Source organism: Mucilaginibacter limnophilus, from assembly GCF_004005815.1.
In the GTDB taxonomy this organism is placed as follows: domain Bacteria; phylum Bacteroidota; class Bacteroidia; order Sphingobacteriales; family Sphingobacteriaceae; genus Mucilaginibacter; species Mucilaginibacter limnophilus.
The window spans coordinates 634,388-692,058 of sequence record NZ_SACK01000001.1; the positions used below are offsets into that span (position 1 = coordinate 634,388).

Genomic DNA, 57,671 nt, shown 5'->3' on the forward strand with positions numbered 1-57,671 from the left:
CGCGTTTTAAAAGTACGCTGCTGGATGTGGCCAGTTCGGCAGAAGCATCACGTATATTAAATTCGATATCTGAGCCGGCAGGCGCGTTCGAGCGGATATAAAACTCGATATAGCCATAGTCGCTAATGTCACGGCCATCAGCAGGGTTGCTGTTTTCAGATATCCGCCAGGTCATCATGTTATACTTGTTAGCCGCGTGTTCAAAATGCATAAACAGGCTGCCCGGCTGATTATTACCGCCCGTTGTTATGCGCTGTATTTTAGCTTTCTGGCTGGCAATACTGTCTGCCGGATCAAAGAAATGTTCACCAACGCCACGCTTTACGGAATCGGCATCCCATACCAGTGATGATTCTGTTTTCTTGATAACACGATATTGTACGGAACTCTCGCCGCTGTGATTTTTTGCATCGACGGCGGTTATTTTAATCAGCTTCAAACCCGAAACAGCGGTAGTAGGCAAGTCGAAATGCAGCTTATATTCGCCCCGAACGTTGCTGATCACTTTAAGCGGCGCTGCGGCCGGACCACCAACAGGTGTAAGGTCGGCTGTTACCTTGCGGATATCTTTATCACCATCATAAATAGTTGCGATGATATCAAATGAAGCTGTACCGTCTGACCAGCCAGCCTGTGGTGTTACCTTAACCGCGTCAAAATCCGGGAAAACAGAAAGGTCTTCTTCAGTTAGTACGATATGGCAAGCTGTTAACGGCGGAATGGTGTATTCAAACTTGTTGTTTTCAATCACCCTGATGTTGCGTATTTGACGTACGGTAGAGCTGCTGCGGTCGAAAGCCCAAACACGTGCGCTTTTGTACACTTTATCGCCATTGATGTTAATTGTGGCAACGATAGGCCCATCCTGATTTTTGTTCATGGCGATGATGTGCGTGCGGCTTTCATTAGCCGATTCTATCGACGCATAAACTGATGAGTTTTCGATATCGTTAGTAGATGAGCTAACCGAAATATCACCAAATTGCCCGCCCTTGCCATCGTAGTTCCGGTATAAATCAAACCCTGATTTTATATAGTCGATAACAGCGCCCCAATAGGTAGCTAAATAAAGGTCCAGTTTACCGAAAGTGCCCAGCGCGTCGGCCTGCGCAATACCGCCCGAAGGATGTCCGGTACCCATGTAACTGTACTCGGTAATGGCCAGTTTGGTACCCGGGTAATAGGTGTCAATGTGTTTCTTCATTTTCGGGATGAATGGCAGAAACTGCTCCACCTTCCAGCCGTCGGTACCTATCCAGGTGTTTTCGCGGTAAGTGGTATCCCACAATGAGCGGGTCATTTCCATACGTGCGGCGCTGGTGGCATAATCAGGGCTGTTATCAAATGGGCTTAAACCGTCGTTACGGCCTTGCGGATACCAGTGCACGTCAAGTACATCAAGCAGGCGGGTTGAGCCGCCGCGTTCTTCCATTTTTGCAAGGTAATAGTCAATAAAAGTAGGGTAGTCGCCATGTACATCCGCCCAGTCAGGAGCTTCCTGAAGGGTCTCAAACTCTGAAACTCCCCATGATGCCGGGCCGAAAACCTGTGCGGTTGGGTCCATTTGTTTTATACGGGTAGCCAGTGCTACAGAGTTATCAAGTAAGTAAGTAACCGGAACGTGCGACGGTCCCCACATACGCGAATGTGAATCAAACCAAAGCCCGGGCTCGTTATCAAGCGCGTAAGCTTTTACACCGGTAGAAGTATTGCTTTTTCCAAAATGGTGAATAAGGAAGTTAATTTCCTCATCATTATAAACGGTGCTATCTGTAAGATCAGGTGTAAGACTAAATGCACCAGGTTTTTGATATTTCACTTTCGCCCACCTGTTTGACGGTGCGGTCTGCGCCCCACTCACAGCTCCATTTTTATCCGCAGCCACATATTTAGCCATTGGCAGGGTGATCAGTGAAAAAGCATTTTGCTGCAAAGAGCGCGTATGGAACGCTTTAATTGCAGCCCCCGGTACATTGTAGTCGCCCTCATCTACCCCTTGTTCCCAGGGCACATAGTTGTCACTTTCGTGAAACCAGTCGCGCCCTGCATTTGAGGCGTTGTTTTCCCAATTGTAATTAGTAATACGGTTTCCGCCTAAACGTTTGGCAGCAGCATACTTGTAATTATCATTAGTGCCATATATCAGCGGACTGATTTTTTTTCTTTCGGCTTTGGTATTTACGTTAAACGTAACCTTTACCTGGGCGTATCCCTGAAAGCCAAAAAGCAGTAAAACAAAAAGTAAACGTTTTGAGTGCATATAAGTTAATTAGAGATTTTGATGGATGATATTACCTGACGGCATTACCCTGCGGTATCCTTCGTGTTGTTGTAGCAAGTCAGTTAATAGGTATAAAATTGATATAACTACAAGTCTCGCGCGTTATAACTAATACCAAAGTGCTTATTTGACATGCTGAAATGACATATAAGGCTGCGGAAGTATTTATTCGCCAAGCCACTTTTTAAACTCGTTAACACGCAGCCGCCCTACAACTATTTCTGCATGGGCAGATGGTTCTACCTCAATTTTTAGCTTGCCGCCAAACCAGGTATGTACTTTTTTTATGGATGAGTAGCTGAGCAGAAACTGGCGGTTTACACGGAAGAACTGTGTCGGATCGATATCGGTTTCAATGGCGTCCATGCGCTTATCAATAATGTAGTCTTTACCATCAGTAGTTTTAATGTACTGAAAGCGCTCATGTACGTAGAAATAGGCTATCATGCTTGCATCAACTGAAATAAGCCGGGTTCCCAACTTAGCAAGGTAACGGTTACGATAGGTTGGTGTATTGTGCTTTATCGAGCGGAGCAGGTTTGAAATATTGCCGGTATGCCCATTAAGATGATGCTTTTTAAATTTTAGTAAAGCGGCAGTAAGCTCGTCAGCATTAATGGGTTTGAGCAGGTAATCAATGCTGTTCAGCTTGAATGCTTTTAAGGTATGCTCCTGGTATGCAGTAATAAAAATAATAGGTATTTCAAGGTTGAGTTTATCTATAATATCAAAGCTTTTACCGTCGCCAAGTTCAATGTCCATAAATATGAGGTCGGGCATTATGGCAGCCGTTTCAAAAAAGCTAATGGCGGCGGCCTTGCTGTCAAGCGTAGCTAAAATGTCAATGATCTCTCCGGTATCGTTTAGTAATTTGGTTAGGTATTGCGTGGCCAGCAATTCGTCTTCAATAATTACAACCTTCATTAAGCGTGTTTATAATGTGATAGTTAGTTTAGACCTTACGGCAGATGATTTCGTTACGCTACATTTATAATATAATTTTTATCGTTTCAGGATGAATTATCAGCATTTCGATATCAGTTTTACCCGATAACTATAATTTTCAGTTATGTTTATATTCTGATAATACCCCTGATGACGTTCCCGGAAAAAAAACTGCGCGTTTACGGTTCGCTGGTGGCCATGGCCTTCTTCTTCGTGTTTTTTATGATGGAGATGTTGTTTTCGCCTACCAAAGCTGATCATCTTTTCCTGAAAATTTTTATCGCTACAGTTCCCTTTACAATTGCATTTTGGGAACCTACACGCTGGCTGATACTCAAGCTGCGCAGCCGGTTTCCCGATATCCGCTATTCAGGCAAGCGGTTTAAATATGCCATGTTGGTGCTTATACCTTATGGTTTGCTGCTGGCCTATCTAAAAGTTTATATTGAAATTGAATACAAGGTTTGGGGTTATGCAATGAACTACGTGTCATACTATACCTGGACAGCGGGTATTGTTCTCTTGTTCATCCTGGTGCAGGCCTTTGTGTACGAGGGCGTTTACTTTTTTCAGCAATGGGTTAAATCATTAAGTGAAGCGGAAGACCTTAAGCGGCTGAATCTTGAGATGCAGTTCGACTCACTTAAGGTGCAAATACAGCCTCACTTCCTGTTTAACTCGCTGAATACATTGGTGGCACTTATTGAGTTTGATACCAATCGCGCTAAGAAGTTTACGCTCGAACTCGCCCACATGTACCGCTATTTTCTCGAGGCTAACAGCAGTAACCTGGTTAACTTGAGCGATGAGCTGGATTTCGCGCAAACCTATTTTTTCCTGCTTAAAACACGGTATGAGGATGGGCTGTATCTTGATGTGCATACCATAGCCGATCTTGACAGATACAGTATTCCGCCTTTAAGCCTGCAGGTGCTTTTGGAAAACGCTATAAAACATAACCGCATAAGCACCGCCGAACCGCTTTACATCAATATATCTATTGATGCAAACCAACACGTTATAACCGTTAAAAACAATATTCAAATAAAAGAGGGTGCAATTAAAACCGGCCACGGATTATCACACCTCAAAAGAAAGTTTGAACTTATAGGATTTCCTTTGGTAATTATTAATAACGCGGAAGAAAACGGTTATTTTGAAGTAACACTGCCGCTTATCGATATTAAAACCGTTTAATTGAATGATTGCCTGAATTCCAGAGGCGAAAGCTGTGTTTTACTTTTAAACAGCTTGCTAAACGACTGCGGGTGTTCAAAGCCGAGTGCATAAGCAATTTCGTTAACCGTCAAATTGGTGGTTGACAGTTGTTCTTTCGCCCTGGCAATCAGTTTGTCGTGAATAAACTGCTGGGTGCTTTGACCCGTGAGCGTTTTAAGCAGGCGACTCAGATAATTTGGCGAAACGTTAAGGTTATCAGCAATATATTGCACCGTCGGCAAGCCTTTTATAGAAAGATTGTCATCATCAAAATAAGTTGATAACAAATCTTCAAGGCGAGCCAGCACCTGGTGGTTACTTATTTTCCGGGTAATAAATTGGCGTTCGTAAAACCGTTCGGAATAATTAAGCAGTGTCTCAATATGCGAGATGATGATGTTTTGACTAAAACGGTCGATATTGGCATCAAGCTCCTGCTTTATATTTTCTACAATGCCGTTTACTGTGATTTCTTCTTTTTCAGATAAAAAAAGCGCTTCGCTAACAGCATAGTCAAAATAATCGTATTGACCGATGCTTTTAGCAAGCGGGGTGTTCCAGATAAAGTCAGGATGGATAAGCAAAATCCATCCTGAACTGTCGGCACTAACGGTTGTATCAACGGATACGCTGAATACCTGATGAGGCGCTAAAAAAAACAACACGCCCTCGTTAAAGTCGTATTCCTGCTGTCCGTAGCGCAGCTTTTTACCTGATGCCATCCGTTTCATAGATATCGAATAAAAATCCAGCGTCCAGCTAATGCCATTATCCTCGGCCCTGTGGTTTACTGATGCGTAATCAATTACACTGATAAGCGGATGCTGTGGAGGCGGAAGCCTTCTGAATTTATGGAATTCAGTAATCGTTTTAATGTATGCCGGTGGCGTGTTTTTCATTGGTTAACTTGGGTTCAATTTGCTAAAGTATTCGGCAATGGTGCTGTTATTCGCTTCGGCTCTTTCCGCACTGGTACCAAATGTAAGTTCATTACTGCCATTTTTCAACTGTTCAAATATCGATTCAATAAAATCGCTAACAGGAGGAGCTGCATTATGCAGGCCTTTTCCACCCAAATCAGTATTAAGTGCAGGAGGGATGATCTCAATTACCTCTACACCGCTATCTTTCAATTGATGACGTAACGATAATGTGAAAGAGCGGAAGAAGGCCTTGGTAGCACTATAAACACCAACTTTTGAAAAAGGTACAAAGGCCAGTCCGGAAGTGACGTTCATGATAGTTGTAAGTGACTTTAGTTGCACAAATAGTTGTGTAAGATGCAGCGGAGCCAGTATATTAATCTCTGCTTCCTGTTTTGCCTTTTCAAAAAAGGCAGTGTCATTTACCGTCATCCAGTTTTGAACACCGGCATTGTTAACCAGTACGTTAAGGTCGCTATGGTTTTGTGCTATCCAGTTGTACAAATCAATTCGCTCGCTTTCTACAGAAAGATCACATTGCCGGGTAATTACACCTGGAAATTTAGCTGCGGCCTCGTCAAGCACATCCTGACGTCTTCCGCATATAATTACAGTGTTGCCTCCTTTAATAAATCTTTCAGTTAACCCGAGGCCAATGCCGCTTGCACCGCCAGTAATTAGTATTTTGTTGTTTGATAAGTTCATTTTATTATAAAAGTTAATTCTGTTTATTGTTTTTGATGATATGCTGCTGTAAAATCTTTTGCAAAGTCGGTTAATTTTACTTTGCCTAAAGCCGGCTTGTTTTTAAAATAATCTTCAAATAGTTCACCGGTACCACGGGCAGTGTTCATTTCCACCAAACCTTTAGCAGTTTGTATATTCATGCCGGCTTTAAGCATACCGTCAAGTTGTTGCTCGTCTGTGATGACAATCCATTGCAAATCTGGTTTACCAATGGCTTCACCTAATATGGTTGCAACCTCATCGCTGGTGAGTTCATCACTGGCTATATAGCGTACTTTCCTGCCTGCAAATGCAGTGGTTAACTCTACGGCGGCAACGTCGGCAATGTCAAGCGGCGATACCCATGGCTCTTTATAGGTAGTTGTATAATTGCTGGCGATTACGCCCATATTTTTAATCAGCGGAATAAAACTGAACATATTGTAGTAAAAGCCTACGGGGCGCAGGGTAGTAATAGCAACATCGTCAGGCAGTTGCTTCAATATTTGTTCTATGTCGTGATGAAATGCTAATATGCCGTTGCCCTGATTGGTATGAGCACCTATACTGCTTAAGTGTACAATACGCTTTACGCCCGATTGTTCAACGGCTTGCTTGTAGTTTTCTCCTATTTTAATAAGCTCGGCGTTTGCATCAATTTCCTTGTTAAAGAAAAAGTCGTGGCCAAGCGATTCCATAAGGTAAACCGCGTCTGCACCTGTAAAAGTGTTGGTTAGAAAATCAACATCCTGCATAGTGCCGATAGCCGCTTTTGCACCGTTGGCTTCAATTTGTGCCTGCCTTTCTGATGTGCTGCTTATAACGGTAACCTGGTGGCCGGCTTTTACAAGCTGTTGTGTTAGCGGTTTGCTGATGTTCCCTAATGATCCTGTAATTACGATGTTCATATGCGTATCTGTTTGATATTACAAAGTTCTCCATCAGGCGGCTGCGTTAAGTAGCCGAATCTATCTTTGTTGTAGCCAAAAATGATTACAATGAACGTACAGTAAGTTCAGAAGCAACTGTTATTTTTGCAAAGTATTTTCGTATAGCCTTAGTGTATATGGCACACTTTTAGATGTATACAGCATACTTCAATTTTTATGAGTAAATTATTTGTGGTTGGGATTCCGCGCGATATGGATAGCGCCGAACTTGGGGATATTTTTGCAGATTACGGGCAAGTACAACATACAACGGTTGTAACAGATATTGATACCGGAATAGGTAAAGGCTATGCATTTGTAACCATGGCAGACAGGGTGGGTGCAGACGCAGCTATTGCAGCTTTAGATGGCGGGCAGATTGATGAGCGCACAATCAGCGTTCGTTTTGCACAACAGCCTGTTGTACAACCGGCACCGCAGTTAAAAAAGCCTGCAGGTTTTAAACCGAAAAATCAGGGCTTTAATAATGAAAAACGCAAAGGTAAACGTCCGCGCTTAAGCCGTTAAATGAGGTTATAGAAAAAGTTGCAATACAGCAGTTTATTGTTATAAACTTTTATGATGATATCTCAAAAGCCTACCACGGCAATTCTGCCATTTTTGCATGTAATACCTGCCGGTAATTTGAATTTTTGGCCTTGTGATAACTTTGTTAAGAAGCCTTTGCAAGTACCGGCATAGTATGTGTTTTTTGTTTGTTTTTAAGAGATACGGTTTTAGGCTGTGCATCTATCTCAGCATACTTTGCTTTTAATTTATTTAACATTTCAAAACTGAAAGCATCATTGAGGGGCATGTGATATTTTCCTACAGTTTTCGGGTGTAAAGTTAAAGAGTCAGCAGGTACGTGTAAATTTTCGTGGTTAATGTGTGTTAAACCGGTTTTTTCGTCAGTGCCAAATACAACAAATGTGTCTATTTTTTGACCTTCAGGGGTAGTGTACACCACTGTAGCGTTTTCAGAAAATTTCATCATGTTTAAATGCTTTCTAAAAACGTGCCATTCAGCATTTAGCTTAAGTTCCGGTTAATTGTAAGGTTAATTCGTATTCTATTGCATACAGCAGTGCGGTATTTGCAGTGCACATCAAAATATTCTGTTGATATGGGTTTGTTCATCCTGCGTAAAAGTAGAAAGAAACAACTGCGCTTATATGCTAACTGAAAACAAATTATTGTAATTATGGTTAAATGAATTAGTTACAAATTAATTTTTTTTACCGATAAAATTACAAGTATTATGTTCTACCATGTTCAACGATTAATTAATCCAATCGTCGTAGACGAACCGGATCCGGCAGCGGCAAACGCACTTCAGGAAGGTTTAGGTGGCCAGTTCGGCGAAATGCGGACAATGATGCAATTCTTGTTTCAAAGTTTCAACTTTCGTGGTGATGGTATCCCATATCTCGATCTTATTCAGGGTATTGGTATTGAGGAGATCAGTCATGTGGAGCTGATAACAAAAACGATTTCACAATTGCTTGATGGTGCACCAGGTTATAACGGCGATAAATTTGACACACCCGGTAAAGGCGGTGAGGCTACACTTGATGTAGGTAAATTAGCCAAAAATCCACACCATTTTATTGTTGGTGCGCAGGGTGCGCTTCCTGTTGATGCTGCCGGTAACCCATGGAGCGGCTCATATGTGCATAACCATGGTAACCTTGTGCTCGATCTGATGGATAACCTCGTCCTTGAAGCCACCGGCCGCGTACAAAAATCACGTATCTACCAAATGTCTGAAAATAAAACACTCAGGGCAACTATTGCATTTCTGATTGTTCGTGACGAAGCTCACCAGATGGCATTTGCCAAAGCGCTTGAGACATTAGGCATTGACTGGGCTAAAGCTTTACCTATTCCGAAGTTTGATTCTTCCCAATATCCGGAAGTAAAAAAATTACTTGATGCGGGTATTCACCGTGAGCAATATCACTTCAGGCTCGATTCTTCATTAATGGAGCAAATATTCAGCGGCGGTGCGCCTGCAAATGATGGTACAGAACTAATTACTAAAAAAGAACCTGAAGAATCATATCCAATTCCGGTTGCACCTGAGCGTCCGGAAGAGTTTGCGCCGGGGCTTGATCCGGAACTGCAAAGCATGGCTGACGCGTTAAACGAATTTAAAGAAAAGACGCTGAAAAACATGGAAAAGAAAGCAGGGCCAAATCCCCGCAAAAAGAAAAGTAAATAAAAAGGAGGCGAAAGCCTCCTTTTTTGTGCTGCAATTAAATTTAGAAAGCATAACGTATTGCACAATATGGTATAAGCTCAGTGCAAAGGTTTACCAGCTCGTTTACGAGTTCGCGCTTCAAATTGTTTTTGTAACGAACATTGCGTTGCCCGGTTTGACTGTATTTTACTTGCTGAATATCAGGCCGCCAAAGCACTTCTTCAGCTTTCGGATGCCAGTCCATATTCACATCATGTAACTGCTGGTTATGTGTCAGGAATATAATTTCAGTAGCCAACTGTCGTTTAGTAGGCTCGTCTAATGTATCGTTCAACTCCTCTAACAACGTGCGCCAGTCGTCAAGCCAGCCATCATAATAAATCACCGGCGCAAATGATACATTTACCTCGTAACCTGCATCCCTGAATTCATTCATTACCGCAATGCGGTCGCTGATGGGGGTTGTTCTAACATCTACAAGTTTTGACATCTGGTGGGGCATTAAACTAAAACGTATCCGTGTTTTATGTTGCGGATTATAGTCAAGCAGTTCGCGGTTCACAAATTTGGTAGCAAACGTTAGTTTTGCGTTAGGCAAGCGTCTAAACAAGTGCACCAAATCCTTTACATTATCACATATCGCTGCATCAGCCGAACAGTCCCCATTTTCACCTATTTCATACACCCAGTATTCAGGGTCAATCTGATCATGAATTAATTTTTTACCCTGTCTCCCTGCATGCCGTTCAAGGTAACCCATAATCCGTTCGATGTTTACAAAAATGGTGATCGGATTAGCATAACCTTTCCTGCGTGGTACATAACAGTACGAGCACGACATGGTACATCCGTTTGATTGGGAAGGCGCTACCCAGTGCGAACTTCTGGTATTGGGCCGGGCGCTCAAACTGTGTTTTGTGCCTAATATCAGTACGTTTTTCTTATTCCACAACCAGTTTTCAACGGCGCCGGCAAATCCAAACAGTTCGGGAATTTGGTTGTGGCTTTTTACCTCAATAAGTTTTGCATCCGGATATTTTGATAATATTTCGCTTCCGCGCGCATACTCGTAAACATCCGGCTCATGATATATTTCATGTATGGTTAGTAAGTGGTCAATTGTTTTCTCATGCAACATGCCAAAACCATAGCCATCATCGTACCAAGATATTTACCTTAAAAAACTAATACAACAAAGAAGCCTCCACCAAACTTGTTAGAGGCTTTGTTATATTGACATTTAGCGCCTGCCAAATGCTGTTCATGAATGCGAAATGATGTCTGCCAAATCGTTAACATCACTTTTATGTTTTTTTAGCTGTTTACTTTTAGCTTTTAAATAATCTGTTGCATGTTCTTTAGCCTCGGCAGCAGCATCAGCAAGTTCACGTTTATGGTTAATTATCAGTGCGGTTATTATTCCTGCGGCTATAGCGCCGCCGATTATGCCCGCAATTAACAGACCGTTGCTGTTGTCGTTTTTTTTAAATGGATTTTTCATGGTTTTAGCTGTTTATTGTTTCTATTCAATCATCATTCCAAATTTTCCGACTAATAAAAAATTATTGCTCATAGGCATAGTTTTAATCATCGTACAACATATAAGTTTTTGTAAGTGATGTTAAGTAATTTTCCCGGTTTAAAAATCACAGTACAAGTTTCTGGATCAAAATTCCGGCGTCCTTAGCAGGAATTGTTATTTTTGAAGCATGCTAACTGTTGAAAAGATTGGCGGCACTTCTATGAGTGCGCTGAAAGAGGTAATTGATAATATTATACTATATAAACCCGGACACATATATGGTCGTATTTACGTTGTATCTGCTTTTTCGGGTGTAACCAACCTGTTGCTGGAAAATAAAAAGACCAAGGCCCCCGGCGTTTACCAAAAACTGGCGCAAGGTAATGATTACAGAAGTGCACTGCTTGATGTGGCTGCTTATCTTAAACAACTTAATAATAAATATGCTGTTCTCGGGTTGAATTTAAAAGATGCTGATGAGGTGGTTGATGCCGAAATGGAACAGGTAATTAAATATCTTGACAGCGCTACCACGATGCTTGCCTCGGGATATCTTAATGAAGGCATTTTGCTGGCTGCCCGCGAGATACTTGCCTCTATAGGTGAAAGCCATTCAGCTTACGTTCTTGCAACTTTATTGAAAAACAAGGACATCAATACACAATTGATTAATCTGGCCGGATTGCATGATAGCCGCGTACTTACCATTAACGAACGTATTCAGAATGCTTTTGCAGGTATTGATCTTGAAAACAATGTTTGCATCGTTACAGGGTATGCCAAAGGTAAAGAAGGAATCATGCGTGAATTTGACCGGGGCTATTCTGAAGTAACCTTTAGCAAGATTGCTGAGATACTAAAACCGCAAGAAGCAATTATTCATAAAGAATATCACTTATCAACTGCTGATCCAGGTATTGTTGGTATTGAAAATGTTAAACCTGTTGGTAACACCAATTATGATATAGCCGACCAGCTTGCCGATGTAGGTATGGAAGCTATTCATCCCAAGGCCTCAAAACCTTTAGAAATGGCCGGTGTACATTTACGCATAAAAAATACCTTCGAGCCTGAACACCCCGGTACATTAATTACGCGTGATTATATTTCCAAACTAAAACGTATAGAAGTAATTACAGGTACCGACCAGCAATTGCTTATTGATATATACGATCCGCTGATGACCGGCAACGTAGGCTCTGACCTGAAAATTATGCAATGCTTTGCAGCGCATGGCGTTAGTTACACTTTTAAAAGCACCAGCGCCAATAGCATTAGTATTGTAATATGGGAAAGCGATTTTGATAAAAAGCTGATAGAAGAACTAAGCGCCTCTTTTGAGCGTGTAACATACCGGCCAATTGCTATGGTATGCCTGCTTGGCAGCAATATGGATCAGCCGGGTCTGTTGGCCTCAGTAACGGCAGCGCTTGCCAAAGCCGAAATTAATATAATTGCTGCCGGCATTGCAAGCGGCAGGGTTAATATTCAACTTGTAGTTGCGCGTGAAGACTTTAAACCAGCCATTGTTGCGTTAAACAAAGCAGTGGGGTAAATGCCAGCCCTCATCCTGACTTTGAAGCTTGACTCATTAAGCCAGACTTTTTTTGATGAACAAAGAAAGCGGTATTTTCCGCCCGAACGAAACTTTCTGAATGCGCATCTGACACTATTTCACCAGCTGCCGGATACGGCCGGCACGATGCAGGTTGTAGGTAATATTAAACAGGAGCAATTTAAATGCGATGTAACCGGGCTGCTGTTTTTAGGGGCAGGCGTAGCCTACAAAATTGAAAGCTTGGCATTGAATGCGTTACACAACAAGCTTAAGCATGATTTGTTAGAACATCTTATTCAGCAGGATAAACAAGGTTTTCGGCCGCACATTACCATTCAAAATAAGGTACCGGCTGAAACGGCAAAGCAGCTTTTTAATGGTTTAACTTTGTCATTTAAACCTTTCAGAGTCAAGGCAACTGGCTTTGAACTATGGCGTTATGTTGACGGTTATTGGCAGCATGTTGTATTTTATCCTTTTAAATAATTGCCGCGAATAACAACATGTGTGTCAGACATAAAAAAGCTCCCTTAAAATAAGAGAGCTTTGTTTAATCTGAGATGCAAGTTTGCAAACACCACGTTATTGCATTTATAATGTCACATTAAACGTAGTCAAGTAAATTTATTTACTTAACAACCGCCTTTGCGAGGGGCACGTTTATAAATTATTTTACTATCGAGTTCTACATAGTCGCCTGATATTATTGGATATGCATACTTGGGCGAGTGCGATACGTTATGGCTTCTTATAATTATTTTGTCGTTTACTTTCAGATTACGCAATTCCTCAAATTCATTGTTAAAGTTAAAGTTCAAATAATTTTTATCAGAGTTTTCAAGCCCAAAACTAAGTATATAATCTTCGTCATTGATCTTTACCATCATTCCGAAACCTAACCTTGATCCCGGCGGAAGGGAGAGAGAGGTTATAATAGCTTCCATATCGGAATAATCCCTAATGTGTTTCCTTATTTTAGCAGCACCGGCAAATACTTTTTTGCCTTCTGGAGACGCTTTCCATTCCATGTACTTTATACCATCAGGGGTAGCCTCCCATTTTTTCCGTGCAGTTTTCCTTTCAGAAGCAGAGAGTGGCTTTGAGGTTGATTTTTTGGAAGGATCATTTATCGTTTCATGGTTAGCAAATACAAGTCCGCTTACCACAACCAGCGGTAAGATCAGCGCATAAGTCATTTTTTTCATATTTTTTGTAGGTTTAATAAATAACATAGTTTTATCTCCGTTTAAAATTATTAGCAAAACTACTTTCATATATTTCAGCCTGAAGAACTTAGATTGTAAATAAAAATGTAAACTTTGTAAATAAAAACTTGACACTATGGTTGATAGCCGAAATCTGCTTTCCGGATATCGCAGGTATCTGTTCGGATTGATAGTACTCTCGTTTATCGCTGTGATAAGCGTTGCTTTCGGTTTGGCAGATAGTGACGACTTCGATATTGCCCGGAGAGAGGTTTTGCTCCGCAGGGTAGGGCATGAAGTGCTGTTACAATCGGGCGACAGGACATCGAGGGTGCTTCCTGTAAAAAAGATCGCAAAAGATGAATATCAGATCAGGTTTGAAAATAACCTTACTTTTCAACCGGACTCCCTGGTAAATACTACCCGGCGTTTGTTGGCCAAAGACCCGCTTACACGTGATTATATTGTTAATGTTGTAAACCGTGACGATACCAGTGTGGCTTATGGGTTTGCTATATCCGGGAACAAAAAAGATGATATTGTAGCCTGTAAAGGAAGGAAGCAGCCGAAAGCATCTTATATGATCAACATTAAATTTAAACCAGCCGGTATAATTACAGCTAAAAATGGACTTCTTCTGGGCAGCCTGCCATTTTTAGCATTTGTTGGTTTTATATGTTTAAGATCGATCAAGCCCCGAAGAACTTCAGCGGATGCCAGAAGTACTGACATGTTAACTTTGGGCTCCGTGTTATTTGATGCGAACAACCGGAAACTGGTAGTAGATGGAAAAAACATAGACCTCACCGGAACCGAATCGCGGTTATTGCTCATTTTCGCGCTTTCACCTAACAAGACCGTAGAGAGAAGCCGGCTGCAAAAAGAGATATGGGAAGATGAAGGCATAATTGTGGGACGCAGTCTGGATATGTTCATATCAAAACTCCGGAAAAAATTGGAGTGTGACCCACGTATAAGAATTGCTGTTGTACGTGGAAAGGGCTATAAACTTGAAATTAACGGTTAATAGGTCGCCGCACCATAAAAAACAAAAGCCTCTTCGTATCTGAATAGGCTTTGTACACGAAGAGTTACAGATATCAATACATTTTGTTAATCACCTAAAAATTATTTTGGGTTTAACGGAACAGAAACGGTATATTTTAAAGTCAACGTACAAGTTTTACAAATGTCTTTTTTCATGCATAATGCTAACCGCTCCTTATGCAATATAAAATCAATGTATACTTCAATAACAATACTTTTAAAATTATTTTGTTTCTCTATGATATATTTCTAATGCTTTATCAAGATTCTTAATATCGAACCAAACAATTGTATCTAAGTCGATTATTTCACTTGTTCTTTTTGGGACGGATAAATTATTTAAATCTTTTGGATAAATTTCTTTCACTACCAATTTACCTTTTTCTATTTCTTCAAATCCATAATAGATTGATGTAAAATTCCATTCTAAAAACCCAAAAAGTTGCTCAGTAGGTTTCAATAAAATAAAAGGGAAATCTGGTTTCGATGATTTTTCTTTATACGCAGGTTTTCTGAAGATTAAACAATCTGAAAGCGGGGCATAGTCATAAGTTTTTTCTGTGTCATACCAAATCCAAGTTATAGCAGAGTTAACAAGTGGTTTTAGGTTATCTTTTTTAGTGTATATAGCAATAAGACCAGCGTAACACATCATTCTCCACTCATCAATATTATATACATAAACTCCATACTTTTCATCAATTGTTTCTGAAAAATAATCCTCGGTCCAAACGTGTTTTGTATAAGATTTTAGGCTAGAGATGTCAATCTTCCTCTTTTTTGTATCTGCCATATTAAGCTTCCATAACTTCCGAATATAAACAATTATGTAAGTAAAAGTTCAATTATTTACCGTTGCAAAAACGATAGTAAATAGAAACGCCCTCCTGTTATCAGGAAGGGCGTTTCGATAGAAGTCCTATCAAGTACACCGAAGAGCATAAATTTCCAACCATTAGAAGATATTGAAATTTCAATGCGTTTAATTGCTTAAACGCTGAACTTCAATAAGGTGACGGGAAGTTTATTAATAAAATATGCGGTTATTTAAAAGCAGTTAGTTCAATTTCACATTAACTCGCTTATCTTTAACAATAAATTGATGCCGTCACTTGTAAAAACTAGTTCATTATTTTAAACCATTTCAACGCCAGTACGTACACGTCAGCTGACCAAGTTTCTATGCATCCTTTTAAAACACTTCTGTTACTGGTGATTCTTATGTGCATTTCGACCGTAACGATTACCGCGCAAAATATAGGCGCAGAAATCTTCAAGGTATACAGCACAAATAGTTTATCTCAAAATTCTGTTCAATGCATGCTAAAAAGCGCTCAAGGTTTTATGTGGTTCGGCACGCAGGATGGTTTAAATAAATACGATGGCATTCAATATACCTATTATAAACACAAATTTAAAGATCCGCACAGTTTACCTGCTAATAATGTCCTCGCCATATCAGAAGATAACAAGGGTAATATCTGGGTGGGTACCCGCGTTGGCGGACTAAGTATGTACGATCCGTTCAAAGATTGTTTTACAAATTATGTCCATGATGTGAAGGCACCTGGTTCTATCAGCAATAACAATATTACTGCTATTCTCGTCGATCGTAAGGATGAAGTTTGGGTTGGTACAGAAAATGGGTTAAACATTTTTAATAAAAAGACACACCAATTCCGGCGCTTTTTTCATGATCCACAAAATTTTAATAGTATCAATAATTCGGTTATCAATGTAGTTTTTGAAGATAGTCATCAGAGAATATGGATTGGCACCTCCAGGGGGCTTGATCTTTACGATTCGAAGAGAAACGTTTTTATACATTACAATACACCTCCAAAAGGCTCAGTGAATGCTATTACCGAGGACGAAAAGAAGCAATTATGGTTAGCTACTTCATTAGGCCTTATTCGTTTCGATACTAAGACAGGCACTTTTTCAAAACCATATTTACAGAGCAAAATGGCTATAGAACGTAGGCCTGTGTATGCCATTACTACAGATAAGCAAGGCCAATTGTGGTTAGGGACAAATAAAACCCTTGAATTGTTTGATATCGCACGGGAAACATTTTTACCAATTAATACTACTGAGAACAGCGAAATGCCGAACGATGGTATTTACTCTTTGCTTTACGATTCGAAAAAAACATTATGGATAGGCACGTCCAGTCACGGGTTATTGAAATACGACAAAAACCTTAACATATTTCCCGCCTATAATTTTGAGCAAAAGAACCACCCGTCCGCCAAAGAAAATATTCGGGGCATCTCTGCCGATATGAGCGGTAACTTATACGTAGGTACGGACGCCGGACTGCTGTTTCATAACAGTCAAACGAATGCCTTCACGCGTTATGTACATTCAAATACGGATAACCGGAGCCTTGCGTCCGATTACACATCGGCCGTGTTAGTAGATAAAGCTAATGCTTTCGTTTGGGTTGGTTCGTTCAGTGCCGGATTGGACAGGTATAATATAAAAAAAGGTGGCTTTAAGCATTTTGTGTACGGCAAAACCCCAGCGAACTTGAGCAGTAATTCCATATATGCTTTACTGGAAGACCGGCAGGGTAATATATGGGTCGGAACCGACCATGGTGGGGTTAACGTATTCAATGCCAAAACCGGCCGGTTCCAAAGGTTTTTAAAAGGCGGCAAACCAGGAATTAGTGTAAGTGATAATTCCATACAAGCCCTTTACCAGGACAAGAAAGGAGATATTTGGTTAGGCGGTTATTCTAATGGAATAAGCATCTACCATCCTAAAACGCAACGCTTTTCCTATATCAACACGAATAACAGCGGGCTAAACAATGATATTATCAGTTGCTTCTATGACGATAAAGCCGGCCATATGTGGATTGGAACAATGGAAGGTGGTTTAAATTGTTTAGATCAGCGGACAGGTAAAATCTGGACATATACCGAGGAAAACGGCCTTGTGAACAATACCGTCAATTACATCACAGGCGATGAACACGGTTTTATATGGCTCAGTACATTGAAAGGCATCACACGTTTCGACCCAAACACCCGCGCCAGCCGAAATTTTGATGAGCGAAACGGGCTTAAAACCGCCGAGTTTAATTTTGGAAGCGGCACACGACTTCACGATGGAAAAATTGTGTTTGGGAGTATCAATGGGTATAACGTTATAGCTCCAACTGAATTGCGCTTTAATAAACATGCACCCAGGGTAGTGATCACCGGATTCAGCATCTTTAACCGGCCTGTGGAGGCAGGTACACCCGGCTCCCCCCTAAAACAGCATATATCAAGTGCGAAAGAAATCACATTATCATACAAGCAATCTGTCTTTTCTATAGAATTTGCAGCACTGGACTTTTCGGTTCCCGAGGAAAACGAATATATGTACAAGCTTGTTGGCTTTGACACTGAGTGGCAGCACAATGGGACAAAGCGCAATGTTACCTACACGAATCTTGAACCCGGTAAGTACACGTTTATAGTAAAAGGAGCCAATAATGACGACGTTTGGAACAATAAAGGTACAAGGTTAGATATCATTATCATCCCGCCGTACTGGATGACCTGGTGGTTCCGGACTTCCTTATTATTGATTGGAACCGGTTTGATATATGGAATTTCTACGCTTCGTTTCAATTATATAAAACAACAGCGAACCCAACTGGAGTTACAGGTAAAGCAAAGGACAGAACAGCTTCAAAGTCAAGCCTTAGACTTGCAGCAACAGGCGGAGGAATCACAGGCATTGTCGGAAGAGCTACAAGCCCAGTCAGAGCAGCTCTTGCTGCAGAAAGAACAGGAAGAAGCTGCCAGACTGGAGGCCGAAAAAGCAAAAATGGCCGCGGATGAAGCTAACAAGGCTAAAAGTACTTTTCTTGCTACCATGAGCCATGAAATACGCACACCCATGAACGGTGTAATCGGGATGGCCTCCTTGTTGGCTGATACGAACCTTACACCGGAGCAGCAGGAATACACAGATGCGATACTGACGAGTGGCGAATCTTTGCTGACTGTCATCAATGATATTTTAGATTTTTCCAAAATAGAATCTGGAAAGTTGGAATTGGATCCACATGATTTTGAGTTGAGGAAATGTATTGAAGATGTATTTGACATGTTTGCCGCAAAAGCAGGTAAAGCAGATATTGACCTTGTGTATCAAATAGCGGATGATATTTCGCCTTACGTACATGCTGACAGTTCCAGGCTCAAACAGATACTGATCAACTTGGTCGGTAACGCCGTCAAATTCACACGTGAGGGCGAAATATTCCTGAAGATTACCCGTATAATAAAATATGACCAGGCCTGGCTGGAATTTGCGGTGAAGGACACCGGGATCGGCATATCTCCGGAGCAATTTCATCATCTTTTTAAAGCGTTTAACCAATTGGATTCAACGGTAACACGCAAATATGGCGGCACGGGCCTTGGGCTCGTCATCAGCGACCGTTTAGTGAAGTTGATGGGGGGGCACATTACAGTTAAAAGTGTAGCTAATGAAGGAAGTACATTTTCTTTTGATATTCCTTATATTATAAGTGCTCAAGGAACAAGTCTTCAGTCTTTACTGCCGGACGCAATCTGTGAGGGAAAAACCGTGTTAATTTGTGACCATCATGCTACCAGCTTGCAGGTTTTAAAGGTACAACTGGAAAAATGTCAACTTAATGTTATGGCTGTAGGGACAGGCGGGGAGGCAATTGAGGCATTTCGCAACAATCCTATTGATCTTGTTATCACTGATATGCAGCTGCCGGATCTTGACGGGATTACGGTAACCAAATCGATTAAACATGAACATCCTTCTTTGCCCGTTGTACTGCTCAGCTCTTTAGGTAACGAAAGTGTTAAGCAACATGCAGACTTATTTAATGCAATACTCGTGAAACCGGTTAAGCAGGTTCATTTGGTTGAAGTAGTCAAAAAAGCGCTAAATAATCAACAGCCCGAACAACGAAAAAAAAAGGAGTCACTATTATCTGTGCAGTTTGCCGAGAAGCATCCTATGAAGTTATTAGTTGCTGAAGATAACCCGATGAATCAGAAGCTGATTATGAGGATCCTCCATAAACTTGGTTACCTGCCGGAATTGGCTAATGACGGAAAAGAGGTTCTGTATATGGTTGCGGAAAATAAATTTGATCTGATTTTAATGGATATTCAAATGCCGCAAATGGACGGACTTGAAGCTACACGGCTGGTGCGGAGTCGTTATGGTTCCAATCCATTCGTGATTGCGATGACAGCCAATGTTTTGAGTGAGGATAAAGAGGCATGTGTACAAGCAGGGATGGATGGTTACCTGTCGAAGCCGATTAGCCTGCCAGCGTTAATAGGTGTTCTGGAAAAATTTAGTGCACAAATCCCGATTCAATAAACGCAAGATAAGCGACGAAGAAGTAAGGGGTTTTCAAACTAAACAACATCACCGTTCGTTTCACTGTTGCATATTCAACCCTTAGGTCAATTACTACGAGCCGCATAATTATGATATGAACAGTAATACCAACAACAAGCTCCTTAGCCTGCTTTATGTGAGTAAGGCGGTTCGCCCTTATACCATGGCGGAGCTGGACGATCTGTTGGAGAAATCCCGCATTAAGAACAATGCAGCAGAGATCACCGGTCTATTGCTGTATCTTTGTAATGAACGTCAGGAGTCGTCTTTGTGCCGCTTTATGCAGGTGCTGGAAGGTGAGCCAGCACCTGTTGAGCGCCTGTACGAAAGGATTAAGCAGGATACCCGCCATTACCATGTAACCTTGGTTAGAAAGGCCAGTATCGCCGTACGAAGCTTTGGAAACTGGTCAATGGGCTTCCGTCGATTGGCCGCCTCAGAAATCGCTTTAGCGCAAGGTTACTTTGAGCCGGAGCATTGGTGGGATAACAGCAAGCACAATCAGCAACTTGATATTGTTATCGACTATCTGCGGTCCTTTTATGGTATGCATCGTTAAGAGCATGCCGTTTTAATTTTTTTAACAACCAGGCAGCCGTTTCATTAAATTATTGAATATATATAATGTTGGGAAACTTAATTACAGCTTAGGGGTGAATAATCTGCCGGGTCTGACAGGCTATTCTTCACAAATTTACCCAGAAGTTGTGTTTAAGGGATTGATAAATTTGTTGCCATGTGAGCTAGAATCTTCCATATAGAGCTAGACCCATATAAGATGTTGATTTATAATAAAACAACGGAAATTTATCGAATCATTTTTGATTTTAGTTGAAAAAGCCCTTTATACAGCATTAAAAGCGTTTTTTTTGAGACTAAAATTCAAAGAGAGCATCTAAAACTTCCGTATAAATAGAAACACAGCTTTTACAATTTAATGCCGCTAAGGTGTTAGGGTGGCCTCAGGAAATTGTTTTATAATCACCTCTTTCAATTTTTCCTCATATTTATCCCCCCATAAGCCAATCGCCTGTATTACCGGTATCAGCGTTCGGCCAAAATCAGTCAGCTTATATTCTACTTTTGGAGGCATTACCGGGTAGATCTTCCGGCTTACCAGTTCGTGGCTTTCCAGTTCCTTCAGTTGGATATTTAACACGCGCCGGGATACATCCGGTATTTTGCGCTGTAGTTCACTCGGACGTTTATGCCCCTCATGAATAAACCAGAGGATACGAAGCTTCCATTTGCCATAAAGCACTTCGCCCACCAGGTCGAGCCCGCAGTTGAGGTAGGGTAGGATTTTTCTTTCGTACATCCAACAAATATAAGTAAGCATCCATAAGCAGACAATAGGGATAAATTTCTCCCTATTTGAATCGTAAGCCCGTACTTTTTAGCGCTTTAGGTACTACCTAGATTTGCCCAAAAACAATACGAAATGGAAAAGCAATTCAATTACGAGAACGAATTATCTGGAAAGATTGCACTGGTTACAGGCGGTACAAAAGGCGCAGGAAAAGCGATCGCCGAACGTTTAAAAGCCGCAGGTGCGACGGTGGTTATCACGGCAAGGAACAGACCCGATCAAACCGACCCGGACCTGCATTTTATTTCGTCCGATTTAAGTAAGGCTGAAGAGGCGCAAGAAATGATTAGCGAAGTGCTGTCAACCTATGGCAGGCTGGATATCCTGATTAATAACCTCGGTGCTTCATCAACACCCGCCGGTGGTTTTGCCGTATTGAATGATGAGCATTGGCTGTCAACGCTGCAAGTTAATTTACTGGCTCCTGTTAGGCTGGACAGGGGATTTTTACCGCAAATGATTGAGCAGAAAAGCGGTGTGATTATTCATATCGCTTCCATTCAAGGCATATTGCCACTGTATGATTCTACCTTACCGTACGCAGCGTCCAAAGCTGCATTGATTAACTATAGTAAAAGTTTATCGAATGAGGTTACACCAAAAGGTGTCCGTGTGCTCACCGTTTCGCCCGGATGGATAAATACTAAAGCATCGATTGCCTTTTTGGGTGAGATCGCCAGGAATGCAAATAGCACCGTCGAAGAAGCTCAGCAAAGTGTTATGGATGCATTGGGAGGAATACCTTATGGCAGGCCAGCAGAACCGGAAGAAGTGGCCGAACTGGTTGGTTTCTTGGCTTCGCCAAGAGCCAATTATTTGAGTGGTACCCAATATATTATAGACGGAGGAACTGTACCAACGATTTAATCGACAATTTTTACAACATAAATTAGATATCATGAATTTACCAGTAGTAATAAGCAAATTAGTCGCAACGCAAAATGCACTTGACAGCGAGGCTTACACCGAGTGTTTTACGGAGCAGGCAGTCGTTCATGACGAAGGCAAAACCCATCATGGAAAAGGGGAGATTCAGCAGTGGATTGAACATTCTAACCAGGAGTATCGGGCATTGATGAAGCCGCTAAATTATGAACAGACGGAAAATGAAGGGGTGTTGACCGCAGAAGTAGCGGGAACTTTTCCCGGCAGCCCGGCTGTGCTTCAATTTTATTTGACCTTGGAGAATGACCTGATCTGCGCGCTGAAAGTAACGGGATAAGTTGTTGTAAGATCTGCAGAGAAAGGCACAATTCTAAGCGGATCTTATAGCATTTATTCTTCTACTTGCTTTCCCATTTTAACTCTCTCAAGTCAGCTAGAAATGTGGAATCGCGCATATTTGCCAGAAGTAACTTTTTCTGACGTCTAAATCTGGTAGTGGGTAAAATGTGTGGCACCTTCGTTACTTTTCTCTGAAAGCCAAATTTAATACTGTCTAAATAAGTCAAGATCCAGTAAATCAGATTCATGGGTTGTAAAGATGAGTTGTCCAAGTTTGTCAGGATTATTTGAATCTTCCCTATAAATTCTTTGAGAAGTGCGGGGTGGATACTTTGGTCGGTTTCGTCAATTAAAACAGTAACCAGAAAATTCTCCAAAAGATACTCTTAATGTGCTGTTTCTCAATAAGGCGAAGGGAAGTTTATCGAATCATTTTTTTAATTTACTCTTTAAAAATGCTGTTCTAATAGGCTAATTAATTTTACTGAACAAAAACGAAAGCTTGCTTGTCCGTTCATCTATATTACAAATTCGCATCTACGGGTTGATTCAATCAATTAGATTGACGTAAGTAATCATTCAATTATTTTCAAAGTTATTTAAATCGTAAATCGATATCCGCCGGTCGTTTTCCAGGAAGGCACAGTGATGCCTTTCCGGCACCGGAATGATGGCTTGGATTGCATTGGCCGTATGGATGGTGCTTTGCAGGACCGGGCTATCGCCGCTAAGATTATAAATGGAGGCCTTTTCTTGTTGCGTTACCACCAGCCGCTGATCTGTTAAGAGGCAAATATGTTCGGCGCTGATCTCCCTGAAACGAGCGGCTACCCGCATTTTTTTGAGTTCGGGTACGACCAGGAAAATGTTGTCTGTTGTCAATACCGCAATCTTCAACGCGGCGTGCTGCCCGGTTAGCGAGTAGCTAAGGACAGGCGTATCGAACTCAAGAAACTCCATTTCGCCGGTAAAGGTGAAACGGAGCAGCAGATTGTCCTGGTGATAGTAGAAATGATTTTTGCGCCAAGTCATGGCCCGCGGGTTGAACCGGGCCTGGCCTGGCTGGAAATAATCGCTTTCTATTTTACAGGTGTGAGAATGCAGCAAATTGCCTTTGAAATCATAGTGGCTCAACAGCAGTTCGTGGGCATCATGGTGTAATTTGCTAACGCCGCCAGCGCCATTCAGGCAGCAAGCGAGGTTACCGCCCGGTAGGTTATAAAAACTGCGCAGCCATAGCTCCCGCTCAAAATATTCGTCTGCTTGGAGTTTTTCCTCTGCTTTAATGTCTAGTAATTCACTGGTGATCAGGGCGCAGTCAGACAGGCCCGGGTCAACGAATAAATCGTATGGAACGCCAGTATCGTCCAGGTTGTTCAGGTAATGGTAGTTTACCTTGCCCTGCCAGTTCGCCCGGATGAAATAAAGGTCGTTGTCCTTACGGCCGATCGCGAGTAATTGATCATGGTAAGGGGCCACGCTGAGCCAATGATAGTCTTTGCGCAGTTCCCAGTATTTTGGCCCGGTAAGAACGGGTGGTAATTTTAGCCGGTGCTGAGCATAACGTACCGCATCACTGCTAAGCAGCCTGTCCTGCGGTACAAAGCGACTGAGTAATTTTAAGCCGCCGGTATCCCCGGCAGCAGCTTGTGCACTGACGGTTTCGTAGGCGATGTGGAGGGCAGTCGCCTGGAACTGTTCTTCCGGGTGCAGGCTGCTCATTTTGGCCAGCACGTTCAAAAATGAAGTCCGTTTCAAAGGCGGCACGTGCTTTGCATAAATATCGCTGACGGCTGTGCTGAGTCCGCCGTTTTCAGAATCATTACAGATATCCAGGTAACGTTCCAGGCAGGCTTCAGCGGCCTTGTGGTCTTTCCAGCCTTGCAGTAATATCGCTTTGCCTTCTTCGGTTTCGTGCAGTTTATCTATCGTCAGATTGGCTGCCTGCAGATATTCCCCCGCTGCTTGAAGCGACTGTTGTTTTTGCCGGTAGTATCGAATGGCTTCAGTTTCTTTGCCCAGCAGCCGATAGAGGTCAGCGGCTTTTTCGGGATTTTCCAGTTTAAGGTAGAGTGTTATTGCTTCCGTGAGCAAACCCCCTTTTTCCAGGCATTCCGCGGCCATGCGTTCACTTTTGAGATGATCCTGGTAGATCGCCGCCGCCTCACGGTATAATTTGCCCTGCTGCAGCACATTAGCGGCTGAATGCAAGTTGCCCAGCAGGTGCGCATAAATATAAGCAGCGCGTTTGAAATCACCGGCGGCGATGGCTTCATTGGCAGCTTTCTCGTAACGTTGGCGGAGTATCAAATTATAATCACCCAGATCCCAGCCGTCGACCCTTCTGCCGCCGCCCAAATTACCCAGATTAAACAGCGTAGACCGTCGACCGAGTTTCCCCGATGCTGGCGCTGTCCCGCGGTTTAGATAGGGACTGCTCAGCGGGATGGCATAGCGCAAGGCTTCATCGGTATTTTGGTCAAAGAGGTTCACCAGGCGCTTTAATTCCGAGTCCCGTTGCTTTTCAAGGTCTTCCAATCGTTGATTGATCCATTGCTTAGCCCGCCCAAATATGCCTTGTTGGTTTGAGGTGGTCACAGCGCCCCGCCCGCCAGAAGAAAACAAGCCCGGAATGTTAAAAAGAACCCGCGCCAATATCACCAGCAACGGTATTAATCCGCCCGTGGGAAAATTGCCTGCCTTGAACAAAACAACCAGCAGGCAAACACCCAGCAGTATCAAGATAACGGGCCCAAGGAGTATGAAAAATAGCAACAGGTACAGGCCGATCTTGCTTAGCCAGTTCAAAGCTTTTTTACCCTCGCGGGCCATGACGTTTTCATCAGCATCGGTGACAGGTATTTCTGAAAGTGGCCTGGGGTTGATCACTGCTTTTAATTCCTCCATGACTTCCGCCGGCGCTTCTTCCGTTTCCAGACCGATCATTTGCAAGGGGGGCGGAAGCGGGATACCCGGATGGGCCAGCGACCAGTCTGTTGTTTCAGCCTGCCTTAGCTGAATCAGCTGCGCCCATTGCAATTCGTCCTTTGCTTCAAAGCCGACCAGGCCAATCACCGGGTGAAAAACCTGCAAGTCCCAAAGCAGCAATGCTTTTAATTCGGAGGTATCGATCGGTGGATAAAGGGAGGCCTGCACCGGCAGGAATAGCCGATCAGCAGTTAAGCGATAAGGATGCCTGAGCTTGCTAGGGTCCGGTAAAATTTTGGCAGCGAATACAACGAATAAACCGCTTGTCCGGTTATCCGCCAGGCTTGCCGGCATTACAAAACAACGAAGTGTTGCGAGCGGCACCTTCCAGGAACCGATTTCTGTTAGCCAGTCACGCGGGGAACTACCGGGAATGAAAGCACCCATGGCCGGCGCCCCCTGGCTTTCCTTATATTTCAGTTGCAGTTCCATTTAACGGAGTCTTTGAATGAAGGGTGCAATATAACGATCATAAAAATCAGCGGCCAACATCACAGCCGCCTGGCTGGCACCTATAAAATAGGGATTACCGGTGAGCTTACCGTCGGCGCTCCAGCAGGCAGCGGTCTTTTCGAGCACCAGGATGATCGTGCATTCCGGCACCTGCGTGTCCGCGCTTTTCAGGTGCAGCAGGCCACGCGAGTCCAGTACCGCTTCACTACCATCGGCCCAGATAAACTTGATGAATTTCAGATTGGGCAGATGGGCAACCTCCATTTGTTCATGCCGGGCGGGTTTGATCCATTCGCCGGCGCGGCTGGTATGCTCCTTCCAGCTGAGGTGCCGTCCATGGAGATCAAGGTGCAGTTCGCGCTGATCGATAAATAATTTCCCATTCGTTCGGACATCAATGCTTTTCGCCGAGTTGATGACACTATACCCATTATTGATGATCTTTTTGATCTGACTTAATACCTGGAGATGAGGGGTGACCACCTGGTTTTTAATTTCTGCCTGGCTAAACGGAGTGGCTTGCTGTTTACCTGTTTGCGGATCTATGGCGGTTACGCTCCCGCTGCCGGTCACCAAGTGGAATACGCCGTCGGCGAAACAAACGTAGTTCGCCTGCAGGTCATGGAGCGCATGGGTCAATACTTCCTGCCGGTCGAGGTGCAGCTGATGAATACGGACTTCGGCGGCCGTATAGTTCCTTATCAGGAGGTAAACGTAACCACCGGCCTGACCAAAATGATGTCCATCACCGCTGCCGGTATTTTCGATAAGCTCAGCTGCGCCGTAAGCTTTGTCGCGCCAGTACAATAAACGTCGGTCCTGCGTGATGACAAGTACCTGGTCGGTTCCCCATTTAAAACTATTGTGATGCTGAATTCGAATCTTGGAGGCCGGAAACAACAATGGATAATCACTGGCGCCCAACATGGCGGGTAAGCCTGCAGTATGATATTTATTTCGCTGGGTGCTTACCCGGCTAAAAACCGTTTCTTCCAGGTCGATCAATGCCCGGTTCACTAGCTTGAATTTTTTGCCGCGCGTCTCATAAAGCGCAATATGCCCGCTCCGGTTCAGTTCGATCAGGTAATCGATCTGCTCCTTGACCTGTCCGAAAAAGCGCATAAATGCGGCATCCAGCCGCGCGTAGTCACCAGTGATGAGCAGGTATTTATCAGCGGTTGCTGCGCGTTCACTGAGCAGTTTTTTTAGCCCGGCGCCGGCATGCAGCTGCGGTTCCAGTTTCTCCAAGGCGTCGATAATTCCCGCTTTGGAGCCCAGATCGACGGGCGTGGCAGTCTGTCCCCCCAATGCCCAGGCGTCCATCTGCTGCTGTTTCCGGCTTTGATGAAAGGCCAGTGCGGCTGACAGCGCGAACAAACGCGGCATTCCCCACATTTTGATGGTATGGTCTATCATCAGGTGCCATTGCTGATGCTGGTCGGCGGGCATTTTTTCCCGTTGCAGGAACAGGGCCTCGTTATTGGCCAGCCTGGCGGTCAGCAACAGGTCGTCCTGTGCCAGTTCGCTCAGCAATAACTTATCGTAGTGGCCACGGTTGCTGATGTCGGAAACGCCGCCCAGCGACTGGTCGCTGCTGCCACTTAAGTGCATGGGGATGTTCAGTGCTGCGATGATCTTTTTGGCCAGGCGCGCCAAGCCGGCCGTCTGCAGGTCACCTGCCAGTTGTTCGATTAATTCTTCGGGTACCGCTGCCGGCAGTTCAATGGGCGCCGGATCTGGCACTTGCGTGATACCGGTGCGCAGTTTCAGTTCCAGCACCGCGGCATCCGGAAATCGCCTCAAGGCCGCTGCCAGGTGTACCAGGTCAGCTTTCAGTATGCCGTAAGCCCAGGGATGCGGCTGTTCTGCGAAGATGACTTCATCCAGAGCGCCGCTTTTGAATTCGTTGACCGTGCGCCGTAATTGTTGCCCGTCAAGCCCGCTCTCTGTTTCCAGTACAGCCTGCAGTAAAGCCACCCGTTTAAGTCCAGATCGTAAGTCGGCGGGTAATTCATTGATGGTCCCGAGGAAACGGAGTACCTCGCTGATCAGCGGTTTAGCAGCTTCGTGTTCATCCGGCAACAGGGAGGAGCGATAAGCCAGGCTGCGTAATACTGACTCCAGGTCAAAGAGTGCTATAGGGTTATCTTTGCAGGCACAGAGCACTAGGATTATGGTACCGAGCTGAACGTTTGCCGGGATAGTGAGACTGCCTAAAATAAAGGTAAGGTCTTCCCGGTAACAGATCGTCCGTCCGTTGGCGAACTCCAATACGGTGCCGTCGTCCGCCCAGCGCCAGAAATAATCCTTCGGCGCCTGGAAATAGTCAATGGTATGGCGACTTTGCTCAGCCATGGTCGTTTACAGTTAACCGTACGGCACTCCGGCGGGCAGGCCGGAAATCAGAAAAATTCACTTGTTCCCATCGGCCATCCCGGTTAAAAAGGCGATAGCTCGGTGCTGCGGCTTCCGTCTGTTGGGTAAGCAGCTCCGCCAGAACCGGCGGATCAAAATCCAATCCCAGCGGGAGTAAATTATTTTGCTGTTCCCATAAGTGCTGCCCGGGTAATGGCGGTAAAGGTTGTCCAATGATCAATACTTTTCCGCTATCAGAGGCAGCAAAACGCAAAGGCGCCAGTCTCGTCTGCGGCGCGGTTTCAGCATAGGTTTTCCAATGGCTTAATTCGGTTATCAGTGCAAACGCCTCACGGACTAATCCTGAAGGTGCCATTTCGATCCGGATCGTTTCAGTTAATCCGCCAGGCAAGGCCGCTGTAGGTAGTGTGACCGGCAAGAATGTTTTCAAGGGCTGCCAATCCAGTGTGGGCAAAACGGCAACAGGCGTGGGTTTACCTTCCGGGAATAATCGCCCATCGGCGTCAACCCAATAGTTTTGCGTAACCGGCAAAGCACGGATCAGCAGACCGTCTTTGCCGCTGCTGAAGCTACCCCGCAGCCAGATCAGGCCATCAGCGCTTGTGGCCGCTTTCAGCCCGGCGATATGCCGCACCGTGACCAGCGCCGGCCGGTATTTCTCTTCGATCAGGAGCATCTGTTCCATCATCAGGCGGAGTGTAGGATTTGTTTCCAGAGTTCGTCGATCGGTTTTTGTACATAAGCGCGTTGTTCAGCATTGCCGATCCACTCACAACGGCCACTTAAATGGTTGAGTTTATCTTTGATCAGAGAGCGTTCGGCCATACTGGTTTCCGGCTCCTGCCATTGCTGCGTCAGCCGCTGTATTTCAGTAAAAAGCTCATCCGCATCGGGCAGACTATTGACCAATGCGCGGGGATGAGCCGCCAACGGTTCGTGTTCCGTACCCATGACCGCATTCACAATTTGACTAATCACTTCCCGCTGCTCTTCGGTATCCCAGATGTGCCGCAACACCCAAAGGTCGGAAGCGATGGCCTGCTGCCGTTTGCAGATCAGGGCGCTAGCTGCGATCAGGCGTTGCAGCTTGACCGCGCGCCGGTCGGAAACCTGGAGCCCCGCATTGCGCAGTTTCTGAATCAGTTCGATATAGATCTGCCGGATGCCGGTGAGGTCGATCATGGAGGCCAACTGCTGGAGGCTGCGGATCTCCTCCGTAGTCACGGTCGGCTTCTCATCATTTATTCTTTGCTCCAATGACCAGCCCGCATTCAGCAACTCATTGAGTTGCCCGGGGTCGACGTTATCGCAACGTACGCGGATCAGGAAACGGTCGAACAGTGCCTGTAGCGCTTCATCTTCGGGTAGGTGATTACTGGCGCCGATCACCATCAGCGCCGGCAAGGCCCTCGTTTCCCGTCCCCGGCGGAATATTTTTTCGTTCAAAACCATCAGCAGGCTATTCAGAATAGCGCTATTGGCATTTAGCAATTCATCCAGGAAGATCAGCGAAGCTTCCGGTAACATGCCCTCTGTATTGGTTACCAGTTCGCCATCGCGCAGCTTGCGGATATCGAAAGGCCCGAACAATTCGTTGGGTTCGGTAAAACGAGTCAGCAAATATTCGAAGGTCTTGCCATCCAGTAATTTTGATAGTTCGCGCACAGTGGCGCTTTTAGCAGTGCCTGGGGGACCAAGAAGAAACATGTTCTCTCTTCCGGCCAGACAAATACCCATCAGGTCAATAATCTCGTCCTTGCCGACAAACAGCTCTTTCAAATGCCGGAGTACAGCCTGTAGTTTGTCGACGGTGATAAAATGATTTAGGTCGTTCGTCGTTGTCATATAAAATTTTAATGCAGATTTGGTAACTGGAGCTTAGGCCAGAGCAGGTCTGAGTAAAGCCCCAGTACTTCCTCCAGTGCTTGTTTTTCCATGTTATTGGTGATCCGCTTTTGATCGCGGTGCTGGATGATCCGGTCGATATAGGCATATTTCAGCGAGGGATGGTTAATAATCACCGCAGTACTTACGGATGGTGTAATATCCAGACCTACACTTGAGTAGGGCCAGGCGGCGGCTGTTTCCTTTAGCATTTGAACCAGGGGGTCGCTTGGGGCAAGACCGCTACTTAATTTGAACAGTGGTGCCAAATGCCGGAAAATCAGGTCGACCGAGTAAATGGCTTCGCAAGTGACCGGCTCTTCATAAGCTTTCAAATACGCCTGTATCGCAGCTTCTTCCAATTCGCGTAGTAGCACAAACTGAATGGCGCGATAAAAATATTGCGCCGCCCACAAACCGGCGCTTTCATCAAAATCCGGCGCGTTGAAGGCCAGTTCCAAGCGCTCCGCCAGCTGATATTGTTGTAACAGTATTGCCGTTTCTCGTAAGTCATCTGCGTGAAATTCAAGTAGCTGGCGGGGTACATTGACCACGCCTTCGGTAAATAATCCTTGTACAAATTTGCTGAGTTTCACTTCCTTTAAATAAAAGAAATATCCAGTAATAAAGCAAATAGGGATTGAGGACAATTATTGGAAGAATATCCTTATCAGGGATCACCGTTTTGATTTAGCTAATAATACAAAGAGATAAATTTTTTGCAAAGTGTAGTATAGCTCTATACTGCTACCGCTTTAAGCAGCGTAGTTCCCGCTGTCGAACATGACCGCCCTCCTTTGCGTGAAGGCTGATGCACACCTTCAGTCAGACTTCAACAATGTTAATAGCGATTAGAAACTCACGGAATATGAACATTGCTAGTCACAAAAAACGGTTTACGCAGAACCGGAAAGGTCAAAAGGGGCGGGTGAGTAATTATCTTAGGCGCGTTGGTGACAATGTTGACTTTAAAAAAGCAACAGAAAGCTAACTGCCTTAAAAAGTCACAACATAAAAAAAGGATTCGCAACTTGCGAATCCCTTTGCGAGTACGCCAAACGATACAAATTTCCGCACATTTTTTAGAAGATATTGAAGTGTTAATGCGTTTAATTGCTTAAAACGCGGGTTTATAATAAGGCGACGGGAAGTTTATCCGATCATTTAATTCATAATATAGTTAAATCAAACTTACAAGACTACCTCTCGACAACATTTCCTCAATAGTAATCGAGATCATAAGGCGAACAAAAACATTATTATAACATCAAAGCCATAAATATTTCGGCGCTTCTTAAGGCTTGTTTGCCGCTTTACAGAATTTCGGAGTACAATCTCTGGTTTCCGGTCGATCAATCGACCTTTGTTTATGATAACAGAATTAAGACTTGTTTTTTAACGCCCCAGTCAATTCGGAATAACTAATACTGTGATATGACATAACCCCAACAGGAAATGATATCACATCCATCGCAAGTCAAGCTATCCACCTGATGAAGCTGTAAGTTTACTACATACATCTATCAACTAACCTCCTACATTAACCGGTAAATAATCTTTAATTAACCATTTTAGTTTTTCTTTGGGCCTTTATTAATAATCGTGTTATAAAACACAACTCCAATTAATTATCCATGTTTTACCCAAAGTATTTCAAAATTGTACTGTTTTTGGCTTATATATTTAGCCTTAGCCCTGTCTTTTCCCAAACGTTAACCGGATCAGGTAACCTGAAATATGTTGACCCTTTGATTGGTAACGTTGGGCAGTTACTTGAACCAACACGACCTACGGTGCAGTTACCTAATCAAATGATGCGGATGTACCCGCTTCGCAAAGATTATATTGATGACCAGATAGCAGGGTTCCCACTACTTGTAGTGTCGCACCGTTTAGGTGAAGCATTTAGTATTAAGCCCTCTGTTGAAAAGATAACTGAAAAATCATTCGCCCGTAAACAAACATATGACCATGACCTGGAAGTAACGCGGCCATGGTATTATTCCACATATTTAATTGAAGATGATATAACTGTTGAATATGTGCCCGGAAAAAAAGCAGCTGTTTATAAATTTCAATTTCCGCAAAAAGGCGAAAAAAACTTATTATTCAATGTTCTTAATCCCGCTGATGCGCAATGGCAATTTAAGTCGGGCAAAGAAATAACAGGCGTTGAAATATATCATGGTGATATTAAAATTTATATGTACGGTACTTTTAATGAAAAAGGCACTTTTGGTACACTGGTAGATAATCAGTTATCACGTAAAACCGGGGCAAGCGGGAAAGGGGTAAAAGCGTGGATAAGCTTCCCGGGGTCTGCTGAAAATATTGAGTTTAAATACGCAGTTTCTTTTATCAGTGCGGAGCAAGCCAAAAAGAATTACAATAATGAATTTAATAATCAAGGATTTGAAGCGCTAAAACAGGCCGGTGAAAAAGCCTGGGATAAAGTAATTAATCAAATTAAGGTAACCGGTGGTACCGAAGCGCAAAAACGCAGTTTTTATTCGGCACTTTACCGTTGTTATGAGCGCCCGGTAGATATCACTGAAGACGGTCAATATTACAGCGGTTATGATAAACAGGTTCACAAAACAGATCGACCATTTTATGTAGATGACTGGACCTGGGATAGTTATTTGGCTCACCACCCGTTAAAAACCTTACTTGACCCTGCAACCGAAAGCGATGTGCTTAATTCATACATAAAAATGTATGAGCAAAGCGGCTGGTTACCAACCTTTCCGGTATTATTTGGCGATCATGCCTGTATGAATGGGTTTCATTCAACCATAATGTTTCTTGATGCTTATAAAAAAGGGCTTAGAGGTTTTGATACGGTAAAAGCTTATCAGGCTATGTTAAAAAATGCAAATGAGGCCACCATGCTGCCTTGGAGAAACGGCCCTAAAGGCGAGCTGGATGATTTTTATCATCAAAAGGGCTACTTCCCGGCACTAAAAAAAGGAGAGAAGGAAACCAATGAAATGGTGCATTCTTTTGAAAAGCGACAAGCTGTTGCGGTTTCTTTAGGTGCCAGCTATGATGATTGGGCGCTGGCGCAGTATGCTAAAAGTATAGGCAAAACAGATGACTATGAGACGTTTACAAAACGGGCGCTTAACTATAAAAACTTATGGAGCGACAACGAAATGCTGTTTATGCCCAAAGACGCGGAAGGCAACTTTATTGACATCGACCCTAAGTTTGACGGCGGCATGGGCGGACGCGATTATTATGCCGAAAATAATGGCTGGACGTATATGTGGCAGGTACAGCACGATATTCCGGGTCTTATAGGTTTAATGGGCGGCAAAGACAAATTCCAAGCCCGGTTAGACCAGCTTTTCCGGGAACCGCTGGGCCGCAGCAAATTTGAACTGCATTCCAGGTTTCCTGATTTTACGGGTATTGTAGGCCAGTTCTCAATGGGTAACGAGCCAAGTTTTCATATCCCATACTTGTATAATTACGCCGGCGCTCCATGGAAAACGCAAAAGCAAATCCGCATGTTGCTTGATGTTTGGTTTAAAGACAACATTTTCGGCATACCAGGCGACGAAGACGGAGGTGGTATGACAGCATTTGTGGTATTCTCATCAATGGGCTTTTATCCTGTAACGCCGGGCATACCGATATATACTATAGGTAGCCCGCTGTTTGAAAAAGTAATAATTGATTTGCCAAATGGTAAGCAATTCAAATTAGTAGCCAACAACTGCTCGGTAAAAAATAAATATATACAACATGCTAAACTGGATGGAGTAGAAATTAATACGCCATGGTTTACTCATCAGCAATTAATTAATGGTGGCGAACTGGTGTTTGAAATGGGGCCGAAGCCTAATAAGAAATGGGGAGCAAATTAATTCAGTTAAATAATATTATTTTTAATTCATTGTAAATCAGTTGTTTGTATTGAGTTAATCTGCATTATTCTGGAATTAACCAATTTTTAACCCTTCCGATTTAACCTTGCAGCGGTATTTTTTTAGTAAATGCCGTAATCCAGTTAAACCATTATAAACATGCATCACTATTTATTTTTTCCACCCTGATAGGGGTATTTATTACCTGTTTCGGAGGTAGCAAATGGAGATTTTATAACCTAATTATTTAAAACTTAAAAAGTATGATGAAAAGATACTTACTACTATTAATGATACTTTTCCCTTTTTGTGTTGCTGCACAGCAATTAACAATCAGCGGAACGGTAACAGACTCAGCTAACGTTTCCTTACCCGGTGTTAGCGTAAGTGTAAAAACGGCGAAAGGAGTACAAGGCCTTATGGCCACTGATGTTAACGGTGCTTATAAGGTAAATGTTCCGGCAAATGCCGATGAGTTAATCTTCGCTTTTGTGGGCATGCAAACCGTTACCGAAAAAATAAACGGTCGTACAACAATCAATATCAAGTTAGGCGGCAGCAGCGGCCAGCTTGATGAGGTGGTTGTGGTAGCCTACGGAACGCAAAAAAAGGAAACGCTTACCGGCGCTATCACCAACATCAGAACCGCCGATATACAAACTACCCAAAACGTAAGCTTAGCTCAAAAGCTTTCGGGTAAACTGGCCGGTTTAAATATCAGGCAAACAGAAGGTGAGCCGGGTAACTTTCAAAACTCAATTAATGTACGTGGTTTTGGTCAGCCGTTAATTGTTATTGACGGGGTACCGCGTAACGACCCTGGGGACTTTCAAAAACTTAACGGTAACGACATTGAAAGTATCACAGTACTTAAAGATGCATCTGCAGCTATTTACGGCTTAAATGGTGCTAACGGTGTAATACTGGTTACTACCCGCCGCGGCACAAAGCAACGTACCGAGTTTAACTATAACCTGGTTACCGGTATATCAAGCCCGACAGAAATGCCAAAGATGTCAACCGCGGCACAATGGGCACAAATACGTAACGACGCGGAGATATATAAAAGAGGCGGCGGTGCTCCTTTCTACAGTAAAGAAGAATTGCAAAAATACATAGACGGTGCGCCGGGTTATGAAAATACCGACTGGTATGCACTAACCATGAAAGACCATTCCAACACCAGCCAACATACCCTATCTGCAACAGGCGGCAGCGAAAAAGTGCAGTACTACACAAGCTTGGGCTATTTAAATGAAGGTGGCTTATTGCGTACCAACAATATGGGTTATAAGCAATATAACTTTCGCTCAAACCTTACAGCCAACCTGGTTAAAAATTTAAAGGCAGATTTCCTGGTAGCTGGTAGGTATGATAAAAAAACTGCGCCAGGCGGGGGCTTTCTATGGATATTTAAAGGCACAAGGGTTTCATTACCTACAGATCGTCCGTATGCGAATAATAATCCGGACTATCCGGGTGCCACGTATCTGGAATCTAACCCAATCGCACTTTCAGACCCGGATAACGTAGGCTATATCAACAGCGAGAACCGTAATATCAACACTACGTTCTCACTAACCTACACAGTGCCAAAGGTAGATGGTTTATCACTTAAGGTTTTAGGTACTTATGATTTTAACAGCTTTCAGGAGAAAGATCTTTACAAAAGTTACAAACTGTATCGCTATATCGATGAGGAGTATGTACCTTACACGATAAGAAACGGTAGTGCCGGTTTGTCAAATTCGTTCAGAAATTCAGATCAGCTATCATTACAAGCCAGCATCAACTATACTAAGAAGATTGCACAGCACAACATTGGCGCAGTACTGGTTTTTGAGCAGCAACAGTATAATAACCGTTTTGCTTATTTAAGCAGAAACTACTCTTTCTTTACTAATGATCAGATAAATTCGCTACCACGCGGTACAAACCCTGATGCTATTAGGGGTATTGAAGCTAAAAGTGCTACGCAATCGTATGCCGGTCGTGTAAACTATAACTTTAATGAAAAGTATTTGGTTGAGTTCGCATTCAGAAAAGACGGTGATTACCGTTACAATCCTGATAAACGCTGGGATTTCTTCCCTGTGGTATCGGCAGGTTACCGTATTTCAGAAGAGTCGTTTTTTAAAAAGGCGCTTCCTTTTGTATCAAGCCTTAAGCTAAGGGGTTCATATGGTATAGTAGGGGGCAACCTTGGTGACCCATTCCAATATCTTGAAGGCTTTACTACTACAGGCGGCGGCAGTTACGAGTTTACTGAAGGTTCAATCACATCAGGCGCGGCATCACCGGCAATTGTAAACAGGAACCTTACCTGGACACGATCAAAAGTAACCGACTTCGGTATCGACCTTTCATTATTTAACAACACGCTTGACATTACAGCAGACGTTTACCAACGCGATAGAAGCGGTTTGCTTGGAAAACGCAATGGTACGTTGCCAAACACTTTTGGTGGCACCTTGCCTGAAGAAAACCTTAACAGCGACCGTATCCGTGGTATTGATTTAAGTATCAGTTACCGTAACCGTATAAATGATTTTGAATACGGTATTTCTGGTAATGTTAACTACAACCGTAGTATGAATTTATATGTAGAGCAGGAACAGGCAACTAACAGCATGGTAAAATGGACAAACAGACAAGGATACAGATACAATGATGTTACGTGGGGCTACGTGTACGATCGTCAATTTGAAAGCGCTGAAGATATATTACAGTCGCCGTTTCAAAGTGAATTCCTTTACCCGGGCAGCTTTAAATATAAAGACATAAACGGCGACAACATCATTAATAGTGAAGACATGCAGCCGATATTTTATAACTCAAACCCTAAATTCAACTTTGGTTTAACACTAAGAGCAGCTTATAAAGGTTTTGATTTGAATGTATTGTTGCAAGGTGCTGCCAAGTATACTATTCGTTTCAGTGAAATATATGGCGAGGTGATGGCATTTAGAGGAAACACACCTGATTATTTCTTTGACAGGTGGCATCAAGCCGATCCTTATGATCCTAACAGCGCATGGATACCCGGAAAGTGGCCGGTATCACGCTTTAACGCTGACGCTGGCTCTGATATATGGGAGAGTGACAGGTGGCGTCGAGACGCGAGCTATGTAAGGATTAAAAGCGTTGAGTTGGGTTACACCTTTAAACAGCAATTGCTGCAAAAAGCAGGCATAAAAACTTTGAGAGTGTATGTTAACGGATTTAACCTGTACACTTTTGCTGATAGCTTTGTTAAGCCGTTCGATCCGGAAAAAGCTGCCGGTGCGTATAACGCCGGTTATGGTTATCCACTAACCAAGATATTCAACTTTGGCGCGAACATTAATTTTTAAATGAAACTGTGATGAATCAATTTAGAATAAAAATATTGGTATCAGCTGCTATTTTACTGCTATTTAGCTGTAAAAAGGTGCTTGATATTGAACCAACAGATAAAATTAGGGGAGAAGTGCTGTTCTCTGACCCTGAAGGTACAAAACTGTATATGGCAAACCTGTATTACCAATTGCCAACAGAAGACCTTAGCTATCACTTACAAGGGTTTAATGCTAACGGTCCCGGGCCAATTGGTACCGGTGGTTTACAACCGGCAATGGTTACTGATGAAGCCATTCACTCCGAATGGGGAGTTAGCGTAGCCGACGACCAGCAACATTATTGGGAGCAAGGATACAAACTTATCCGCGACGTAAATATTTTGATTGATGCTATTCCGACACTACAAATATCTGATCAGGAAAAAGATGCCTTGATTGGTGAGAGCGCATTTATACGCGCATTTGCCTACTTTGCATTGGTTAAACGTTACGGCGGTGTGCCGCTTATAACTTCAAAACAGGAATATTCAGGAAGTATTGAAGCACTGAAAGTGCCACGAAGTACTGAAAAAGATTCATGGGATTTTGTATTGGCCGAATGTGATCGCGCCATTGAAAAATTAGGTACAGATAAAGGCCGTCGCGCCAATAAGTATATGGCTTATTCGTTAAAAGCGCGTGCGGCATTATTTGCAGCATCGGTAGCCAAATTTGGTAGCCGGGCGCCACTTTCAGGTGCGGCAGTAACTCAAAAACTGGTTGGATTAGATGCCTCATTGGCTAAAGGTTATTACCAGGCCTGTATTGCGGCTTGTGAAGGAGTGATGAATTCGGGCCAATACAGTTTGTATAAACCTAATCCGGCCAGCCCCGAAGAAGCAGCTGAAAACTACCGCCAAATGTTTGAAGATCCTAATCGCGCTCCTGAAGAAGCCATTATGATTAAGGGTTACGCAATGCCGGGCGACTTTATGGGCCATAACTATGATATATGGTATCAGCCTGCACAAACAGCGAACGGTTGGCCGCATCCCGGTCGTATGAACCCGATACTGGAGATGATTGATAAGTATGAAAGCTATACTAACCCTGGTCACGACGCACCAATTATAACTACTGCAGATGGTGATTATAATGATTATAACGGTTACAATCCTTCTGAAAACTACCTGAGATTCAATAATACAACAGATATTTTCAAAGACAAGGACGCACGTTTATGGGCAACAATAGTTTTGCCGGGCACTATGTGGAAAAACACCAAGATTATCATCCAGGCAGGTTTCGTGAAGCCCGATGGCCAGGCGGTTATCCGTACAAATGCTAACATTACTGTCAATGGTAATACCTATTACACTTACGGTGCAGCAAGCGTTTCGCAATACTCAGGTTTCGACCCATATGGCGGTAACAACACCCGTACAGGTTTTAGCTTTAAAAAGTTCCTGAACCAAAACAAACAGGTTATTGCCGCCTGGAATCAAAGCACTACCGACTTTATGGAGTTTAGGTATGCCGAGATTTTGCTGACCTATGCCGAAGCCGTGTTTGAAAGTGGTGAAGGAGATGCTCAAGCGGCAAAAACAGCGCTTAATGCCACCCGCCGCCGTGCCGGCCATACGGTTGATATTCCGTTAACTGCCGAAAATATTGAACGTGAGCGTGCCGTGGAACTTGCCTACGAGAACAAGCGTTTCTGGGACTTAATACGCAGAAGAGAGTATCATACATTGTATAATAATACCATGATACATGGCTTATTCCCTTTACTTGATTTAAGAGCGTTACCTCAGCAGAAATACATTTTTGTACGTGCGGTGCCGCCTAACGAATGGTACAAAACCTTCCAGCCAAGGGGATATTACAAAGCGATTCCGGGTATAGGTGCTAACGGACTTGTTCAAAATCCACAGTATTAATGCAGTTATTTTAAATATTATGAACAAACTAAAATACATTTTTTACATAGCAGTTATTGCGCTTGCTTCATGTAAATTAGATAACTACGAAAAACCTACGGGCAGCTTGTCTGGAAAGTTTATTGATGAAGAAACCGGTGAACTTGTGCAACAGGAGATAAGTTTAGGTACAATGGTAGAGTTAAGGGAGCATGGCTATAATCCCGTAACGCCTCAAAATATTATTGTGCAGCCCGACGGTACTTATAAAAACACCCAATTGTTTCAGGCAAAGTATTCGGTAGTGCCAACAAAAGGTAACTTTATGCCTATAGATACACAGGTGGTTGATGTAAAAAGCAGCACTGAGCTTGATTTTAAGGTTACTCCTTTTTTAAGAATAAAGGATATAAACATTACCAAACAAAATGGCAAGGTAGTGGCTAAATTTAAAGTAGAGCAGGTTTACACCGGCGCGCCAATACTGGCTATTGGTTTATTTGCCAATAAATTCCCGATGGCAGGCAGGTATTCAGCCCTTGTTTTTACGGAGACTATCTACCCTCCATCCTCACAGGAGTATACCATGGAGCTTGATATTGCCGGCAATAGTAGCATTTTAAAAGCTGGCCAGCCATACTACTTTAGGATAGGTGCTATTATAGATGTACCCGAAGCCAAGTATAATTATACAACAGCTGTAAGAATTACACTATAACAGTTACTACAATAGTTCATTTTTGATCCGGCGGATATCCTGTCTGCCGGATCAAATTATTTTACAGGTGTTAAGTATATCGTTTTTTACTGATTTGGCCTGTACAACAATACATCTCATTTAATGAAATCATTAAGCAAATTAAGCTGTTTGCTGTTTTTAGGCTTAGCAAGCCATACAGCTTCGGCGCAAAAATTAACATCCTTTGTAGATCCGTTTATAGGTACCGGCGGGCACGGGCATACTTATCCCGGTGCAACGGTGCCTTTTGGTATGGTACAGCTTAGTCCGGACAACGGACGCAATGGCTGGGACTGGTCAAGCGGTTATCATTATAGTGATACAGCCATAGTTGGCTTTTCGCATACCCATTTAAGCGGTACCGGCATAGGGGACTGGTGCGATATTTTAACTGTACCATTAGTTACCCATAAAGCTGATACCGGCGTTACTCGCTTTGGCTTTTCGCATGCAAACGAAACGGCAAAACCTGGTTATTACAAAGTGAAACTTAACAACGGCATTATTGCTGAGCTTACTGCTACCGAAAGATGCGGATATCATAAATATACTTTTCCGGCCGGAAGCTTACCCGCAATAAAATTTGATTTGGGTTTCTTTATCAATTCAGACAAGCCGGTTGAAGGCTGTATTCATAAGGTGAATGATTCAACAATAGTAGGGTACAGGTATTCTACTGGTTGGGCTAACAAACAAGGTGTCTATTTTGCCGCACGCACATCAGTTCCATTTAAACAATTGCTGTTATCTGCCGATAAAAAGCAACACCAGGCGGGTACCGAAACGAAAGCCGAATATGTAGGCGCCCAACTACTTTTTGAAAAAGCAGGAGTAGTGCTGCTAAAGGTTGGCCTTTCATCAGTTAATGAAGAAAAAGCGCTGGCTGCTATCGGCGAAATAGGAAATTATAGCTTCAATCAAATTTATACAGCTGCTGATAGTAAATGGGAGAAAGAGCTGCAAAAAATTAAAATCACTTCAGCGGATGATGATGCAAAGAAAATATTTTACACCGCGTTGTACCACACTTGTATGGCGCCGGTTTTATATTCGGATGTCGATGGTGCTTATCAAAATGCCAAAGGCGAATTCATAAAAGGCAGTGGCCAACGTTACACGGTGTATTCATTATGGGATACTTTTAGGGCGCTTAATCCGCTGTTTACTTTAATACAGCCCGAGCGAAATACCGACATTTTGAACAGCATTATGGCCTTTTATAATGAAAACGGCGCGTTGCCGGTTTGGGATTTAAGTACCAACGAAACCAATACCATGGTGGGCTATCATGCCATACCCGTTTTGGCCGACGCAATATTAAAAGGCGTAACAACAATTGATGCACAAAAGGCTTACGCGGCAATGCGTAAAAGTGCTTTTCAAAACGTTCGGGGTACTCCTGATTACATTAAATACGGTTACATTCCGAAAGAAAAGCTTACACAAAGCGCTTCTGTAACCATTGAATATGCGTATGATGACTGGTGCATTGCACAGGTGGCGAAGAAGCTTGGTTATATGGACGATTATCTTTTGTTCTCAAAACGCGCCATGTCTTACCTTAATCTTTTCGACAAAACTACAGGCTTTATCCGCGGAAAACATGCCGATGGCAAATGGGTTGAACCGTTTGATCCGTTTCATTCTGAACATGATGGCGCTAACTCCGTTTATACCGAAGGAAACGCCTGGCAGCACTCATTTTTTGCTCCTCATGATGTTCGCGGACTTGCCAAGGCTCATGGCAGTAATGAGGCACTTCTGAAAAAGCTTGATCAATTATTTAACGCAAGCTCAGAAGTAACCGGGGAAAACGTATCGATGGATATTTCAGGTCTTATTGGTCAATACGTGCATGGCAACGAGCCAAGTCACCACATTGCTTACATGTACACCTTTTTAGGTCAGCCCTGGAAAACTCAGCAACGTGTACGGCAAATAGTTGATTCGTTGTACACAGCAAAGCCTGATGGTTATGCAGGTAACGAAGATTGCGGCCAAATGAGTGCCTGGGCGGTTTGGAGCATGGTAGGTTTATATCCGGCTAACCCGGCAGGTGGCGAATATGTGATTGGCAGCCCGGCGATTAATAATGCGGTTATTCAGCTTCCCGGAAATAAAACACTAAAAATAAATGCAGTTAATAACAGTAAAAAGAATATTTATGTTGCCGCTGTAAAATGGAATGGTAAACCATATCCGCTTACGTATTTTAAGCACGATAAATTGTTGCAAGGCGGTACCATTGAATTTATCATGAGCAGTATCCCTGTAAAAACATGGGGTATAAAACCGTCATCATGGCCATATTCAGCAACTGATATTAAATAATTGAACATGCTATATTGTATAACTATGAAAAAAGTATTAAAACTGATTTTAGTACTACTTGCCGTCATTGGTCTTTCCACAGAAGTTCATGCGTTAGCAGTGGAAAGTAAAGTATATAACGTAAAAGATTATGGTGCCGTTGGTGATGGGAAAACTTTGAATACCGATGCGTTAAACAAAGCTGTAACCGCGTGTGCCGATGCCGGTGGCGGTATGGTGCTGGTGCCGCAAGGCAACTACCTGAGCGGTACTGTTGTATTAAAAAGCAATGTTACTTTTTATCTGGAAGAAGATGCTACCATTATTGGCACAACCGAACTTTCTCAATATAAAAGTCTTCCGCTAAAACTTAATAATCCTAAAGAGCCGGTGATGTTACGTTGGGAAAACATAGACCGGTGGACACGCGCGCTGATTTTGTTAGACCATGTAGAGAACGTTACAATTGCCGGTTCGGGCACAATTGATGGTGCATCGGTAACCGACCCGCGAGGGGAAGAGGGCAGGCGCGGGCCTCATGCTATTATCATGGGCAACTCAAAAAATATAATCATAAAGGATATCAGAGTTACACGTGCAGGCAATTACAACATTATGGGCTTTTATATTGAAGATGCCAAATTCAGTAGACTCTCAATTATTGAAGGCTCTGACGGTATTCACATCCGCAGCGGTAAAAACTTGCTGATTGAGGGTTGTAAATTTTATACTCGTGACGATGCTATTGCCGGTGGTTACTGGACAAATATGCTTATAAACGACTGTTTGCTTAATACATCGTGCAACGGTTTAAGGCTAATTATGCCGGCCAATGGGCTTGAGGTGAAAAACTGTATAATATCTGGTCCGGGTGTATTTGGACATTACAGGCAAAATTCATTTAACCCGGTATCAACCAATACACTTGCAGCATTCATATTACAACCCGGTGCCTGGGGTGGTGCTCCCGGCAGGTTGGATAATGTGTACATACACGACATACGCGTACGCGACCTGAATACACTTTTTTCATTTGTATTGAATGAAAACAACAACAGCCGCAACATCCGTGTTGAACGTGTTAACGCAACCGGTATTAACATGGCTGCCTGCGCGGTTGAAGCTTGGCCAACTGATAACTGGTTTGAAAAAGTATCATTCAAAGATATCAACATAACATATAACATTAAGGATGCCGCCATTTTAAATACTGCTGAAATTAACCGCCCGCGTACTGAGGCACGGCCATTGCCTTATTGGGGATGGTATGCGCGTAATGTAAAACAACTGGAGCTAACTAACATTACACTTAACTATACAGGTAATGAAAAACGCCCGGTAGCAGCTTTTGAAAATGTTGGCAGTGTAATAATGAACAACATAAAGTACAAAGCGGTAAAAGGAATAAAGCCTTTTGTGTATAAGTCATCAACCAAAGTCCAGCAAACAAAGGTTGTTGCATTTTAATTAACAACCATTAAATCAAACAAAAAAGGATGGCATTTGCCATCCTTTTTTGTTTGTAGGTATAAGATTACTGCTGTATAAAGTTCCACTGTTCTGAATACCATGCTGAATCTGATGGGGTGGTGCTCATGTCACATTCAGCATAACCAAGCTGACCTTCGTTATTTACAAAGTTATTTGTCCAGCGGCACTTAATTGATTTCCATACAGTTGATATGGTAGTAAGTGTAAAGTGGCTTGATAGAGCGTCGGCCTGTATGGTGGTGCAGTTTAAGTTGGTTGGCCCGTTTTCGGCATGCATATATTCGCCTGTGGCTTTGTTTTTAATGCGGGTAAATCCGCTGTAAGTTTCAAGGCTCCATAAATAAGCATCGCCCGTGCCCGAACCATAGGTTACCCTTGTACCACCATCAAGTAAATATTGGGTAGGCTGCCACCTGTTTTGAATGCGGTAGTAAGTGGTAGCAGATGTATTCATCGCGTTTACAAAATTTTGCCAACCGGGTTTGTTTGTACCGTTTGATAGCTTCAAGCCGAAATTTTGTTCTCTGTCGGCCGGGTTTGTACCTAAATCTTTATAAGCGTACCAAAACAATGGCCCAGTGTACGACCAGCTTCTCCAGCGTGTGTAAGCATCTGTAACAAACTGAGCCTGCTGTGCCTGTGTAACGCCGCCAATATTGCTGTTACCTGTATGCCAGCCTACTTCGGTGCCCCAAATCTTTTTAGCGCCATCGCCATTATTTGTCATTATCTGATAAAGGTCGGGCACTTTGTTAAAGGTGCTGTATATTGAAGTGCTGTACGGTCCGTCGGGGAAACAATAGGGGTGTATGCCAATGGCATCCATATAGTTTTTACCGCTGTTAGCATAAATGCCGGTTAAAAAGTCGGTAGGACTAATATCAGCACCGTTCGTAACCGCCGGTGATAAACCCGCCGATACAATAGTAACGCTTTTTCCCAGCGCTGTGGCTGATGCCCTAACCGCGTTCGCGCCGTTTTTTAGTACGATGTTGGTGTAATTAGCAACATTACAGGTAGGTTTCCAAAATGCAGTGATATTAGGCTCGTTCCACATCTCCCAGGCGTCTACACCTTTAGGTATATACCTGTCGGCACAAGCCTTAACAAAGTTATACCAGGAAGTTGCATGTGCAGCCGTTGGTGGATATTTATCGTCGGCATTGCCACCGTTGGCCCATGACGGGCAGTAAGTAGGAATAACCAGCACTTTGAAACCCTTGGCTATGGCAGCGTCTATCACTTTGTCAAACTGGGTAAAGTTCCAGGTTGTGCTTGTCGGCTGTATCACACTCCAGGGTAAATCCATACGAATATACAGAGCATTGGTAGCATCAAAGTCGTTCATAAACTGGGTTATTTGTGCATCTGTCATATAAGAGATTAATGACGGGCACATGCCACCGGTAGCGTTTTTTGTCGACATGGTTTTTTTAGCCGGTTTAGGAAGGTGATCGGCCTTATTATTTGTTGGTGATACTTCTGTACGTTTACATCCCATTATAGCAAACGCAATGATAGCGGCGCAAAGCATTGCGCCATTTCTTAGTTTTTTCATTATTTGGTTTTATTGGTAATGTCCGCCGGGGAGGCGGTTGTAATTGGTAAATTGTAAAGAGTGATATTGTGCCTTTGTGATTAAACCTTCCCCTTTAATAAGAATTAATCACGGCGTAATAGCCGGGCGTGTAATTGTTAAGTTTTCATAGGAGGTATGTTTAATGAGTTCATGCTTGATACGTGATGAAGTTAACGTTGCCGGATTGCGGCGCTTTGCAAAACAAAAAATGGGCAGCATACGCCGCCCATTTAGTTTATTTTAATGCATTTATATACGCCTGCCACGCTGGTTTGTTAGTGCCATTGTAAAGCTTCAAACCAAATTTTTGTTCCCTGTCGTTCATGTTAGTACCCAAGTCTATATAATTATACCAGCATAACGGACCGGTGTATTCCCATTGTGCCCATAGTTTGTAAGCCAAAGTGATGTACTCAGCCTGTTTAGCCTCTGACACGCCGCCTATTACACTGTAACCGGTGTGATATCCGAATTCGGTACCCCATATTTTTTTGTTGCCATCGCCATTATCAACCATTATCTGGTGTATGCGTGGCGTCATTTGGAATAAGCTCCATTCAACCGTACTGGCAGGGCTTTCCGGAAAGCAATAAGGGTGATGGCCAACAGCATCCATAAACTCCTTACCGCCTTCTTCATAAATACCCTTCAAAAAATCCATCGGATGAATATCCCTGCCGTTAGAAGCAGCTGCAGCCAAACCGCCCGATATTACGGTGACATTTTTGTTTAAAGCGGTTGCCGAGGCTTTTACCGCGTTATATCCATTCTTTAAAACAATATTGGTATAAGCCTCAACATCACACACCGGTTTCCAGAAAGCAGTAATGTTCGGTTCATTCCAAAGTTCCCAGGCATCTACCCCCTTCGGTATATACCTGTCGGCGCACGCCTTTACAAAGTTGTACCAGTCAATAGCATGTTCTGGTGTTGGCGGATATTTATCGTCGCTGTAACCGCCGTTGGCCCATGCCGGGCAATAGGTAACTATAGGTAACACTTTAAAACCGTGTGCGGTAAGCGCATTAATTGCACGGTCGTACGGACCGAAGTTCCAGCTATCCTTTCCGGTTGGTTGTATTACGCTCCATGGTAAGTCCATGCGTACATACAGGCCGTTCGTTTTTTCGTATTCTGTTAAAAAAGTGTTCAACTCATAATCGGTCATGTAAGGGAGCAGCGTAGGACAAATGCCACCCAGCGGATTTTTCTCTTTTGGCTTGGTAGGTGTAGTTGTTTCATCATCCGGTTCTTTTACAGGATTAGGAGAATTTTTTTTGCAACCTGCCAATACAATAAAGGTGACAAGTGCGGCAAGTAAAATCGGGCGAAGTAAAAATTTGTTCATGAGATATTGATTAAAAATTGGTTGTAAGTAAGTCTGAGCGCTGCTTGTACACCTGCATGCGCTATTGCTTACCTAATTTTATAAGGTGTTTATCAGTATGTTCGTAATTGGCTTGTAAATGCTCTTATGAGAAAGAGAATACCCTAAAATAATTTTTTCGGTTACTTTTGGGTTAACTATGGGTTAATGACGAGGTTTATTAAATAAGTTACTGTAAATGAGGTGTTTAAATTTGTTGGCTTTTATTTAAGTATCTTTTTGAATAACCGAAATACTTAGCCTAAGTTCAAACGATTTATATAACTAATCTGATGTTTTTTAGAAAAAAGATACCTTACTATAATTATTATGCTGTTGTTAACCTTTAAATAACTGTTTCATATCATTTTTGGGCAACCATTATAAGCATGTATATGAATAAGCATTACTTTTTTAACATACCAGGAAAGCCAAGGCATATAATCGTAGCAATGATATGCCTTGCATTTACCTGTTCATTTGTGCAGGCACAGCATCTGGTAGTTAAGCCGTCGTCAACTATTATTGAAACCAGCGACGGCAAACATTTTTTATGGCTTGGTGATACTGCCTGGGATTTGTTTATCAAATTAAATAAACAACAGATTAACCAATATCTCGATAACAGAAAAGACAATGGTTTTACTGTAATACAGGCGGCAATTTTAGGCGTTGACGGTACTGGCCGAAAAACAAATGCTTACAACGAACTGCCTTTTACCAAACAAGGCGTGCCCGCTATAAACGAAAAGTATTTTAAAAGGATTGATGAAGTTATTGATGAAGCCGGGAAGCGTGGTTTGTATATGGCTTTATTACCTACCTGGGCAGCAGGCATTTTTAATAAAGAAGGTAAAAGTTCATTATTGAATACGCAAACCGCCTATGAGTATGGCCGCCTGTTAGGAAAACGTTACCGTGATAAACCGGTAATATGGATACTGGGTGGCGACCGCAACGTACAGACAGATAATGAATATGAAATATGGAATGCCATGGCTAAAGGCATTACTGAAACTAATAATGGCCAAAACCTTATCACCTATCACCCCACAGCGCCGGTAACTTCAAGCTACTGGTTTCATAATCAGGCATGGTTGTCATTTAATGGTATTCAAACAGGGCACGAGCGGAAATTTAATCCGGTTTATGAGTTTGCTGCCGTTTTCAGTCAATCGTTACCTTTAAAGCCGTATGTAAATCTAGAACCGGCGTACGAAGACATAGCTGTTCAATTTTGGAAACAGACAGATTACGCCGCGGCCGGTAAAACCGTTGATGATGTGATTGGCAACAAAGGTTTGATAAAAGATACTTCGTTTTTTAAAAAAGGCTTTTTTGACGGATATGATATACGTATGGAAGCTTACTGGACATTTTTTGCAGGTGGGGCTGGCTATACTTATGGTAACAACGCAATTTGGCAAATGTACAGGCCTGGAGACAAATACGAGGTTGCCGCGCTGCATTATTGGAACACCGCACTAAACAGGCCCGGTGCCACAGCCATAAAATATATGCGGCAACTGTTTACACAATATCCGCTTGGTAGTTTTCATATCGATCAATCTGTTATTTATGGTGCCAACTTTTATAATGATGAACATATAAGGGCTGTAGTAGCTAACAATAATTCCTTTTTACTTATCTATCTTAATAAAGGACAATCGGTACGGGTTGTTATGAATAAGCTGCAAAGCTCAGGCGAAGCCTACTGGTTTAATCCGCGAAACGGAGAGAAGCAATTAATAGGCAAGATTGAAAACACCGGTATTAAAACATTCAATCCGCCAAAAGAAAACACTCCAGCGGGTAACGACTGGATTTTAATTTTACAAAGCTCACAAACTAATTAATATATAAGCCGTGCAGGCTGCATCGAAAAATAAATATGAATTTCAATAGCAAAATATTACTTATAGTACTTTTAATGTTTGTGATAAATTTGTCGGGTTTTGCCGCTGATAACGACAGTACTATTGTATCAACAAAAAAGGGGACTATTCTTTATAAAATTGATTTTAAAAAGGGTTTTTCTGTAACCGATTTTGCCAACCCCGGTAACTGGGTGTTTACCAAAAAGGGCGTTACATCTACAAAAACAGGACTATCAAACTACTTAATGCTTTACCGGCAGTACAGTGTTAACAAGCGTAAGGGAGCGGTAAGGGTTACCATGGGGAACAAAACCCGTTTCAATTTTTTTACTGTTGAAACCGACCATTTCCACCGCTTTGGTACACTTGTACAACTCGACGCTGCCGAGGGCGCATTAAAAATTTATGCCCACTACAATGCCGATAGCACTCTTTATCCATCTGTATTAATTAACCGCCCTTACAAGTTTATAGCCGGGCATGATTACACGGTATCAATGATGCGTGATAATAATGATAACATGTTTACCATTACCGACCATAGCACTAATTTAAGCGATACAGTGGTAGATAAAGGTGGTATTACAAGCGGCATTGTACGTGATGGTTTTGCTGTAGCGACTGAAAGCGGAGAACCACCTGTAGTAAAGTCCCTGGTTATAAACACCGCTTACGATAAAAATATGAAGGTATTATACATGGGCGATAGCATAACCGAAGGGCTTTGTAATCATCCTGGATTATACAGTAAGTATGGTGCCATTTCCGGCCGTTCAGCAGGAGTGGTATCCGGTGTGCAAAGCAGGGTATGGTCTGAACTGGCTATACTAAAACCTAAATATGTGGTTATTACTATTGGTACTAATGGTGAAAATTCTATAGCAAACTTAACCTACCTTTGCCAAAGTATTATGCGGTTGGGTATCACCCCAATATTGAATAACATACCGTGGAAACAACCCGCTTCTGTTGTTGAAGATAATAAGATAATTGCGGCAGTAAGGCAAAACCTCGGGCTCAAGGGAGCCCTTTATGATGTAGCCACTTCCATTGATGGGAAAAATGAGCAACAGGATTTCAGTATTTTTTATGACGGTGTACATCCCGACGCAGTTGGTGTAAAACGTATGCTTACCCAACTAAAAAAAGATGTGCCCGAACTGTTCTGAAGAATCTTGCTCTTAAATATAAAACGCTCTATCATCATGGAGCGTTTTTTGTTTTTGTAGTTTGATGTTTGCGAAATGTGCTATTACATCAAATTATTGAAAATTAATCTTGTCAAGCTTACCGATTAAGCCGGAGTTAACCTTTTTTTAACCCTTTGCGCTTCTATTTGCAACAGCTAATTAATGCCGAATTAATAGCTGCTGATTATAAACCCCATGTTTGAAACCGGTCTTAACAAGACTGTCAACATCGTAGTAATCCGGGATGTTACAAGCATGTTCAATTAAAATAAATGCTGAGCGAAAAGTCTAAGTTAAGGTTTGCTGTAATTGGTTGTGGCTTTTGGTCGCAATTTCAAATAGCAGCCTGGCACGAACTCGAAGGTGTTGAACTTGTAGCCGTTTACAACCGTAGTGTTGAAAAGGCGTGCGATACAGCATTGAAATTTGGTGTGCCACATTACTACGATAAAATTGAAGAACTCTTCAGGAATGAGCAACTGGACTTTGTTGACATTATAACGGATGTTGATACCCATGCTCAGTTTATTAACATGGCACTTGAACATAATGTAGCGGTAATTTGCCAGAAACCGTTAACCGCTGATTTCAAAACTGCCGAAACGCTGGTTGCAAAAGCAATAAAAAGGAATATCCCGTTTTTTGTACATGAAAACTTCAGGTGGCAACTGCCCATCCGTAAGCTAAAAATTGCTATTGATAGCGGCGTTATAGGCAATGTTTTTAAGGCAAGGGTTTCATTTTGTTCGGCTTTCCCGGTGTTTGATAACCAACCTTTTTTGGCAACGCTTGATCAATTTATACTTACCGACATTGGCTCACATATTTTTGATATAGTAAGATACCTGTTTGGCGACGCTGAGAATATTTACTGTAAAACAAAAACAGTCAACAAAAAAATAAAAGGCGAAGATGTAGCCAACGCTTTTTTGGAAATGCAAAACGGCATACACTGTTACGCTGAGATGTCTTACGCTTCAATATTAGAGAAAGAGGTATTTCCGCAAACGCTTGTACTGGTGGAAGGAGAGCAGGGCTCTATCGAACTTGCGCCCGGCTTCGAACTGAAAATTACTACGCGCCATGGTTCAACCAGTTCAGTTATTCAACCTGAAATGTATAATTGGGTTGACCCTGATTATGCTGTGGTACATTCATGCATAGTTGATATAAATAGAAATTTCCGCGATGCATTGCTAAACGGCTACGATGCCGAAACTTCGGCCGCCGACAATCTAAAAACATTACAGTTAGTATTTGCTGCTTACCAATCGGCAGCAGAAGGCAAGGCTATCTCTGTAAATACAAACTTTGTTTATGAACACTGATAATATTATACGCGCTAAATACCTTATAGAAACAAGCCAACCGCTTGAAAAAGCCGCCCAGATGATGGCCGGCGAACAATCGTGCGGAACGTTTGTGCGCGTGCCCGGCGAAACTGATGAATTGCGCGAGCAATTTTCGGCAAAGGTAGAGTTGATTGAAGAGTTAGGAACAGTGCCGCAACCTACCTTACCGGGTGCCAAGCATGCCGCCGCTAATGTACCTGTACAACGAGCTATAGTACAATTAGCGTGGCCCTTTCACAATGTGGGGGCCAACTTACCTAACCTGATGGCAACAGTGGCCGGTAACTTATATGAATTAAACCCGTTTTCTGGCTTAAAACTGCTTGATGTGGAGATACCCCCCGCGTTTGCCGATAAATACCCCGGCCCGCAGTTTGGTATTGAAGGCACGCGTAAACTTACCGGGGTGTACAACCGCCCGGTAATAGGCACCATTATAAAACCGAGTGTAGGGCTTACGCCCGAAGCAACAGCGGCACAAACCGAAACGCTTATTGAAGTTGGTCTTGACTTTTTAAAAGACGACGAACTGATGGGCAATCCGCCGCATTCACCTTTTGAAAAGCGGGTGAAATTGGTAATGGATGTTATCAATCGCTATGCCGATAAAACAGGTAAAAAGCCCATGTATGCTTTTAATATAAGCGGCGATGTTGACGATATGCTAAACATGCACGATGTGGTGTTGAATAATGGCGGTACCTGTGTTATGGTGAGTATAAACCATGTTGGGCTTTCCGGTTTCAGCAAGTTGCGTCAGCATGCACAACTGCCTATTCATGGGCATCGTAATTTTTGGGGGGCGCTTAGCCGCAGCGAAGTATTGGGTGTTGATTTTCAGGCTTATCAAAAAATCTGGCGCCTGGCCGGGGTCGACCACCTGCACACTAACGGCATACGCAACAAGTTTTGTGAAGCTGATGAGTCGGTTATTAAATCAATAAAATCATGTTTAACACCCATGCTTGACGGTTACCCTGTAATGCCGGTTATATCGTCGGGTCAGTGGGCCGGGCAGGCGGTTGATACCTATAACGCTATCAACTCCACCGATGTAATGTATGTATGCGGGGGCGGCATTGTGGCGCATCCGGCGGGTATTGCTGCCGGTGTACGTAGTGTGGTACAAGCATGGGAAGCAGCTATTAAAGGCGAAAGCCTGGCGGCATACGCCGAAAAGCACATCGAATTAAAACAAGCAATTGAGGTATATGGCTGATAAGATGTTGCTTTCTTTTTACGGTGACGATTTTACCGGTTCAACAGATGTAATGGAAGCGCTTACATTGAGTGGTATACCTGCTGCGCTTTTTTTAACACCGCCAACGCACGATGAATTAAAAATATTCCGTTTAAAAAATACCAAGACGGACATTGCGGCATTCGGTGTGGCCGGCGTAAGCAGGAGCATGAGTGTAAGCGAAATGGAAAGTGAATTGCCGGCCATATTTGAAAAGTTGGCCACCATACCCACAAAATATTTTCATTATAAAGTATGCTCTACTTTTGATTCGTCGCCCAGGCAGGGAAGCATTGGCAGGGCCATTGATATTGCACTGGAATATTTTCCCTCAAAATGGGTGCCCTTGCTGGTAGCTGCTCCGGCACTTAACCGCTTTTGTGTGTTCGGCAATTTGTTCGCAAGGGTGGATGGCCAAACCTACCGTTTAGACAGGCATCCAACCATGTCGGTACATCCGGCCACACCAATGGATGAAAGCGATTTGCGGCTGCACTTAGGCAAACAAACCAACCGACCGATAAAATTAGTTGATGTTCAGACGCTTGAATCATCTAAAGTAGCTGAAATATTTACCAGGCAGTTAATTAGCGAGAATAATGTTCCTGTTGTTTTGTTTGACGCTTTGCACAACGAACACTTATCGGTATGCGGTCAGGCTATTGATGCACTTAACTCAGGTGAAAGGCAGCTCATCGTAGGTTCATCCGGAGTTGAGTATGCATTGGGTGACTTACTTAAATCTGATGCTGTGAGTGGTTACTCAATTCCTGATAACATTGACACAACGGAGCAGGTTATCGTAATTGCAGGCAGTTGCTCGCCCGGAACAAAAAGGCAGATAGAATATGCTATTGAAGAAGGCTTTGAAGCCATTAAGGTAAATACCGCAGAACTTGCTGACGCATTATCGACAGAGAAAGAAGTAGAACGCGTTGCCACCAAAGCATTATATGCACTGCAAAATAATCGTGATATAATTCTCTACACAGCCCTTGGCCCGCATGACGATGATATTAGCAAAACTAAAGAGATACTTGACAATAAAGGAATATCGGCAAATGCCATCGGTAAACAATTAGGTTCAGTATTAAAAAAACTTTTAAACGAATACCACAGCAGCAGGGTGGTAGTGGCAGGTGGAGATACTTCAGGCTATGTGTCAAGAGCGTTAGGTATTTACGCGTTTGAGCTATTGGCGCCAATTGCCCCCGGAGCTCCATTATGCACAGCACATTCTACTATAAACGCATTTGATGGATTGCAAGTAGCACTTAAAGGCGGCCAAAATGGGGATGATCAATATTTTATAAAAGTTAAAAACGCCGGTACAAGCCAAAAACAGGTAATATGATTGAGCAACAAACGGATATAAGCATTGAAGTGCGCAATATTACCAAAACTTTCCCCGGCGTAAAGGCCCTGTCTGACGTAAATCTCAGCGTAGCAAAAGGTACAGTGCATGCGCTTTGCGGAGAAAATGGCGCAGGCAAAAGCACCCTCATGAAAATACTCACCGGGAATTATCAGCCTGATGGCGGACGGATTTTTATCAACGGAAAAGAAACGGTAATTAAAAGCCAAAAACATGCACGCGACCTGGGGATTGGTATTGTTTACCAGGAGCGAAGCCTGGTTAAAAACTTAAGTGTTGCCGAAAATATATTTACAGGTAACGAGCCACGTAATCAACTGGGTTTTATAAAGTATCGTGAGCTATTTGCAAAAGCAACGGTATTGTTGAAAAAGCTCAATATCAATATAAATCCTCAAGTAAAGGTTGCCACGCTTTCGCCGGGATTACAGCAAATGGTTGAAATTGCCAAAGCTTTGTCGCAGCAGCCACGCGTATTGATACTTGATGAACCTACGGCATCAATAACAGAAACAGAAACGAAAATCCTGTTTGAAATTATTCTGCAGCTTAAGAAACAGGGAACTGCAATTATATACATATCGCACCGCATGACCGAGATTTTTAAGATTTGCGATGTTGTATCGATATTAAAAGATGGTTGTTACCAGGGCACCTACCAATGCGAAGAGATAACCATTGATGATGTCATAAAAAAAATGGTTGGCCGTGAAATGAAGCAAATAGACGTTACTTCATTTATACAAAATGAAACTGCCATAGAAGTACGGAATGCTTCGGGAAATGGCTTCTCAAATATTAGTTTTTCGGCACGTAAAGGCGAAATAATTGGTATAACCGGATTGGTAGGGGCGGGCCGGACAGAATTAGTACGTGCAATTTTTGGCGCTGATGAACTAGCATCAGGAGAAGTCTATTTAAACGGTGCCGCTGTCTCAATAAATCATCCATCGCAAGCGATTAAAAATGGTATAGCTTATTTGCCCGAAGAACGCAAGGAGCAAGGCCTTTTTATGGACATGGGAATAGCCGATAATATAATATCGGGCAACCTGAGTGCTGTAGCAAAGCATAACCTGCTTAACAAAAAACTTATAAAAACAGCTGCTAACTCATACGTGCGGCAATTAGCAATAAAAACACCTTCAGTATCCACAAAAGTGGCTAACCTGAGTGGCGGTAACCAGCAAAAGGTAGTACTTGCCCGTTGGCTGGCACTTAACCCAACTGTGTTTATTGTTGACGAACCTACCCACGGTGTTGATATAGGTGCTAAGTATGAGATATATCAGTTGTTGCAAAACCTGGCTAAAACAGGCTCCACTATTATACTTATTTCATCAGAATTGCCAGAAGTTCTTGCGTTGAGCGACCGGATATTGTTAATGTATAAAGGTACCATAACCGGCTGCATACCGCGGTTGCTAGCCTCTGAAGAATTAATAATGGAATACGCCTCCGGATTAAAAAAGGATAGCGCTCAAATGCAACAGGTAGCCTAAATTATTGACCATGAAAAAACTATTACAAGAGCGGGAAGCATTTTTGGCAATAGCTATTGTGCTGATATGCATTGCAGCAAGCATTGCGTGGCCCGGTGTGTTCCCTACATTTGATAACCTGTCGCAAGTATTACTCAATTTATCAATTGATGCCATTGTTGCCGTCGGCATGATGCTATTGCTTATTTCCGGTTCATTCGACCTTTCGGTAGGCTCGGTAGTGGCTTTTAGTGGTGGTATCACCGCCTACCTGCTATATTATTGTGGCATGTACCCTCTGCCTGCAGTATTAATCGGCATGTCTGCAGCAGCATTGGTAGGTTTTATTAACGGTTACCTGGTAGCAAAAGCCGGTATAAATCCCATGATACAAACACTTGCTATGATGGGTATTATACGCGGAGCCGCACTAATGATAAGCGGCTCAGGTATTCAAAATCTGCCTGCCGATTTTAATGTACTGGGACAAAGTAACTTCCTTGGTTTACAGTCGCCGGTTTGGGTGATGCTGCTTGTTGTATTCAGCTTTGATTTCCTGGTATCAAAAAACATATTTTTTAGGAGATATTACTACATAGGCAACAATGAAAAGGCGGCCATGTTATCAGGCATCAAAGTGCAAAAACTTAAAATAACGGGTTTTATACTGGCTTCGCTGCTGGCTGGTCTTGCCGGCATCTTGCTGGCATCGCGCTTGGGCGCTTCGTTGGGCACTTCCGGCAAGGGCATGGAGTTGCGCGTTATTACTGCTGCCATTTTAGGCGGAGCAAGCCTTTCAGGCGGCGAAGGTCGAATAATGGGGGCGCTGCTTGGTACCATCTTTATGGCAGTAATCAGCAATATCATGATTATAGCACGGGTGTCGGGCTACTGGCAGGAGATGGTGCTGGGTTTAATACTCATACTGGCCGTGTGGATTGATATTGTGCTGAAAGATCCGCGCGGTTTATCACTTAAAGCCCGATTTACAAAACTTAAAACTTCCTAATAATTGATGAATTTAAAACGATACATCCAACCTGCATTATTGTATTCCGTCGCACTATTACCGCTCGTCTTTTCCGGTTGCGATGAAAGCCGCGTAGTTGATAAAAGCCAAAAAAAGGAAAGCGTGATGGTAAATTCTGATGAGGAATACGTGATGGTTACCACCGCCATTAATTTTCCTATGTACGTAAACCATGACCAGGCTGCGTTTAAACGCTGGGGGAACGAGCATGGTGTTAAAACATCCATACTCGGCCCTTCCGACTGGGATGTTGCGGCGCAAATTTCCACCATTGAGCAAGTGATAGGCTCAAAGCCGGCTGGTTTGCTTATAAACGGTACCGACCCTGGTATAGCACAAGTTATAAATAAAGCCGTTGATGCCGGGATACCAACCGTTGTATATGATGCTGATATCCCCAACGCCCGTTACCATGCCTTTTTAGGTACCGATTGGTATGAGATAGGTCGCTTACAAGGTGAGGCCATGGCTAAATTGCTTAACGGCAAAGGCAAAGTAGCTTATCTGGGAATTTTAGGAATGACCAACATGGACGATGGTTACCGTGGCTTGCAGGATGTTTTCAAAAAATATCCGCAAATAACCATAGTAGGGCGCTATGACGATAAGGCCAATGTGGAAGAGGCGGCACACATTACATCCGACTTACTACGTGCGCACCCCGACCTTGCCGGTATATGCGGGTTCGATGGTATGAGCGGCCCCGGCATAGGTTTAGCTATCCGCGAAGCAAATAAAGCAGGTAAAGTAAAAGTAACCGCCGTTGATTGGGAGCCTGAACATCTGCAAATGGTTAAAGCCGGCATTATTGATCATCTGGTAGGGCAAAAGCGCGAATTGTTTACCTGGTATGGTGCCCAGTTTTTGTTTGATATGAAACATAAAATAAACACACTTACAGCGGATGATGAAAAGGCCGGTATTGTGGCTGTACCGCATAAGGTAAACACAGGCCTTATCGAAATTAATAAAGATAATATTGACCAATTCCTGAAAAACTGAGAAAATGGAAAAAGTAGTTTTAGTAGGCGCCGGCGGCAAAATGGGCTGTCGTATAGCTGATAACCTGATAGATTCGGTATATGAGGTTTCATACCTCGAAGTTAGCGAGGCCGGTATAGCGCGCTTGGCCACTAAAGGCCTGAAGCCGTCGGCCGAAGATGAAGTGGTGCCCCTCGGTGATATTGTAATACTGGCTGTGCCTGATATTGCTATACACAAAGTAGCGGCATTAATTGTACCCAAAATGAAGGCAGGCGCTATGGCTGTATGCCTTGACCCGGCG

At 43.1% G+C, this 57,671-nt stretch carries 43 protein-coding genes (2 of these 43 running past the window's edge); 25 read left to right on the plus strand and 18 right to left on the minus strand.

The features are described from left to right. Both EOD41_RS02755 and EOD41_RS02760 read right to left on the minus strand, forming a co-directional pair. Positions 1 to 2,260 carry the 5' portion of a glycoside hydrolase family 44 protein gene (locus EOD41_RS02755; RefSeq protein WP_127703242.1) on the minus strand. 1,742 nt of this gene lie to the left of the window's left edge, so only the first 2,260 of its 4,002 coding nucleotides appear in the window; the start codon lies at positions 2,258 to 2,260; its stop codon lies off the left edge, out of view. Positions 2,261 to 2,446: 186 nt separating this feature from the next. Continuing rightward, positions 2,447 to 3,205 carry a LytR/AlgR family response regulator transcription factor gene (locus tag EOD41_RS02760; protein ID WP_127703243.1) on the minus strand — a complete coding sequence of 253 codons (759 nt, stop codon included), beginning with the start codon at positions 3,203 to 3,205 and terminating at the stop codon, positions 2,447 to 2,449. A gap of 171 nt (positions 3,206 to 3,376) precedes the next feature. Between EOD41_RS02760 and EOD41_RS02765 the strand changes: the two genes are divergently transcribed. Further along, positions 3,377 to 4,423, plus strand: coding sequence for a sensor histidine kinase (locus tag EOD41_RS02765; RefSeq protein ID WP_127703244.1), 1,047 nt, complete (start codon positions 3,377 to 3,379; stop codon positions 4,421 to 4,423). Here the strand turns inward: EOD41_RS02765 and EOD41_RS02770 are convergent. Genes EOD41_RS02770 through EOD41_RS02780 form a run of 3 tightly spaced genes read right to left on the minus strand, consistent with a single transcriptional unit; the run spans position 4,420 to position 7,001 of the window. After that, complete coding sequence (locus tag EOD41_RS02770; RefSeq protein ID WP_127703245.1) at positions 4,420 to 5,343, minus strand: helix-turn-helix domain-containing protein; 924 nt, start codon at positions 5,341 to 5,343, stop codon at positions 4,420 to 4,422. The two genes, EOD41_RS02765 and EOD41_RS02770, sit on opposite strands and share 4 nt — an antisense overlap. A 3-nt stretch (positions 5,344 to 5,346) precedes the next feature. Next, positions 5,347 to 6,072, minus strand: coding sequence for an SDR family oxidoreductase (locus EOD41_RS02775; RefSeq protein ID WP_127703246.1), 726 nt, complete (start codon positions 6,070 to 6,072; stop codon positions 5,347 to 5,349). Positions 6,073 to 6,095: 23 nt separating this feature from the next. Continuing rightward, on the minus strand, positions 6,096 to 7,001 hold the full coding sequence (locus EOD41_RS02780; protein ID WP_127703247.1) for an NmrA family NAD(P)-binding protein: 906 nt from the start codon (positions 6,999 to 7,001) through the stop codon (positions 6,096 to 6,098). A gap of 198 nt (positions 7,002 to 7,199) precedes the next feature. Here EOD41_RS02780 and EOD41_RS02785 point away from each other — a divergent pair, with 198 nt between their 5' ends. Next, positions 7,200 to 7,550 (plus strand): RNA recognition motif domain-containing protein, encoded by a 351-nt coding sequence (locus tag EOD41_RS02785; RefSeq protein WP_127703248.1) that lies wholly within the window; start codon positions 7,200 to 7,202, stop codon positions 7,548 to 7,550. A 145-nt stretch (positions 7,551 to 7,695) separates the two neighbouring features. Here EOD41_RS02785 and EOD41_RS02790 read toward each other — a convergent pair whose 3' ends face one another. Then, positions 7,696 to 8,016: a hypothetical protein gene (locus tag EOD41_RS02790; RefSeq protein WP_127703249.1), complete on the minus strand. Its 321-nt coding sequence runs from the start codon at positions 8,014 to 8,016 to the stop codon at positions 7,696 to 7,698. A gap of 267 nt (positions 8,017 to 8,283) precedes the next feature. Between EOD41_RS02790 and EOD41_RS02795 the strand changes: the two genes are divergently transcribed. Then, the gene (locus EOD41_RS02795) at positions 8,284 to 9,246 is read left to right on the plus strand and encodes a manganese catalase family protein (RefSeq protein WP_127703250.1); all 963 of its coding nucleotides are present in this window, start codon (positions 8,284 to 8,286) and stop codon (positions 9,244 to 9,246) included. Positions 9,247 to 9,286: 40 nt separating this feature from the next. Here the strand turns inward: EOD41_RS02795 and EOD41_RS02800 are convergent, their stop codons facing one another. Both EOD41_RS02800 and EOD41_RS02805 read right to left on the minus strand, forming a co-directional pair. Further along, complete coding sequence (locus EOD41_RS02800) at positions 9,287 to 10,363, minus strand: spore photoproduct lyase family protein (RefSeq protein WP_127703251.1); 1,077 nt, start codon at positions 10,361 to 10,363, stop codon at positions 9,287 to 9,289. A 123-nt stretch (positions 10,364 to 10,486) separates the two neighbouring features. Then, the gene (locus tag EOD41_RS02805) at positions 10,487 to 10,726 is read right to left on the minus strand and encodes a hypothetical protein (protein WP_127703252.1); all 240 of its coding nucleotides are present in this window, start codon (positions 10,724 to 10,726) and stop codon (positions 10,487 to 10,489) included. Between the two features lie 208 nt (positions 10,727 to 10,934). On the opposite strand from EOD41_RS02805, the gene EOD41_RS02810 reads away from it, so the two are divergent. Both EOD41_RS02810 and EOD41_RS02815 read left to right on the plus strand, forming a co-directional pair. After that, positions 10,935 to 12,302, plus strand: a complete 1,368-nt coding sequence (locus tag EOD41_RS02810; RefSeq protein WP_127703253.1) for an aspartate kinase — start codon at positions 10,935 to 10,937, stop codon at positions 12,300 to 12,302. Further along, the gene (locus EOD41_RS02815) at positions 12,303 to 12,791 is read left to right on the plus strand and encodes a 2'-5' RNA ligase family protein (RefSeq protein ID WP_127703254.1); all 489 of its coding nucleotides are present in this window, start codon (positions 12,303 to 12,305) and stop codon (positions 12,789 to 12,791) included. It abuts the gene before it with no gap. A gap of 146 nt (positions 12,792 to 12,937) precedes the next feature. Here the strand turns inward: EOD41_RS02815 and EOD41_RS02820 are convergent, their stop codons facing one another. Further along, positions 12,938 to 13,510 (minus strand): hypothetical protein, encoded by a 573-nt coding sequence (locus EOD41_RS02820; RefSeq protein WP_127703255.1) that lies wholly within the window; start codon positions 13,508 to 13,510, stop codon positions 12,938 to 12,940. A gap of 136 nt (positions 13,511 to 13,646) precedes the next feature. Between EOD41_RS02820 and EOD41_RS02825 the strand changes: the two genes are divergently transcribed. Further along, on the plus strand, positions 13,647 to 14,537 hold the full coding sequence (locus EOD41_RS02825) for a winged helix-turn-helix domain-containing protein (RefSeq protein ID WP_127703256.1): 891 nt from the start codon (positions 13,647 to 13,649) through the stop codon (positions 14,535 to 14,537). A gap of 243 nt (positions 14,538 to 14,780) precedes the next feature. Here EOD41_RS02825 and EOD41_RS02830 read toward each other — a convergent pair whose 3' ends face one another. Then, positions 14,781 to 15,350 carry a hypothetical protein gene (locus EOD41_RS02830; RefSeq protein ID WP_127703257.1) on the minus strand — a complete coding sequence of 190 codons (570 nt, stop codon included), beginning with the start codon at positions 15,348 to 15,350 and terminating at the stop codon, positions 14,781 to 14,783. A 389-nt stretch (positions 15,351 to 15,739) separates the two neighbouring features. Between EOD41_RS02830 and EOD41_RS02835 the strand changes: the two genes are divergently transcribed. Further along, on the plus strand, positions 15,740 to 19,933 hold the full coding sequence (locus EOD41_RS02835) for a hybrid sensor histidine kinase/response regulator (RefSeq protein WP_127703258.1): 4,194 nt from the start codon (positions 15,740 to 15,742) through the stop codon (positions 19,931 to 19,933). Between the two features lie 115 nt (positions 19,934 to 20,048). Continuing rightward, positions 20,049 to 20,513: a BLUF domain-containing protein gene (locus tag EOD41_RS02840; RefSeq protein ID WP_127703259.1), complete on the plus strand. Its 465-nt coding sequence runs from the start codon at positions 20,049 to 20,051 to the stop codon at positions 20,511 to 20,513. A 384-nt stretch (positions 20,514 to 20,897) separates the two neighbouring features. On the opposite strand, the gene EOD41_RS02845 is transcribed toward EOD41_RS02840, so the two are convergent. Further along, positions 20,898 to 21,272: a winged helix-turn-helix transcriptional regulator gene (locus EOD41_RS02845; RefSeq protein WP_127703260.1), complete on the minus strand. Its 375-nt coding sequence runs from the start codon at positions 21,270 to 21,272 to the stop codon at positions 20,898 to 20,900. A 123-nt stretch (positions 21,273 to 21,395) separates the two neighbouring features. On the opposite strand from EOD41_RS02845, the gene EOD41_RS02850 reads away from it, so the two are divergent. Continuing rightward, positions 21,396 to 22,190, plus strand: a complete 795-nt coding sequence (locus EOD41_RS02850; protein WP_127703261.1) for an SDR family oxidoreductase — start codon at positions 21,396 to 21,398, stop codon at positions 22,188 to 22,190. Between the two features lie 31 nt (positions 22,191 to 22,221). Next, on the plus strand, positions 22,222 to 22,545 hold the full coding sequence (locus EOD41_RS02855; protein WP_127703262.1) for a nuclear transport factor 2 family protein: 324 nt from the start codon (positions 22,222 to 22,224) through the stop codon (positions 22,543 to 22,545). Between the two features lie 581 nt (positions 22,546 to 23,126). Here EOD41_RS02855 and EOD41_RS02860 read toward each other — a convergent pair. The 5 genes from EOD41_RS02860 to EOD41_RS02880 are packed head-to-tail and all read right to left on the minus strand — an operon-like array spanning position 23,127 to position 30,844. Then, entirely contained in the window at positions 23,127 to 25,967 is a 2,841-nt protein-coding gene (locus tag EOD41_RS02860) for a hypothetical protein (protein WP_127703263.1), read from the minus strand. Then, positions 25,968 to 28,343, minus strand: a complete 2,376-nt coding sequence (locus EOD41_RS02865) for a hypothetical protein (RefSeq protein ID WP_127703264.1) — start codon at positions 28,341 to 28,343, stop codon at positions 25,968 to 25,970. It abuts the gene before it with no gap. Further along, the gene (locus tag EOD41_RS02870) at positions 28,336 to 29,052 is read right to left on the minus strand and encodes a hypothetical protein (RefSeq protein ID WP_164849869.1); all 717 of its coding nucleotides are present in this window, start codon (positions 29,050 to 29,052) and stop codon (positions 28,336 to 28,338) included. Before EOD41_RS02870 ends, EOD41_RS02865 begins: the two co-directional genes overlap by 8 nt. Then, positions 29,052 to 30,209 (minus strand): AAA family ATPase, encoded by a 1,158-nt coding sequence (locus tag EOD41_RS02875; protein WP_127703266.1) that lies wholly within the window; start codon positions 30,207 to 30,209, stop codon positions 29,052 to 29,054. Before EOD41_RS02875 ends, EOD41_RS02870 begins: the two co-directional genes overlap by 1 nt. An 8-nt stretch (positions 30,210 to 30,217) precedes the next feature. Then, the gene (locus EOD41_RS02880) at positions 30,218 to 30,844 is read right to left on the minus strand and encodes a hypothetical protein (RefSeq protein ID WP_127703267.1); all 627 of its coding nucleotides are present in this window, start codon (positions 30,842 to 30,844) and stop codon (positions 30,218 to 30,220) included. A gap of 1,038 nt (positions 30,845 to 31,882) precedes the next feature. Between EOD41_RS02880 and EOD41_RS02885 the strand changes: the two genes are divergently transcribed. The 6 genes from EOD41_RS02885 (at position 31,883) to EOD41_RS02910 (ending at position 43,872) form a co-directional block, all read left to right on the plus strand. Next, a complete protein-coding gene (locus EOD41_RS02885; protein WP_127703268.1) occupies positions 31,883 to 34,120 on the plus strand; it encodes a GH92 family glycosyl hydrolase in 2,238 nt (745 codons plus the stop codon). Positions 34,121 to 34,383: 263 nt separating this feature from the next. Continuing rightward, complete coding sequence (locus EOD41_RS02890; protein WP_127703269.1) at positions 34,384 to 37,473, plus strand: SusC/RagA family TonB-linked outer membrane protein; 3,090 nt, start codon at positions 34,384 to 34,386, stop codon at positions 37,471 to 37,473. A gap of 11 nt (positions 37,474 to 37,484) precedes the next feature. Next, positions 37,485 to 39,377, plus strand: a complete 1,893-nt coding sequence (locus EOD41_RS02895) for a RagB/SusD family nutrient uptake outer membrane protein (protein ID WP_127703270.1) — start codon at positions 37,485 to 37,487, stop codon at positions 39,375 to 39,377. Positions 39,378 to 39,396: 19 nt separating this feature from the next. After that, a complete protein-coding gene (locus tag EOD41_RS02900) occupies positions 39,397 to 40,074 on the plus strand; it encodes a DUF3823 domain-containing protein (RefSeq protein ID WP_127703271.1) in 678 nt (225 codons plus the stop codon). Positions 40,075 to 40,197: 123 nt separating this feature from the next. Beyond that, on the plus strand, positions 40,198 to 42,426 hold the full coding sequence (locus EOD41_RS02905) for a GH92 family glycosyl hydrolase (protein WP_127703272.1): 2,229 nt from the start codon (positions 40,198 to 40,200) through the stop codon (positions 42,424 to 42,426). A gap of 24 nt (positions 42,427 to 42,450) precedes the next feature. Then, positions 42,451 to 43,872, plus strand: coding sequence for a glycoside hydrolase family 28 protein (locus tag EOD41_RS02910; protein WP_164849870.1), 1,422 nt, complete (start codon positions 42,451 to 42,453; stop codon positions 43,870 to 43,872). A 67-nt stretch (positions 43,873 to 43,939) separates the two neighbouring features. Here the strand turns inward: EOD41_RS02910 and EOD41_RS02915 are convergent, their stop codons facing one another. Further along, positions 43,940 to 45,454 carry a cellulase family glycosylhydrolase gene (locus EOD41_RS02915; RefSeq protein ID WP_127703274.1) on the minus strand — a complete coding sequence of 505 codons (1,515 nt, stop codon included), beginning with the start codon at positions 45,452 to 45,454 and terminating at the stop codon, positions 43,940 to 43,942. Between the two features lie 256 nt (positions 45,455 to 45,710). Next, complete coding sequence (locus tag EOD41_RS02920) at positions 45,711 to 46,823, minus strand: glycoside hydrolase 5 family protein (RefSeq protein WP_127703275.1); 1,113 nt, start codon at positions 46,821 to 46,823, stop codon at positions 45,711 to 45,713. A 413-nt stretch (positions 46,824 to 47,236) separates the two neighbouring features. Between EOD41_RS02920 and EOD41_RS02925 the strand changes: the two genes are divergently transcribed. The 9 genes from EOD41_RS02925 to EOD41_RS02965 form a co-directional block, all read left to right on the plus strand. Next, the gene (locus EOD41_RS02925) at positions 47,237 to 48,697 is read left to right on the plus strand and encodes a glycoside hydrolase family 140 protein (protein ID WP_205780478.1); all 1,461 of its coding nucleotides are present in this window, start codon (positions 47,237 to 47,239) and stop codon (positions 48,695 to 48,697) included. 74 nt (positions 48,698 to 48,771) lie between these two features. Beyond that, a complete protein-coding gene (locus tag EOD41_RS02930; RefSeq protein ID WP_127703276.1) occupies positions 48,772 to 49,887 on the plus strand; it encodes an SGNH/GDSL hydrolase family protein in 1,116 nt (371 codons plus the stop codon). Between the two features lie 293 nt (positions 49,888 to 50,180). After that, a complete protein-coding gene (locus EOD41_RS02935) occupies positions 50,181 to 51,236 on the plus strand; it encodes a Gfo/Idh/MocA family protein (RefSeq protein WP_127703277.1) in 1,056 nt (351 codons plus the stop codon). Further along, on the plus strand, positions 51,226 to 52,479 hold the full coding sequence (locus tag EOD41_RS02940; protein WP_127703278.1) for a ribulose-bisphosphate carboxylase large subunit family protein: 1,254 nt from the start codon (positions 51,226 to 51,228) through the stop codon (positions 52,477 to 52,479). The genes EOD41_RS02935 and EOD41_RS02940 overlap by 11 nt, the downstream gene beginning before the upstream one ends. Beyond that, entirely contained in the window at positions 52,472 to 53,854 is a 1,383-nt protein-coding gene (locus EOD41_RS02945) for a four-carbon acid sugar kinase family protein (protein ID WP_127703279.1), read from the plus strand. Before EOD41_RS02940 ends, EOD41_RS02945 begins: the two co-directional genes overlap by 8 nt. Further along, entirely contained in the window at positions 53,851 to 55,377 is a 1,527-nt protein-coding gene (locus EOD41_RS02950; RefSeq protein ID WP_127703280.1) for a sugar ABC transporter ATP-binding protein, read from the plus strand. The genes EOD41_RS02945 and EOD41_RS02950 overlap by 4 nt, the downstream gene beginning before the upstream one ends. Positions 55,378 to 55,387: 10 nt before the next feature. Next, positions 55,388 to 56,365: an ABC transporter permease gene (locus EOD41_RS02955; RefSeq protein WP_127703281.1), complete on the plus strand. Its 978-nt coding sequence runs from the start codon at positions 55,388 to 55,390 to the stop codon at positions 56,363 to 56,365. A gap of 6 nt (positions 56,366 to 56,371) precedes the next feature. Further along, entirely contained in the window at positions 56,372 to 57,388 is a 1,017-nt protein-coding gene (locus EOD41_RS02960; protein ID WP_127703282.1) for a substrate-binding domain-containing protein, read from the plus strand. Positions 57,389 to 57,392: 4 nt separating this feature from the next. Continuing rightward, positions 57,393 to 57,671, plus strand: partial view of a phosphogluconate dehydrogenase C-terminal domain-containing protein gene (locus tag EOD41_RS02965; RefSeq protein WP_127703283.1) — the 5' portion only. The gene runs 546 nt beyond the window's last position; only the first 279 of its 825 coding nucleotides appear in the window; it begins with the start codon at positions 57,393 to 57,395; its stop codon lies off the right edge, out of view.

Excerpts from the sequence above, each read along its gene's own strand:
- EOD41_RS02760 (WP_127703243.1), bottom strand. The coding sequence starts at position 3,205 with ATGAAGGTTGTAATTATTGAAGACGAATTGCTGGCCACGCAATACCTA.
- EOD41_RS02765 (WP_127703244.1), top strand. The coding sequence starts at position 3,377 with ATGACGTTCCCGGAAAAAAAACTGCGCGTTTACGGTTCGCTGGTGGCC.
- EOD41_RS02770 (WP_127703245.1), bottom strand. The coding sequence starts at position 5,343 with ATGAAAAACACGCCACCGGCATACATTAAAACGATTACTGAATTCCAT.
- EOD41_RS02775 (WP_127703246.1), bottom strand. The coding sequence starts at position 6,072 with ATGAACTTATCAAACAACAAAATACTAATTACTGGCGGTGCAAGCGGC.
- EOD41_RS02780 (WP_127703247.1), bottom strand. The coding sequence starts at position 7,001 with ATGAACATCGTAATTACAGGATCATTAGGGAACATCAGCAAACCGCTA.
- EOD41_RS02785 (WP_127703248.1), top strand. The coding sequence starts at position 7,200 with ATGAGTAAATTATTTGTGGTTGGGATTCCGCGCGATATGGATAGCGCC.
- EOD41_RS02790 (WP_127703249.1), bottom strand. The coding sequence starts at position 8,016 with ATGAAATTTTCTGAAAACGCTACAGTGGTGTACACTACCCCTGAAGGT.
- EOD41_RS02795 (WP_127703250.1), top strand. The coding sequence starts at position 8,284 with ATGTTCTACCATGTTCAACGATTAATTAATCCAATCGTCGTAGACGAA.
- EOD41_RS02800 (WP_127703251.1), bottom strand. The coding sequence starts at position 10,363 with ATGTTGCATGAGAAAACAATTGACCACTTACTAACCATACATGAAATA.
- EOD41_RS02805 (WP_127703252.1), bottom strand. The coding sequence starts at position 10,726 with ATGAAAAATCCATTTAAAAAAAACGACAACAGCAACGGTCTGTTAATT.
- EOD41_RS02810 (WP_127703253.1), top strand. The coding sequence starts at position 10,935 with ATGCTAACTGTTGAAAAGATTGGCGGCACTTCTATGAGTGCGCTGAAA.
- EOD41_RS02815 (WP_127703254.1), top strand. The coding sequence starts at position 12,303 with ATGCCAGCCCTCATCCTGACTTTGAAGCTTGACTCATTAAGCCAGACT.
- EOD41_RS02820 (WP_127703255.1), bottom strand. The coding sequence starts at position 13,510 with ATGAAAAAAATGACTTATGCGCTGATCTTACCGCTGGTTGTGGTAAGC.
- EOD41_RS02825 (WP_127703256.1), top strand. The coding sequence starts at position 13,647 with ATGGTTGATAGCCGAAATCTGCTTTCCGGATATCGCAGGTATCTGTTC.
- EOD41_RS02830 (WP_127703257.1), bottom strand. The coding sequence starts at position 15,350 with ATGGCAGATACAAAAAAGAGGAAGATTGACATCTCTAGCCTAAAATCT.
- EOD41_RS02835 (WP_127703258.1), top strand. The coding sequence starts at position 15,740 with ATGCATCCTTTTAAAACACTTCTGTTACTGGTGATTCTTATGTGCATT.
- EOD41_RS02840 (WP_127703259.1), top strand. The coding sequence starts at position 20,049 with ATGAACAGTAATACCAACAACAAGCTCCTTAGCCTGCTTTATGTGAGT.
- EOD41_RS02845 (WP_127703260.1), bottom strand. The coding sequence starts at position 21,272 with ATGTACGAAAGAAAAATCCTACCCTACCTCAACTGCGGGCTCGACCTG.
- EOD41_RS02850 (WP_127703261.1), top strand. The coding sequence starts at position 21,396 with ATGGAAAAGCAATTCAATTACGAGAACGAATTATCTGGAAAGATTGCA.
- EOD41_RS02855 (WP_127703262.1), top strand. The coding sequence starts at position 22,222 with ATGAATTTACCAGTAGTAATAAGCAAATTAGTCGCAACGCAAAATGCA.
- EOD41_RS02860 (WP_127703263.1), bottom strand. The coding sequence starts at position 25,967 with ATGGAACTGCAACTGAAATATAAGGAAAGCCAGGGGGCGCCGGCCATG.
- EOD41_RS02865 (WP_127703264.1), bottom strand. The coding sequence starts at position 28,343 with ATGGCTGAGCAAAGTCGCCATACCATTGACTATTTCCAGGCGCCGAAG.
- EOD41_RS02870 (WP_164849869.1), bottom strand. The coding sequence starts at position 29,052 with ATGATGGAACAGATGCTCCTGATCGAAGAGAAATACCGGCCGGCGCTG.
- EOD41_RS02875 (WP_127703266.1), bottom strand. The coding sequence starts at position 30,209 with ATGACAACGACGAACGACCTAAATCATTTTATCACCGTCGACAAACTA.
- EOD41_RS02885 (WP_127703268.1), top strand. The coding sequence starts at position 31,883 with ATGTTTTACCCAAAGTATTTCAAAATTGTACTGTTTTTGGCTTATATA.
- EOD41_RS02890 (WP_127703269.1), top strand. The coding sequence starts at position 34,384 with ATGATGAAAAGATACTTACTACTATTAATGATACTTTTCCCTTTTTGT.
- EOD41_RS02895 (WP_127703270.1), top strand. The coding sequence starts at position 37,485 with ATGAATCAATTTAGAATAAAAATATTGGTATCAGCTGCTATTTTACTG.
- EOD41_RS02900 (WP_127703271.1), top strand. The coding sequence starts at position 39,397 with ATGAACAAACTAAAATACATTTTTTACATAGCAGTTATTGCGCTTGCT.
- EOD41_RS02905 (WP_127703272.1), top strand. The coding sequence starts at position 40,198 with ATGAAATCATTAAGCAAATTAAGCTGTTTGCTGTTTTTAGGCTTAGCA.
- EOD41_RS02910 (WP_164849870.1), top strand. The coding sequence starts at position 42,451 with ATGAAAAAAGTATTAAAACTGATTTTAGTACTACTTGCCGTCATTGGT.
- EOD41_RS02915 (WP_127703274.1), bottom strand. The coding sequence starts at position 45,454 with ATGAAAAAACTAAGAAATGGCGCAATGCTTTGCGCCGCTATCATTGCG.
- EOD41_RS02920 (WP_127703275.1), bottom strand. The coding sequence starts at position 46,823 with ATGAACAAATTTTTACTTCGCCCGATTTTACTTGCCGCACTTGTCACC.
- EOD41_RS02925 (WP_205780478.1), top strand. The coding sequence starts at position 47,237 with ATGAATAAGCATTACTTTTTTAACATACCAGGAAAGCCAAGGCATATA.
- EOD41_RS02930 (WP_127703276.1), top strand. The coding sequence starts at position 48,772 with ATGTTTGTGATAAATTTGTCGGGTTTTGCCGCTGATAACGACAGTACT.
- EOD41_RS02935 (WP_127703277.1), top strand. The coding sequence starts at position 50,181 with ATGCTGAGCGAAAAGTCTAAGTTAAGGTTTGCTGTAATTGGTTGTGGC.
- EOD41_RS02940 (WP_127703278.1), top strand. The coding sequence starts at position 51,226 with ATGAACACTGATAATATTATACGCGCTAAATACCTTATAGAAACAAGC.
- EOD41_RS02945 (WP_127703279.1), top strand. The coding sequence starts at position 52,472 with ATGGCTGATAAGATGTTGCTTTCTTTTTACGGTGACGATTTTACCGGT.
- EOD41_RS02950 (WP_127703280.1), top strand. The coding sequence starts at position 53,851 with ATGATTGAGCAACAAACGGATATAAGCATTGAAGTGCGCAATATTACC.
- EOD41_RS02955 (WP_127703281.1), top strand. The coding sequence starts at position 55,388 with ATGAAAAAACTATTACAAGAGCGGGAAGCATTTTTGGCAATAGCTATT.
- EOD41_RS02960 (WP_127703282.1), top strand. The coding sequence starts at position 56,372 with ATGAATTTAAAACGATACATCCAACCTGCATTATTGTATTCCGTCGCA.